This window comes from Streptomyces violens (assembly GCF_000717745.1).
Lineage (GTDB): Bacteria > Actinomycetota > Actinomycetes > Streptomycetales > Streptomycetaceae > Streptomyces > Streptomyces violens.
Window position 1 is genome coordinate 280,804 of sequence record NZ_JOBH01000008.1, and the last position, 48,622, is coordinate 329,425.

General features: G+C 71.3%; 51 protein-coding genes (1 of these 51 cut by a window edge). 27 read left to right on the forward strand and 24 right to left on the reverse strand.

Annotated features, from left to right (window positions below; genetic code table 11):
• Both abc-f and IF04_RS0117440 read left to right on the forward strand, forming a co-directional pair.
• Positions 1-510 carry the end of a ribosomal protection-like ABC-F family protein gene (gene abc-f, locus IF04_RS0117435; RefSeq protein WP_425428425.1) on the forward strand. It extends 1,119 nt beyond the left edge of the window, so the window shows 510 of its 1,629 coding nt (coding positions 1,120-1,629); the start codon falls outside the window, past its left edge; its stop codon occupies positions 508-510.
• 86 nt (positions 511-596) lie between these two features.
• Complete coding sequence (locus IF04_RS0117440; RefSeq protein ID WP_030257801.1) at positions 597-1,547, forward strand: aminoglycoside phosphotransferase/kinase family protein; 951 nt, start codon at positions 597-599, stop codon at positions 1,545-1,547.
• 89 nt (positions 1,548-1,636) lie between these two features.
• Here the strand turns inward: IF04_RS0117440 and IF04_RS0117445 are convergent, their stop codons facing one another.
• Positions 1,637-2,866, reverse strand: a complete 1,230-nt coding sequence (locus tag IF04_RS0117445) for an acyl-CoA dehydrogenase family protein (RefSeq protein WP_030257805.1) — start codon at positions 2,864-2,866, stop codon at positions 1,637-1,639.
• A gap of 151 nt (positions 2,867-3,017) precedes the next feature.
• Between IF04_RS0117445 and IF04_RS0117450 the strand changes: the two genes are divergently transcribed.
• Positions 3,018-3,659, forward strand: coding sequence for a TetR/AcrR family transcriptional regulator (locus tag IF04_RS0117450; protein WP_030257809.1), 642 nt, complete (start codon positions 3,018-3,020; stop codon positions 3,657-3,659).
• A 16-nt stretch (positions 3,660-3,675) separates the two neighbouring features.
• On the opposite strand, the gene def is transcribed toward IF04_RS0117450, so the two are convergent.
• Positions 3,676-4,230, reverse strand: coding sequence for a peptide deformylase (gene def, locus IF04_RS0117455; protein WP_030257813.1), 555 nt, complete (start codon positions 4,228-4,230; stop codon positions 3,676-3,678).
• A 254-nt stretch (positions 4,231-4,484) separates the two neighbouring features.
• Here def and IF04_RS0117460 point away from each other — a divergent pair, with 254 nt between their 5' ends.
• From IF04_RS0117460 to IF04_RS39095, 5 genes are all read left to right on the forward strand, one after another.
• A complete protein-coding gene (locus IF04_RS0117460) occupies positions 4,485-5,723 on the forward strand; it encodes a Mur ligase family protein (protein WP_030257815.1) in 1,239 nt (412 codons plus the stop codon).
• Between the two features lie 31 nt (positions 5,724-5,754).
• Positions 5,755-6,483, forward strand: a complete 729-nt coding sequence (locus IF04_RS0117465; RefSeq protein ID WP_030257816.1) for a type 1 glutamine amidotransferase — start codon at positions 5,755-5,757, stop codon at positions 6,481-6,483.
• Positions 6,484-6,857: 374 nt separating this feature from the next.
• Entirely contained in the window at positions 6,858-7,883 is a 1,026-nt protein-coding gene (locus IF04_RS0117470) for a 6-phosphofructokinase (protein ID WP_030257817.1), read from the forward strand.
• Between the two features lie 108 nt (positions 7,884-7,991).
• A complete protein-coding gene (locus tag IF04_RS0117475) occupies positions 7,992-8,945 on the forward strand; it encodes a cytochrome c oxidase assembly protein (protein ID WP_030257820.1) in 954 nt (317 codons plus the stop codon).
• Between the two features lie 120 nt (positions 8,946-9,065).
• On the forward strand, positions 9,066-9,224 hold the full coding sequence (locus IF04_RS39095; protein ID WP_030257823.1) for a hypothetical protein: 159 nt from the start codon (positions 9,066-9,068) through the stop codon (positions 9,222-9,224).
• A gap of 44 nt (positions 9,225-9,268) precedes the next feature.
• On the opposite strand, the gene IF04_RS0117485 is transcribed toward IF04_RS39095, so the two are convergent.
• The 3 genes from IF04_RS0117485 to gntA all read right to left on the reverse strand — a co-directional run bounded on the left by IF04_RS0117485 (position 9,269) and on the right by gntA (position 13,051).
• Positions 9,269-10,618 carry a cytochrome P450 gene (locus tag IF04_RS0117485; protein WP_030257825.1) on the reverse strand — a complete coding sequence of 450 codons (1,350 nt, stop codon included), beginning with the start codon at positions 10,616-10,618 and terminating at the stop codon, positions 9,269-9,271.
• A 3-nt stretch (positions 10,619-10,621) separates the two neighbouring features.
• On the reverse strand, positions 10,622-12,136 hold the full coding sequence (locus IF04_RS0117490; protein ID WP_425428426.1) for an adenosine deaminase family protein: 1,515 nt from the start codon (positions 12,134-12,136) through the stop codon (positions 10,622-10,624).
• A gap of 183 nt (positions 12,137-12,319) precedes the next feature.
• Positions 12,320-13,051, reverse strand: coding sequence for a guanitoxin biosynthesis heme-dependent pre-guanitoxin N-hydroxylase GntA (gene gntA, locus IF04_RS0117495; protein WP_030257829.1), 732 nt, complete (start codon positions 13,049-13,051; stop codon positions 12,320-12,322).
• Between the two features lie 383 nt (positions 13,052-13,434).
• Between gntA and IF04_RS0117500 the strand changes: the two genes are divergently transcribed.
• The 3 genes from IF04_RS0117500 to IF04_RS0117510 are packed head-to-tail and all read left to right on the forward strand — an operon-like array spanning position 13,435 to position 15,083.
• Complete coding sequence (locus IF04_RS0117500) at positions 13,435-13,848, forward strand: SRPBCC family protein (RefSeq protein ID WP_030257832.1); 414 nt, start codon at positions 13,435-13,437, stop codon at positions 13,846-13,848.
• A gap of 6 nt (positions 13,849-13,854) precedes the next feature.
• A complete protein-coding gene (locus IF04_RS0117505; protein ID WP_030257835.1) occupies positions 13,855-14,280 on the forward strand; it encodes a DUF2267 domain-containing protein in 426 nt (141 codons plus the stop codon).
• Positions 14,277-15,083 (forward strand): SDR family oxidoreductase, encoded by an 807-nt coding sequence (locus IF04_RS0117510; RefSeq protein WP_078600416.1) that lies wholly within the window; start codon positions 14,277-14,279, stop codon positions 15,081-15,083. The genes IF04_RS0117505 and IF04_RS0117510 overlap by 4 nt, the downstream gene beginning before the upstream one ends.
• A 9-nt stretch (positions 15,084-15,092) precedes the next feature.
• On the opposite strand, the gene IF04_RS0117515 is transcribed toward IF04_RS0117510, so the two are convergent.
• Together IF04_RS0117515 and IF04_RS0117520 are read right to left on the reverse strand one after the other, a co-directional pair.
• A complete protein-coding gene (locus IF04_RS0117515; RefSeq protein ID WP_030257842.1) occupies positions 15,093-16,082 on the reverse strand; it encodes an alpha/beta fold hydrolase in 990 nt (329 codons plus the stop codon).
• A 102-nt stretch (positions 16,083-16,184) separates the two neighbouring features.
• Positions 16,185-16,985 carry a hypothetical protein gene (locus IF04_RS0117520; protein ID WP_051831325.1) on the reverse strand — a complete coding sequence of 267 codons (801 nt, stop codon included), beginning with the start codon at positions 16,983-16,985 and terminating at the stop codon, positions 16,185-16,187.
• A gap of 145 nt (positions 16,986-17,130) precedes the next feature.
• Between IF04_RS0117520 and qcrB the strand changes: the two genes are divergently transcribed.
• Positions 17,131-18,780 carry a cytochrome bc1 complex cytochrome b subunit gene (gene qcrB / locus IF04_RS0117525; RefSeq protein WP_483855319.1) on the forward strand — a complete coding sequence of 550 codons (1,650 nt, stop codon included), beginning with the start codon at positions 17,131-17,133 and terminating at the stop codon, positions 18,778-18,780.
• Here the strand turns inward: qcrB and ctaF are convergent.
• Together ctaF and ctaD are read right to left on the reverse strand one after the other, a co-directional pair.
• Positions 18,750-19,178 carry an aa3-type cytochrome oxidase subunit IV gene (ctaF, locus tag IF04_RS0117530; RefSeq protein ID WP_030257853.1) on the reverse strand — a complete coding sequence of 143 codons (429 nt, stop codon included), beginning with the start codon at positions 19,176-19,178 and terminating at the stop codon, positions 18,750-18,752. The two genes, qcrB and ctaF, sit on opposite strands and share 31 nt — an antisense overlap.
• A gap of 22 nt (positions 19,179-19,200) precedes the next feature.
• Positions 19,201-20,826: an aa3-type cytochrome oxidase subunit I gene (ctaD, locus tag IF04_RS0117535; protein ID WP_078600438.1), complete on the reverse strand. Its 1,626-nt coding sequence runs from the start codon at positions 20,824-20,826 to the stop codon at positions 19,201-19,203.
• A 115-nt stretch (positions 20,827-20,941) separates the two neighbouring features.
• Here ctaD and IF04_RS0117540 point away from each other — a divergent pair, with 115 nt between their 5' ends.
• The gene (locus tag IF04_RS0117540) at positions 20,942-22,546 is read left to right on the forward strand and encodes a molybdopterin-dependent oxidoreductase (RefSeq protein ID WP_051831327.1); all 1,605 of its coding nucleotides are present in this window, start codon (positions 20,942-20,944) and stop codon (positions 22,544-22,546) included.
• 29 nt (positions 22,547-22,575) lie between these two features.
• Here the strand turns inward: IF04_RS0117540 and IF04_RS0117545 are convergent, their stop codons facing one another.
• Complete coding sequence (locus IF04_RS0117545) at positions 22,576-23,118, reverse strand: hypothetical protein (RefSeq protein WP_030257863.1); 543 nt, start codon at positions 23,116-23,118, stop codon at positions 22,576-22,578.
• A 298-nt stretch (positions 23,119-23,416) separates the two neighbouring features.
• Here IF04_RS0117545 and IF04_RS35790 point away from each other — a divergent pair, with 298 nt between their 5' ends.
• Positions 23,417-23,965: a DUF4142 domain-containing protein gene (locus IF04_RS35790; protein ID WP_051831328.1), complete on the forward strand. Its 549-nt coding sequence runs from the start codon at positions 23,417-23,419 to the stop codon at positions 23,963-23,965.
• 62 nt (positions 23,966-24,027) lie between these two features.
• Here IF04_RS35790 and IF04_RS0117555 read toward each other — a convergent pair whose 3' ends face one another.
• Positions 24,028-24,849, reverse strand: a complete 822-nt coding sequence (locus IF04_RS0117555) for a thioesterase family protein (RefSeq protein ID WP_030257870.1) — start codon at positions 24,847-24,849, stop codon at positions 24,028-24,030.
• 94 nt (positions 24,850-24,943) lie between these two features.
• Entirely contained in the window at positions 24,944-25,366 is a 423-nt protein-coding gene (locus tag IF04_RS0117560) for an STAS domain-containing protein (protein ID WP_030257874.1), read from the reverse strand.
• Between the two features lie 174 nt (positions 25,367-25,540).
• Between IF04_RS0117560 and IF04_RS0117565 the strand changes: the two genes are divergently transcribed.
• From IF04_RS0117565 to IF04_RS0117585, 5 genes are all read left to right on the forward strand, one after another.
• Positions 25,541-25,792, forward strand: coding sequence for a hypothetical protein (locus IF04_RS0117565; RefSeq protein WP_030257877.1), 252 nt, complete (start codon positions 25,541-25,543; stop codon positions 25,790-25,792).
• A 336-nt stretch (positions 25,793-26,128) separates the two neighbouring features.
• Positions 26,129-26,860 (forward strand): GAF and ANTAR domain-containing protein, encoded by a 732-nt coding sequence (locus tag IF04_RS0117570; protein WP_157847669.1) that lies wholly within the window; start codon positions 26,129-26,131, stop codon positions 26,858-26,860.
• Positions 26,861-27,035: 175 nt separating this feature from the next.
• Complete coding sequence (locus IF04_RS0117575) at positions 27,036-27,272, forward strand: chaplin (RefSeq protein WP_030257883.1); 237 nt, start codon at positions 27,036-27,038, stop codon at positions 27,270-27,272.
• Positions 27,273-27,537: 265 nt separating this feature from the next.
• On the forward strand, positions 27,538-28,869 hold the full coding sequence (locus tag IF04_RS0117580) for an MFS transporter (protein ID WP_030257885.1): 1,332 nt from the start codon (positions 27,538-27,540) through the stop codon (positions 28,867-28,869).
• 54 nt (positions 28,870-28,923) lie between these two features.
• A complete protein-coding gene (locus IF04_RS0117585) occupies positions 28,924-31,173 on the forward strand; it encodes a family 78 glycoside hydrolase catalytic domain (RefSeq protein WP_030257887.1) in 2,250 nt (749 codons plus the stop codon).
• A 30-nt stretch (positions 31,174-31,203) separates the two neighbouring features.
• Here the strand turns inward: IF04_RS0117585 and IF04_RS0117590 are convergent, their stop codons facing one another.
• The gene (locus IF04_RS0117590) at positions 31,204-31,965 is read right to left on the reverse strand and encodes a MerR family transcriptional regulator (protein ID WP_030257890.1); all 762 of its coding nucleotides are present in this window, start codon (positions 31,963-31,965) and stop codon (positions 31,204-31,206) included.
• Positions 31,966-32,072: 107 nt separating this feature from the next.
• On the reverse strand, positions 32,073-33,320 hold the full coding sequence (locus tag IF04_RS0117595; RefSeq protein ID WP_169746136.1) for an ANTAR domain-containing protein: 1,248 nt from the start codon (positions 33,318-33,320) through the stop codon (positions 32,073-32,075).
• Between the two features lie 201 nt (positions 33,321-33,521).
• Between IF04_RS0117595 and IF04_RS0117600 the strand changes: the two genes are divergently transcribed.
• Complete coding sequence (locus tag IF04_RS0117600) at positions 33,522-34,205, forward strand: lysophospholipid acyltransferase family protein (protein WP_030257896.1); 684 nt, start codon at positions 33,522-33,524, stop codon at positions 34,203-34,205.
• A 57-nt stretch (positions 34,206-34,262) separates the two neighbouring features.
• Here IF04_RS0117600 and IF04_RS0117605 read toward each other — a convergent pair whose 3' ends face one another.
• The 7 genes from IF04_RS0117605 to IF04_RS0117635 form a co-directional block, all read right to left on the reverse strand.
• Positions 34,263-35,843 carry an alpha/beta hydrolase gene (locus IF04_RS0117605; RefSeq protein ID WP_030257899.1) on the reverse strand — a complete coding sequence of 527 codons (1,581 nt, stop codon included), beginning with the start codon at positions 35,841-35,843 and terminating at the stop codon, positions 34,263-34,265.
• Between the two features lie 110 nt (positions 35,844-35,953).
• Complete coding sequence (locus tag IF04_RS0117610; protein ID WP_030257902.1) at positions 35,954-36,769, reverse strand: urease accessory protein UreD; 816 nt, start codon at positions 36,767-36,769, stop codon at positions 35,954-35,956.
• Entirely contained in the window at positions 36,766-37,467 is a 702-nt protein-coding gene (ureG, locus tag IF04_RS0117615) for an urease accessory protein UreG (RefSeq protein WP_030257904.1), read from the reverse strand. The genes IF04_RS0117610 and ureG overlap by 4 nt, the downstream gene beginning before the upstream one ends.
• A gap of 34 nt (positions 37,468-37,501) precedes the next feature.
• Positions 37,502-38,176, reverse strand: coding sequence for an urease accessory protein UreF (locus tag IF04_RS0117620; RefSeq protein WP_030257907.1), 675 nt, complete (start codon positions 38,174-38,176; stop codon positions 37,502-37,504).
• A 40-nt stretch (positions 38,177-38,216) separates the two neighbouring features.
• Positions 38,217-39,938: an urease subunit alpha gene (locus IF04_RS0117625; RefSeq protein ID WP_030257909.1), complete on the reverse strand. Its 1,722-nt coding sequence runs from the start codon at positions 39,936-39,938 to the stop codon at positions 38,217-38,219.
• Positions 39,931-40,242 carry an urease subunit beta gene (locus IF04_RS0117630; protein WP_030257912.1) on the reverse strand — a complete coding sequence of 104 codons (312 nt, stop codon included), beginning with the start codon at positions 40,240-40,242 and terminating at the stop codon, positions 39,931-39,933. Before IF04_RS0117630 ends, IF04_RS0117625 begins: the two co-directional genes overlap by 8 nt.
• A 17-nt stretch (positions 40,243-40,259) precedes the next feature.
• Positions 40,260-40,562: an urease subunit gamma gene (locus IF04_RS0117635; RefSeq protein ID WP_030257914.1), complete on the reverse strand. Its 303-nt coding sequence runs from the start codon at positions 40,560-40,562 to the stop codon at positions 40,260-40,262.
• A gap of 438 nt (positions 40,563-41,000) precedes the next feature.
• Here IF04_RS0117635 and IF04_RS0117640 point away from each other — a divergent pair, with 438 nt between their 5' ends.
• Positions 41,001-41,948 (forward strand): M28 family metallopeptidase, encoded by a 948-nt coding sequence (locus tag IF04_RS0117640; RefSeq protein WP_030257915.1) that lies wholly within the window; start codon positions 41,001-41,003, stop codon positions 41,946-41,948.
• Between the two features lie 42 nt (positions 41,949-41,990).
• Here IF04_RS0117640 and IF04_RS0117645 read toward each other — a convergent pair whose 3' ends face one another.
• A complete protein-coding gene (locus tag IF04_RS0117645; RefSeq protein ID WP_030257917.1) occupies positions 41,991-42,305 on the reverse strand; it encodes a type II toxin-antitoxin system Phd/YefM family antitoxin in 315 nt (104 codons plus the stop codon).
• A 64-nt stretch (positions 42,306-42,369) separates the two neighbouring features.
• Here IF04_RS0117645 and IF04_RS0117650 point away from each other — a divergent pair, with 64 nt between their 5' ends.
• From IF04_RS0117650 to IF04_RS0117665, 4 genes are all read left to right on the forward strand, one after another.
• Positions 42,370-43,008 (forward strand): ATP-dependent Clp protease proteolytic subunit, encoded by a 639-nt coding sequence (locus IF04_RS0117650; RefSeq protein WP_030257919.1) that lies wholly within the window; start codon positions 42,370-42,372, stop codon positions 43,006-43,008.
• A gap of 4 nt (positions 43,009-43,012) precedes the next feature.
• Positions 43,013-43,324, forward strand: a complete 312-nt coding sequence (locus tag IF04_RS0117655; RefSeq protein ID WP_030257920.1) for a hypothetical protein — start codon at positions 43,013-43,015, stop codon at positions 43,322-43,324.
• A gap of 529 nt (positions 43,325-43,853) precedes the next feature.
• Positions 43,854-44,375 carry a C40 family peptidase gene (locus IF04_RS0117660; protein ID WP_030257923.1) on the forward strand — a complete coding sequence of 174 codons (522 nt, stop codon included), beginning with the start codon at positions 43,854-43,856 and terminating at the stop codon, positions 44,373-44,375.
• Between the two features lie 123 nt (positions 44,376-44,498).
• Positions 44,499-45,140 carry a GNAT family N-acetyltransferase gene (locus IF04_RS0117665; RefSeq protein ID WP_030257924.1) on the forward strand — a complete coding sequence of 214 codons (642 nt, stop codon included), beginning with the start codon at positions 44,499-44,501 and terminating at the stop codon, positions 45,138-45,140.
• 113 nt (positions 45,141-45,253) lie between these two features.
• On the opposite strand, the gene IF04_RS0117670 is transcribed toward IF04_RS0117665, so the two are convergent.
• On the reverse strand, positions 45,254-45,721 hold the full coding sequence (locus tag IF04_RS0117670) for an ATP-binding protein (RefSeq protein WP_030257927.1): 468 nt from the start codon (positions 45,719-45,721) through the stop codon (positions 45,254-45,256).
• Positions 45,722-45,977: 256 nt separating this feature from the next.
• Here IF04_RS0117670 and IF04_RS0117675 point away from each other — a divergent pair, with 256 nt between their 5' ends.
• Positions 45,978-46,850 carry a helix-turn-helix domain-containing protein gene (locus tag IF04_RS0117675; protein WP_030257931.1) on the forward strand — a complete coding sequence of 291 codons (873 nt, stop codon included), beginning with the start codon at positions 45,978-45,980 and terminating at the stop codon, positions 46,848-46,850.
• Positions 46,851-46,884: 34 nt separating this feature from the next.
• Positions 46,885-47,121, forward strand: a complete 237-nt coding sequence (locus tag IF04_RS37505) for a DUF397 domain-containing protein (RefSeq protein WP_078600418.1) — start codon at positions 46,885-46,887, stop codon at positions 47,119-47,121.
• Between the two features lie 82 nt (positions 47,122-47,203).
• Here the strand turns inward: IF04_RS37505 and IF04_RS0117680 are convergent, their stop codons facing one another.
• Positions 47,204-48,391 carry an 8-amino-7-oxononanoate synthase gene (locus tag IF04_RS0117680; RefSeq protein ID WP_030257934.1) on the reverse strand — a complete coding sequence of 396 codons (1,188 nt, stop codon included), beginning with the start codon at positions 48,389-48,391 and terminating at the stop codon, positions 47,204-47,206.
• Positions 48,392-48,622: the final 231 nt, after the last annotated feature.

Consider the following 48,622-nt stretch of genomic DNA (forward strand, 5'->3'; position numbering starts at 1 on the left):
ATCGCGCCCGGACAGCGGCTGCTGGTCACGGGCGAGAACGGCGCGGGCAAGACGACGCTCCTGCGCGTCCTGGCCGGCGATCTGGAGCCGGACGCAGGCACGGCACGCCGCCCCGCCCGGATCGGCTACCTCGCGCAGGAACTGCCCGCGCACTCCACGCGGCTCCCGCTGCTCGCCGCGTTCGCGGCCGGGCGGCCCGGACTTCCGGACGAGTACGCCGAACAGCTCCTGGCACTGGGCCTGTTCAGCGAGGAGGACCTGCACGTCCCGGTCGCCGCCCTGTCCGCGGGACAGCAGCGGCGGCTGCAGATCGCCCGGCTGGTGACCCGGCCCGCGGACCTCCTCGTCCTCGACGAACCGACCAACCACCTCGCGCTCGACCTGGCCGAGGACCTTCGGGCGGCGCTCGCGACGTACCCAGGGGCGGTGGTCATGGTGTCGCACGACCACAGCTTCCACGAGGGCTTCGAGGGGGAACGGCTGGAGCTGCGTGCCGGCCGCAGGTGCTGACCCCGTCGGATCCGCCGCCGCGAACGGCCCATGCGCCCTTCCCCGACCCGCCCCACAGCCAAGAATTCCACCGAAACGATGGAGCCATGACCACCTTCCTGACACCACAACAGCGCGCCGGCCGTACCTGCGCCGCCGTCGACGCGGCCGTCGCGGCAGGGCGCGAGCTCGGCCTGACCGTCACCGACCCAACGGTGCTCCACGACGTCTTCTCCGTCGTCGTCCACCTGGCGCCCTCGCCGGTCGTGGCCCGGATTCCCACCGTCCTGCCGCACCCGGAGGACCTGGTCGCCCTCGCGCGCCGCCAGCAGGACGAGCTGGACGTGACACGTTGGCTCGCCGACCAGGGAATCCCCGTGATCGCGCCCAGTCCGCTCGTGCCGCACAAGCCCGTGCAGCGCGACGGTTACTCGATGACGTTCTGGCCGTTCGTCCCGGAGGACCGGGACAAGGAACCCGACTACGTGGCGAACGCCGAGAGCGTTGCCGACCTGCACGCGGCGATGCGCGCCTACCCGGGCCGCCTGGAGTTTCTGTCCGCGGCCGATCCCCAGTTCATCGCGGAAAGCCTTGCCCGGCTCGACCAACACCCCACCCTGATCGGTGCGGCCGAGCTGGACCGCGCCCGCCGCGAGTGGCGGATTCTGGAACCCCTCGTGCGGTCACGCACAGCCTTCGAGGCCCGGTTCCCGGGCGTCGACCTCCAGCCCATCCACGGCGACTCCCCGCCCGCCAACATCTTCTCCGCGGTGGACGGGGACCGCTACGCCGACTTCGAACTGGTCACACTGGGCCCCATCGAGTGGGACCTTGCCGCTCTCGGACCCGAACACAACGCCGCCTACAACCGCGGCGCGCGGCGCAACGGCACGAGGCCGCTCAACGAGGAGGTCCTGGGCTTCGTCAACGCCCTGGGCATGGTGCGGGTGGTCGCCACCCTCACGCTGGTCCCGCAACTGCCCGAACTGTTGGAGTACCTCAAGCCCGCCCTCGACCACTGGCAGACGATGCCCTTCGCGGGCGGCGTGAACGGCTGACCACGAACGCCGCGTGCCCCTCCCGGCAGGTGCGGGAGGGGCACGCGGCACGACGTCGCCGGAGCCGGTCAGTGGTTACCGGTTACGGGTTACCGGATCGGCATCCCCGCCAGCGTCCGCGCGATCACCAGCCGCTGGATCTCGCTCGTGCCCTCGAAGATCGTGTAAATGGCAGCATCCCTGTGCATGCGCTCGACCGGGTACTCGCGGGTGAAGCCGTTGCCGCCGAGGATCTGAATGGCCTGGCCCGTGACCTTCTTTGCGGTCTCACTCGCGAAGAGCTTGGACTGGGAGCCCTCGGCGGCGGTGAACGGCTTGCCGTTGACGGCCATCCAGGAGGCGCGCCAGACCAGCAGCCGGGCCGCGTCGATCGAGGTACGCATGTCGGCGAGCTGGAAGGCGACGCCCTGGTTGTCGATGATCGGGCGGCCGAACTGCTCGCGGGTCTTCGCGTATTCGAGTGCCTCCTCGTACGCGGCGCGGGCGGTGCCGACCGCCATCGCGCCGACGGCCGGGCGGGACGCCTCGAAGGTGGCCATCGCGGCGTTCTTCACCCGCTCGCCGCCGCCGGCCTTGGCGCGCTCGCGGGCGCGGGCCAGCCGCTCGTCCAGCTTCTCCTTGCCGCCGAGCAGGCAGCTGCCGGGGACGCGGACGTTGTCGAGTACGACCTCGGCGGTGTGCGAGGCGCGGATGCCGTGCTTCTGGAACTTCTGGCCCTGGGAGAGGCCGGGGGTGTTCGGCGGAATGATGAAGGAGGCGTGGCCCTTGGAGCCCAGCTCGGGGTCGACGACCGCGACGACGACGTGGACGTTGGCGATGCCGCCGTTGGTCGCCCAGGTCTTGGTGCCGTTGAGGACCCACTCGTCCTTGGCCTCGTCGTACACGGCACGCGTACGCATCGAGGCGACGTCCGAGCCGGCGTCGGGCTCGGAGGAGCAGAAGGCGGCGACCTTGACGTCGTTCACGTCGCCGTACATCTGCGGTATCCAGGTGCCGATCTGCTCCTCGGTGCCGTTGGCGAGGACGCCGACGGCGGCGAGGCCGGTGCCGACGATCGACAGGGCGATGCCCGCGTCGCCCCAGAACAGCTCCTCCATGGCCATGGGGATGCCGAGGCCCGTGGGGTCGAAGTACTGCTGGGCGTAGAAGTCGAGCGAGTAGATTCCGATCTTGGCCGCTTCCTGGATCACCGGCCAGGGGGTTTCCTCGCGCTCGTCCCACTCGGCGGCGGCGGGGCGCATGACGTCCGCGGCGAATCCATGGATCCAGTCCCGGACTTCCTTCTGCTCGTCGTTGAGTTCCATGATGAACTCGGCCATGACCCCTCCAGCAGTGCGTTACTTGCGGTAACAGCAGTCTGTTACTCACGAGTAAGCACTGTCAACCTCAGCGACCGATATCTCCCGTCCCCTGGACAGGGTGTTACGTTGCGCGAACAGCACGAAGTCACCAGGGCGGGGAGCCGGACGAATGGAAATGACACAGGAGAGCCGCCGTACGGCCAGTGAGCGCCGACGACGCGAGCTGTTGGAGGCCGCGGACCGCGTGGTGCTCCGCGACGGCCCCGAGGCGTCGATGAACGCGATCGCGGCCGAGGCCGGGATCACCAAGCCCATCCTCTACCGGCACTTCGGCGACAAGGGCGGTCTCTACCGCGCGCTCGCCGTACGCCACACCGACGCCCTCCTCGCCGGCCTGCGGGCCGCGCTGGACTCCCCCGTACCACGAAGGGACCGGGTCGAGGCCACGCTCGACACCTACCTCTCGGCCATCGAGGCCAGGCCGCAGGTCTACCGCTTCCTGATGCATCCGTCCGACGAGGGGCAGACGCCCGACAGCGGCTTCGACGTCGGCCGGCACTCCGCTCCCCTGCTGCGGCGGATGGGCGAGGAGCTCGCCCAGGTCATCGCCGAGCGGGTGGACCTGGGACCGGTCGGCGACGAGCTGGCGCGGGTGTGGGGCCACGGCATCGTCGGGATGATGCACGCGGCCGGCGACTGGTGGCTCCGCGAGCAGCCCTGTTCGCGAGCGCAATTGGTACAGCATCTCGCGGACCTGCTGTGGGGCCGCCTCGCGGCAGCGGGCGACCGACCGGGCGGGCCGGGGTTCTGATCCGCCGGAGTACCCGCTAGCCCGCCACCGTCCGCCCCGCCCACGGCGCCCGGGCCGCCGCTCGCAGTGCGCGGCGGCGGCGCAGGCCGGTGAGGTGGTCGAGGTACAGGCCGCCGTCCAGGTGGTCGCACTCGTGCTGCAGGCAGCGGGCGAAGAAGCCGGTACCGGAGATCCGGCACGGCTCCCCGTCCAGCGTGACGCCCTCGACCACCGCCTCGTCGTGGCGCGGCGTGCCGGACTCGATCCCGGGCAGCGACAGACACCCCTCGGGGCCGCGGAGGACCTCGCCGTCCACCGACACGAGCCGGGGGTTGACCACGTGCCCGAGGTGGCGGACGTCCTCGTCGTCCGGGCAGTCGTAGACGAACACCCGCTGCGCGACGCCGATCTGGTTCGCGGCGAGGCCGACGCCCCGCGCCGCGTACATCGTCGCGAACATGTCCTCCACCAGCCGCGCCAGCGCCGGCCCGAAGTCGGTGACCTCCTCGCACGGCGCGTGCAGGGTCGGATCGCCGAGCAGCCGCATGGGGCGGACGCGGCCGGAACTGCCGGGGATGGAGCGGTGTCGCATGGGGGAAAGAGTACGTTCCGGCCGGCGACCAGCGACGTTCCGGTCCGGCCGCCGGCCCGGCCGTCCCGCCCGATACGGCGGCCGACGGGAACCGCCACGCCCCTCTCACGGGTGGTCTGGTTCGGGCCCCGGCGCGGAAATCGATAGGCTGATCCCCAACCACAGCCTCCCGGCCGGCCGGGCCGGTACGGAGGGGCGTTCCACCGGCGGCCCCGGGGGCAGGAGGGCGCCGGATGCAAGGAGGATCTAGGACGATGGCAGGCAACACGGACCCGCTGTCGCCGCGGGCCAAGCTGGCCGTGACGGCGGGCAGGGCCGCGGCGGCGGCGTCGCGCGCGGTGGGCCGCGGCAGCGGATCGGTGATCGGTGGCAAGGTCGCGCTCCGGCTCGACCCCGACCTGCTGGCCCGGCTCGCCCAGCACCTGGACGTGGTCCTGGTGTCCGCGACCAACGGCAAGACCACCACGACGCGGCTGATCGCGGAGGCGCTGCGGGCCAGCGGCCCGGTGGTCTCCAACGCGCTCGGCGCGAACATGCCGGCCGGCATCACCTCGGCGCTGGCCGGGGGTTCGGACGCGAAGTACGGCGTCATCGAGGTCGACGAGAAGTACCTCGCGGGTGTCGCCCGGGACGTCACCCCCAAGGCCATCGCGCTGCTCAACCTTTCGCGTGACCAGCTCGACCGCGCCGCCGAGACCCGCATGCTGGCGGAGAAGTGGCGCGAGGGGCTGGCCGGTTCCAAGGCGCTCGTCGTCGCCAACGCGGACGACCCGCTGATCGTCTGGGCGGCCTCCTCGTCCGCCAATGTCGTGTGGGTCGCGGCGGGCCAGGAGTGGAAGGACGACGCCTGGTCGTGCCCGTCCTGTGGCGGTGTGATGCAGCGCCCCGGGGACGACTGGTTCTGCGGCGAGTGCGGTTTCCGCCGCCCGACGCCGAGCTGGGCGCTCTCCGGCGACCACGTGCTGGACCCGCACGGCTCGGCCTGGCCGATCAAGCTCCAGCTCCCCGGCCGTGCGAACAAGGCCAACGCCACGACCTCGGCCGCGGTGGCCGCGGCCTTCGGCGTGCCCCCGCAGGTCGCCCTGGAGCGGATGTACGAGGTGCAGGCGGTCGCGGGCCGGTACGACGTGGTCTCCTTCATGGACCGCGAGCTGCGGCTGCTGCTGGCGAAGAACCCGGCCGGCTGGCTGGAGACGTTCTCGCTGATCGACCCGCCGCCGACGCCGGTGATCCTGTCCGTCAACGCCCGCGGCGCCGACGGTACGGACACCTCCTGGCTCTGGGACGTCGACTACACCCGGCTCGCCGGCCACCCGATCTTCGTGATCGGCGACCGCAAGCTGGACCTCGCGGTCCGGCTGGAGGTCGCGGGCCTGGACTTCCAGGTGTGCGAGAACGTCGACGAGGCCGTACGGAAGGCACCGCCCGGCCGCATCGAGGTCATCGCCAACTACACCGCCTTCCAGGACCTGCGCCGCCGCGTGGGCAACTGACCCGATCCGCAACGGACAAGGACGAGCAAGCATGAGTGACAACAGCCTGCGTCTGGTGTGGATCTACCCGGACCTGCTGAGCACGTACGGGGACCAGGGCAACGCACTGGTGGTGGAGCGCCGGGCGCGGCAGCGCCGGCTGGACGTCCAGCGCCTGGACGTCCGCTCCGACCAGCAGATCCCCACCTCGGGCGACATCTACCTGATCGGCGGCGGCGAGGACCGGCCGCAGCGGCTGGCGGCCGAGCGGCTGCGCCGGGACGGCGGTCTGAACCGGGCGGTCGCCAATGGCGCGATCGTCTTCTCGGTCTGCGCCGGTTACCAGATCCTCGGCCATGAGTTCATCAACGACCTGGGCGAGCGCGAGCAGGGGCTCGGGCTGCTGGACGTGGTGAGCACCCGCGGCGAGGGCGAGCGGTGCGTCGGTGACGTACTGGCCGACATCGACCCGGAGCTCAACCTCCCGCCGCTGACCGGCTTCGAGAACCACCAGGGCGTCACGCACCTGGGGCAGACCGCCCGCCCGTTCGCGAAGGTACGGTTCGGCAAGGGCAACGGCGTGGGTGACGGCTACGAGGGCGCGTGGAACGACACGGTCTTCGGTACGTACATGCACGGTCCCGTGATGGCCCGTAACCCGCACATCGCCGACCTGCTGATCAAGCTGGCGCTGGACGTGAACGCGCTGCCGCCGGTGAACGACCACTGGTACGAGGCGCTGCGCCAGGAGCGGATCGCGGCGGCTACGCAGCCGGCGTGAGGCGCGAGGCGTAAAGCAACGTTTCGGCGCGAGGCCCCCCTTGCCGTATCAACGGGCGAGGGGGGTTTGGCGTGCCCGGGGTGGGGTGTGGGGAAAGGGGGGAAAGGGGGGCCCGAGGTGACGTTTCGTCTCCTGGGCCCCCCTTGTACTGGGGAACGATCGAGGGGGTGGAGTGGTGCCCGATGCACTCATCCAGGCCGGTCCCGGCCACTCTTCTCCGCTCAAGTGTGGCCGGGACAAGCGCATGTGAGGGCCCTCGTTCCCGTAGTGCGGGCAGGCGCTACGGAGGGGTGCGCCGCGCTTGTAGGGTGTGCGCATCCAACCGGACGACGGGGTCCGGTCATCCGGTTGAGTTGCAGAGGTTTCTACGAGTAATGCGTATTGGTGTACTCACCTCCGGAGGCGACTGCCCCGGCCTGAACGCCGTCATCCGCTCCGTCGTGCACCGCGCCGTCGCCGACCACGGCGATGACGTCATCGGCTTCGTCGACGGCTGGCGCGGCCTGCTGGAGTGCGACTACCGCAAGCTCGACCTGGACGCGGTGGGCGGCATCCTGGCCCGTGGCGGCACCATCCTCGGCTCCTCCCGCGTGCAGCCCGCCCACCTGCGGGACGGCGTCGAGCGGGCCCGCGGCCACGTCGCCGACCTCGGTCTGGACGCGATCATCCCGATCGGCGGCGAGGGCACGCTCAAGGCGGCCCGGCTGCTGTCGGACGCCGGCCTGCCGATCGTCGGCGTGCCGAAGACCATCGACAACGACATCGCGTCGACCGATCTGACCTTCGGGTTCGACACGGCGGTCGGCGTGGCCACCGAGGCGCTGGACCGCCTCAAGACGACCGCCGAGTCGCATCAGCGGGTGCTGATCGTCGAGGTCATGGGCCGGCACACCGGCTGGATCGCGCTGCACTCGGGCATGGCGGCCGGCGCGCACGCCATCGTCGTGCCCGAGCGTCCCTTCGACATCGACGAGCTGTCGGAGCGGGTCGCGGCGCGCTTCGAGGCGGGCAAGAAGTTCGCGATCGTCGTCGTGGCGGAGGGCGCGAAGCCGCGCGCGGGCTCGATGGACTTCGAGGTCGGCGGCAAGGACATGTACGGTCACGAGCGGTTCGCGGGCGTGGCCCGGCAGCTGGCGGTCGAGCTGGAGGGCCGGCTCGGCAAGGAGGCCCGCGCGGTGATCCTGGGCCACGTGCAGCGCGGCGGCACCCCGACCGCGTACGACCGCGTGCTCGCGACCCGCTTCGGCTGGCACGCGGTGGAGGCGGCGCACCGCGGCGACTTCGGGATGATGACCGCGCTGCGCGGTACGGAGATCACGCTGGTGCCGCTGGCGGAGGCCGTCGAGACGCTGAAGACCGTACCGGGTGACCGGTACGCCGAGGTGGAGTGCGTGCTGTAACGGCGCGGTCCGCGACTCGTCCGTACGCGAGCCGCCCCCGGTCACCGTCCGTGCCGGGGGCGGCTCTAGGCTGGTCGCGGAGCATTGGTGCGAATCAGGAGCGAGCGGATGGATCACAGCGGGCACGGCATGATGATGGATCTGCCGCCGTTCACGCTGGGGCGCGGACTGGAGTTCGGCGGCGACGCCTTCTTCCTCGTCGGATGCCTGCTGGGGCTGGCGCTGTACGGCTGGGCCGTGCTGCGGCTGCGGCGGCGCGGCGATGGCTGGCCGGTGAGCCGGATCGTGGCCTGGGTCGTGGGCGTGCTGTCGGTCGCCCTGGTGATGTGCACGAAGCTGAACGACTACGGCATGGCCATGTTCAGCGTGCACATGGTGCAGCACATGGTGATCAGCATGCTGTCGCCGATCCTGCTGCTGCTCGGCGCGCCGGTGACGCTGACGCTGCGGGCGCTGCCGGCCGCGGGCCGTGGCCGCAAGGGCCCGCGCGAGCTGCTGGTGGCGCTGCTGCACAGCCGGTACATGCGGATCATCACGCACCCGGCGTTCACGATCCCGCTGTTCATCGCGAGCCTGTACGCGCTGTATTTCACGCCGCTCTTCGACTTCCTGATGGAGTCGCGGGCCGGGCACATCGCGATGATGATCCACTTCCTCGCCGTCGGCCTGGTCTTCTTCTGGCCGATCATGGGTGTGGACCCGGGTCCACACCGGCCCGGCTATGTGATGCGGATGCTGGAGCTGTTCGCGGGGATGCCGTTCCACGCGTTCTTCGGCATCGCGCTGATGATGGCGTCGGAGACGATGGTGAAGACGTTCCAGCACCCGCCGGCCTCGCTGGGCGTCGACGCGCTGGCGGATCAGCAGGCTGCGGGCGGCATCGCGTGGGCGTTCAGTGAGATCCCGTCGGTGCTGGTGCTGATCGCGCTGGTCTTCCAGTGGTACACGACGGAGAAGCGGCAGTCGGTACGGAAGGACCGGGCCGCCGACCGGGACGGCGACAAGGAGCTGGCGGCGTACAACGCCTACCTCGCGTCGCTGAACGCGCGGAGCCAGGGGTAGCGCCTCTTCGGCACGGAATCCGACGAGAGCTGGCGGTACGGGCCGCGGCCGGGGAACATGTCCCCAAGGCCGCGGCCCGTGGCATATCCCCGTACGGGCGGCCGTGAGGAGGATGCCAGGATGCCCGGATCGGCTAAGGCGATGGCAGGGTGCACGGTGGGCGGGCTGATCCTGGCCACTGCGTACACGGTGGCGGTCGGCAGCAGCGGCTGGCTCTGGTTCGCGTGGGTGGTACTGGCCCTGGTGACGGTGGGAGTGGTGGCCGGGAAGCGGTGGTGACCGGCAGGAGTCGCTGACCGCGCGCGCCGTATGGCCCCGTGGTGTTACGGCCGCCGCCGCACGGTCGCGTGCAGTGGTGTGGCCGGTTGGAGGAGCAGGCCGGCGCGTGGGGTCGGGTCGGTGGGGGGTACGTCGAGGTGGGCGTGTTGGGCGAGGGTGGCGAGTAGCAGGGCTGCCTCGACCTGGGCGAAGCGGGCGCCGAGGCAGGTGCGCCGGCCGCCGCCGAAGGGGTACCACGCGTGGTCCGGTACGGGGTCGGGTGCTTCGGGGTCCCAGCGTTCGGGGCGGAAGCGGGTGGGCTCGGGGAACCAGCGCGGGTCGCGGTGGGTGGTCCACTGGCTGCACCACACGACGGTGCCGGCGGGGATGCGGGTGCCGGCGAGGGTGGCGTCGTCACGGGCGACCGCGGGGATGAGCCAGGCGGGCGGGTAGAGCCGGAGGGCCTCCTTGATGATCTGCCGGGTCCATGGGAGGCGGTCGTAGTCGTCGATGGTGGGCGGGCGTCCGGCGAGGGCCTTGTCGAGTTCGGTGGTGAGCCGCTCGCGGGCCTCCGGTGAGCGGGACAGCAGGTACCAGGTCCAGGTCAGGGCGGTGGAGGTGGTCTCGTGTCCGGCGGCCCAGAGGGTGGCGGCCTCGTCGCGGACCTCTTTGGCGGTCAGCGGCCGGCCCTCTTCGTCGCGGGCCGCCAGGAGCCTGCTGAGCAGGTCGTCGCGGTCCTCGGTGTCGCCGTGCCGCTGGCGGGCGCGGATGAGGCGGTGCACTTCGGCGTCGATGGTGGCGACGGCCCGGAGGAGGCGGCGTCGGCCCGGGGTGCGGATCCAGCCCGGCAGGAAGAGGGTCATGTTGCGCAGTTCGGCGCCGATGCCGTGCTCGGCGACGGCCATCGCCTCGCCGAGCGCCCGGGTCCGGTCGCCGAGGTCGTTGCCGAACAGGGTGCGCAGGACGATGCGCTGGGTGAGCAGCGCCATCTGGTGGCGTACGTCGATGCGGTCGCCGTCCTGCCACTGTGCGGCCGCGTCCTGTGCGCACTCGACCATGGCGGCGGCGTAGCCGCGGACCTGGCGGGGGCGGACGGTGGGCTGGACCAGGGAGCGTTTGCGGCGCCAGTCGCTGCCTTTGCTGAGAATGAGGCTGCGGCCGGTGAGCTGTTTGAAGGCCCAGCCGATCTCGAGGAGCTCGAAGGTGTGCTCCCGGGCGGCGAGGAATTCCGCGATGTGGGTCGGGTGGAAGAGGAACAGGCTGCGTCGCGGTCCGAGGGACCAGGTCACGGCGTCGCCGTACTCGTCACGCAGCCGTACGAGGAAGCCCAGGGGGTCCCTGCCGAAGGCGGGGAGGTTGCCGAGGAGGGGCAGGCCGCGGGGGCCGGGTACCGGCTTCAGGGGGACGGTGGTCATGGATCAGTGCCCGCGGAGTTCGCGCTGTTCGAAGCGGTGGAAGGCGTTCTCCAGGCGCCACTGCAGGTGCGCCTTGCGGGGACCCGGGAGGAATGCCTGTTCCAGTGAGGTCCGGGCGAGGTCCTTCAGCTCGGGGTAGCTCAGGTGGTACGTGGTCGCGGCGCGCTGGTACTCGTGGCTGATGTCGGTGCGGGAGATCCCGGGGTCGTCGGTGGCGAGGGTCACCGGTACGCCGGCCCGGCGGTAGCGCTGGAAGGGGTGGTCGTCCCCGCTGACGCCGAGGATCTGGGCGTTGCTGGTCAGTGGCGATTCGAGGGCGATGCCGTGGTGGGCCATGGTGCGCAGCAGTTCTTCGGCGCCGTCCTCGTGTGCCAGGTCCACTCCGTGGCCGATGCGTTCGGCGTGGCCGGTGTGTACGGCTTCGCGGATGTGGAAGCGCAGGTCGGCGGGTTTGACGAGGCCCGGCGTGAGTTCGCCGGCGTGCAGGGTGATGTGTGCGTGGGGGTACACGCCGTGCAGGTAGTCGAGCATCCGCATGTGGAGCCGGTAGTCGCGGAGGGCGGTTTCGCCGTCCTCCGGGGCGACCAGGTTCACCGCGACGAAGCGCCGGTCGCGCTCGGCCAGCCGCATGCCGACCGCGAGCTGTGTGAAGACCTGCTCGGGCGCCTCGGCCCGGATGGCCTGGGAGATGAAGCGGACGGTCACCCGGCAGCCGGGGGCCGGGGCGTGGGTGTCGCAGTGTGCCGTGCGGCGGAAGACGGCCGTGGCCCGGTCGGCCTCCCGCCGGGCGTCGCGCACCACGCGGTCCAGCTTGCCGCCGGCCAGCAGCTCACGGTGCATCCGGGACAGGTCGGAGTCGTACCCGACGTCGGCGGCCAGCCGGCGCGCGGCGGGCGCGGCCGGGGTGATCATGGTCTCCAGGTACGACTGGTGGTGCGCGGCCGCGGTGCCGGTCACGTCGGCCAGCAGTTCGCCGGTGTGCCGCTCGGTGACCTCGTCGAACTTGTCGAAGGCGGCGAAGAAGTGGTCGTGGCCGGATGCGCCGGGCGGGAGGTCCTGCATCGACCAGGCGCGGATCAGCCGCTGCCGGAAGGCGGGGTCGGTACGGGTGTCGGCGGCGGGCCGGGTGCCGGTGCGGCACGGCGGCGGCAGGGCCGTGTCGGTCCGGTCGATGCACAGCCCGTCCTGCGCGGCGAGGCGGACGAGCAGCTCGGTGGACGCGGCGCCGGTGAGGTGGTTGTGCAGGTCGCCGCCCTTGGGCAGGGCCCGCATGAAGGCGCGCAGCGCCCGCGGGTCGTGCCGGATGGCGTCCAGGTGTGCGTCGACGCGCTGCTCGGCGGGGGTCGTGGGGCGGCCGGCCGGTGGCGGGGTCGCGGCGGCGTCCGGTACGGCGGGCAGGGCTGCCGCGCCCAGGGAGGCGGCGCCCAGGAGGGCCAGTACGGCGCGCAGGCCGGGGCCGGGCGTGGGCTTGGGGCGGGGTGCGGAAGCGCTCCTGCGGAGCCGGTTGCCGAAGATCACGGTGCATCTTCGGCACGCCGGGTGGGCGGGTGCGACCTGACAGGCCGCGGGCGCGGCAAGGCCACCCGGTCGGCACAGCCACGGGCCACGGCGGCCGGTCGGTACAGCGGCGGGTACGGCGGCCTGCTCGGCACAGCCACGGGCGCGGGGCCCGGTGGCTGTACCGATGCGGCGGCCGGGCTCCTACGCCCCCGAGGCGGTCAGCTCGCGCTCGCGTTCCTCCGCGAGTTCTCGCTCGGCTTCCCCGGTGGCTTCCCGGCCGGCTTCCCGGGCGGCGAAGGGGCACTGCCAGTCGGCGGGCTTGGGGCGGCCGGAGTAGCGGCGGGCCTCGGAGAGCTGCTCGTACTCGTACAGGTTGGGGTTGATGTCCCCCTGCAGCTTGATGTCCTGCTTGCGTATCTTGTCCGCCAGCCGGTCCCACATGCCGGCGCCCTTTATCAGGTCGAACTGCTCGTGGGAATTGAAGGCCAGCATCGGGAAGGGAGGCCGGCGGCCCCAGCGGCGGTGTGTCTCGTGCAGACCGATCACGAAGAAGGGATGGCCGGCCACGCTGAACGCGAACTGCCCGGACTGCGGATCGGACGAATAGCCCTCGGCCCAGCGATGGGATTCCGCGTCCTGCTCGTGGAGCAGCTGGAGCTGCTGCCAGAGAAGCTCTTCGAACCGCAGCTCATCGACCCCGCGAGGTTGCTCGAAGGTCGCGATGAAGCTGGTGAAGGTCCGGGGACTCCAGTCCGCCGAGCCGACGAACTCCGCGAGGTCGAACGCCATCAGCCGGGCGGCTTCCGTACTCCCCATCCGGTCGTAGTGCCGGTGGGTTATGCCGCCCCGGCGCCAGGCCGACCGGCCCGCCAGGCAGGCGAACCGCTCCCCCAGGATGAACTCCTCGACCTCGCCACGCGCATCCGCCGTCATGGCCAGCCTTCCTTCCAATTAAGTGCCTCCTCATAGGGAGATCGTTCCGCCGTGTGTACCTGTGACGCCCACCCCGAAGTGGCGGCGCCCGGACCCACGGCGGCTGAGGCAGCCGCGCCGCGTGGGCAGGACCGAGTCCGCTGAGAAAACAGGGAAGGTCGCTCGGTGATTGTGACGGGCCAAGGCCGATCAAAGAAAATCCGCCGGGAAACGGGCGGCGACGAATCGCCCCCATCCCCCTGCAATCGGGTGGTTGTGTGCCGCCGGGAGCCGTCACGGGGCAGGCGTTCCGTGGAAGCGTGCGGACCGATCCAGGCCGAGCCGGGCCGATCCAGATCAGTCCAGATCGGTCCAGACCGCTTCGGACCGAGGAGAGGTGTGGCATGAGTGAGTACGAGCGTTCCCGCACGATGCCGGCGCTGCCCGAGCACGTTTTCGATCAGGCGAGCAATGTGTCGCGGCTCGATTCCTGGCTGCCGGCGGAGCTGCACGTACGGGAGGAGGAGCTGCCGGCCGTGACGGTGCACGAGGACCGTACGGGCGAGGACGCGTCCGCCCTTTTCCGGGCCCAGCCGGATCAACAGCGCCTGGAATGGGGCACCCGGGAGACCGGCAGCTACGCGGGCTGGCTCCAGGTGGCCGGCATCGGGAGCGGGGCGAGCGAGGTGACCATTCACCTGTCCTTCTTCGAGGCGTCCCACGACCCGGGCGGCGAGGCCGTGGAGGCCGCGCTGGACCGGAGCCTGGAGCGGCTGGCGGAGCAGGTACGGCTGCGTGCCGACGGCACAGAAGGGTGAATGATCATGCATCACGACGAGTTCCTGCGCCTGGTGCAGGCAGGGGCCGCGCTCCCCGACCGCGGGACGGCGGAACGCGCGGTACGGGCGACGCTGGAAACGCTGGCGGAGCGCATCCCCGACGGCCTCGCCGAGCATCTGGCGGCGCAGCTCCCGCAGGAGATCGGCGAGCACCTCCGCCGGGTGGTCGCCGCGCACGAGGGCGGGCCCGAGGAGCACCACACGGCGGAGCGGTTCGACCTGACGACGTTCGCCGCGCGGATCGCCTGGCGCGGCGGGGTTCCGGAGGACGCCGCGCTGCAGGAGGCGAGCGCGGTGTTCGAAACGCTGGACGCGGCGGTGGCTCCCGAGCTCAGCGAGAAGCTCGGCAGCGTCCTCCCGCCCGACATCCGTGAACTGCTGCCCGAGAGCCGGATGGACGATCCCTCGTGAAAACACCGGAACTGAACCCGCGTACTGCCGTGATCACCGGGGCGGATTCCGGCATCGGCCGGGCCACCGCCGTACGCCTCGCCGAGCAGGGGCTGGACATCGGCATCACCTGGCACAGCGACCGGGAGGGCGCCGAGGCGACGGCCGAGGAAGTCCGCGGCAAGGGCCGGAACGCGGCGATCGAGCGGATGGATCTCGCGGACCTGCCGGCGGCCGCGCAGGCCGTCGACCGGCTCGCCGAGCGGCTGGGCAGGCTCGACGTACTGGTCAACAACGCCGGCACCGGCACCGCGACGCCCTTCCTGGACATCGATCACGCGACGTTCCAGCACGTGATCGACGTCGACCTAGGCGGCCCCTTCCTCTGCTCCCAGCTGGCCGCCCGGCGCATGATCGACCAGGGGGACGGCGGCCGGATCGTCAACGTCACCAGCGTGCACGAGCACCAGCCCCGGGTCGGCGCCGCCCCGTACTGCGCGGCCAAGGGCGGGCTGGGCCTGCTGACGCAGGTCATGGCCCTGGAGCTCGCCGAGTACGGCATCAACGTGAACGCCGTCGCGCCCGGCGAGATCGCCACCCCGATGACCGGGCAGGAGGACGCGGACGTGACCGTCAAGGACCGGCCCGGCGTCCCGCTGGGCAGGCCGGGCGACGCCCGCGAGGTGGCGGCCGTCATCGCCTTCCTCGCCGGCCCGGACGCGGCGTATGTGACGGGGGCGTCGTGGGCCGTCGACGGCGGCATGCTGCGGATGGGCCCGCAGGCCGGCTCCCACCTCCCGGACCACAGCTGGCGCCGCCCGTAACGGACGGTGCTACGTGGCGCTGCGCTCGCTCTCGTCCCGCAGCTCACGCTCCACGGCGCGGTTGCGGGCGTCGTCCGGGCGGCCGGCCGCGCTGCCGGGCCGGCCCGCCCTGAGCAGCTCGCGCCACCGCTCCGGGCTCCAGTCGGCCGGCCGGGTCGTGGCGATGAAGTGCTGTACCGCGGCGAGGAAGCGGTCCGGATCGGCGGTGAACGGGAAGTGCCCGGCGCCCTCGAAGATCTCCAGGCGGCTGCCGGGCATCGCGTCGTGCGCGCGGTAGGCGTGGCGTACCGGTATCACGCCGTCCCGTGACCCCCACAGCAGCAGGGTGGGCATGCCCTCGGCCAGATAGCACCGGTCCAGCATGGTGATGACCTGGCCGCGCCAGTCGACGACGGCGCGCAGGCTGCGGACGAACGCGCTCCGGGACGCCGCGTCCGGGAGCGCGTCGACCAGCCGGCGCAGGGCCGGCGCGTCCTGTCCGAGGTCCGTGCCGAGGCCCTTGAGCAGCCCGACGACCAGCCGGGTCTGGCAGCGCATCCCGGGCAGGCCGAGCACCGAGAGCAGCGCGGCGGCCACCGGCAGGGACACGGCCCGCAGGACGGGGGTGACCTCCCGGCCCACACCGCCCGCGCTGACCAGCACCAGCCGCTCGGTGCGCTCGGGGAACTGGTACGCGAACTGCATGGCCACCCCGGCGCCCAGCGAGTGCCCGATCAGGGTCGCGCGGTCGATGCCGAGGACGCCGAGCAGGTCGCGGACGCCGTTGGCGTAGGCGGCGACCGAGTAGTCGGCGCGCGGCTTGTCGGAGGCGCCGTGGCCGAGCAGGTCGGGGGCGATCACGGTGTGGTTCCTGGCCAGCGCCGGGAGGATGCCCGCCCAGGTCGCGGAGGAGTCCCCGATACCGTGCAGGAACACGAGGGCGGGGCCACGGCCCGCGAACCGGAAGGCGCGGCGGTAGCCGTGCACCACGTGGTAGCGCAGCTCCACGTCGTCCTGCACGCCCGCCGCCCCCTCCCCTGCCCTCGCCCCGTCTCCCCACTTCTGCGTACGAGCGTAGAAGGTGTAGCTCCCCGACACCGTTACCGGAGCATTTCGCGCCCGCTACGGTCGCGGGTGCACTCGGTGCCGGACCCAGACGTTGGGTTCGACATAGACCGCGTGATCATGGGCGGTGTCGCAGTGCACGGGGACCAGGGCGCCGGGCACTTCGACAGCACCGTCGTGGTCGAAGGGCAGGCCGGTCCAGCTGCGCCACTGGTCCAGGGAGCCGCTGACCGTCATCGACGCCGGGGCGATCTTCTCGATGGTGCCGCCGGCCTTGACGTGCACCCGTAGCCAGGGGTCGGCCGGCAGTCCGTCCGCGCGCCGCCGGCGGATGTAGTCGGCCATGGGGACGTGCGGTACGAGGTGCTTGGCCGTCGGGCGGACGGGGGCCAGCAGCGCGTCGTGGCCCTGCCGGCCGACGGCGTTCCGCAGCGCCTCCAGCATCCGGTAGGACAGCCCGCGGCCGAGGTACTCGGTGTCCACCGTGATCTCCAGCGCACTGGCCGTCGTCGGCGGGCGCCCGTCCCGCCGGTCGTGGAACGACCACCCCAGCACCCGGTCCCAGCCCCGGTCCGGCGTCTCCTCCCGGCCGTCGCGCCCGGCGTCGAAGGGCACGCTCAGCCCGCGCGCCACGACGCGGTCGCCGTCCGTCGCCACCACGCAGTACGCGGGGAAGTCCGCGGCCACCCGGCCCAACAAGGCGTCCGCCACCGGGTCGTGCGGGACGAAGGCCGGCCAGGTGTCGGCGAATTCGTAGAGCCGGGGCAGCAGTGCCGGGCGCTCGGCGAGAGGGGTGATCCGGATGCGGTCGGTGCCTGTCGCAGCGGGGGCGCCGGCGCGGCGGTCGGTGTCGGTCATGGCGCGGACGCTGCCACACGGACACCGCTCCGGCCAGCGCTTTTCCCCGGTCCTGCGTGGCCGGCCGACAAGCGGCTACACGTCCTCGTGGCGCCACCTGGCGGGCGATGCGTCAGGGGCTCCCGAACAGGGAGGAGTTGGAGTGATCTTTTTCCGGCGGTCCCGCCTGAAGGTACGCGCCGTGAAGCAGCAGACGAGGCAGGCCGCCGGCCGCACCACGGAGGCACTGGACGCCCGGCTGCCGGTCGCCGAGGGCGGCGGGCTGCTGCGCAAGCCGTTCCCCGACCACTGGTCGTTCCTGCTGGGCGAACTGGCCCTCTACAGCCTGATCGTGCTCGTGCTGACGGGGGTGTACCTCACGCTCTTCTTCAAGCCCGGCATGCACGAAGTGGTGTACGACGGCTCGTACACACCGCTCTCCGGTGTCCGCATGTCCGAGGCGTTCGACTCCACCCTGCACATCAGCTTCGACGTGCGCGGCGGGCTGCTGATCCGGCAGATGCACCACTGGGCCGCGCTGGTCTTCCTCGCGGCGATCGGCGTCCACCTGCTGCGGGTCTTCTTCACCGGCGCGTTCCGCAAGCCCCGCGAGGTGAACTGGATGATCGGGGTGACGCTCTTCCTGCTGGCGCTGGCGGAGGGCTTCGCCGGTTACTCGCTCCCGGACGACCTGCTGTCGGGCACCGGTCTGCGGATCGCGCAGGGCATCATGCTGTCGCTGCCGCTCGTCGGGTCGTATCTCAGCATGTTCGTCTTCGGTGCGGAGTTCCCCGGGCACGACATGGTCTCCCGGCTGTACGGGGTGCACATCCTGCTGCTGCCGGGGCTGATCCTGGCGCTGGTCACCGTCCACCTGATCCTGGTCTTCTACCTGAAGCACACCCAGTGGGCGGCCCCCGGCCGCACCAACCGCAACGTGGTCGGCAGGCCCCTCGTCCCCCACTTCGCGGCCACATCGGGCGGCCTGTCCCTCATGGTCTTCGGAGTGACGGCGTTCCTCGGCGGGGTGGCGCAGATCAACCCTGTCTGGGTGTACGGCCCTTACCGGCCGGACCAGGCGTCCACCGGCGCCCAGCCGGACTGGTACGTCGGCTTCCTGGAGGGCGCGCTGCGGCTCGTACCGCCGTGGGAGACGACGGTCGCCGGCCACACCCTCATGTGGAACGTGCTGCTCCCGGCCGTGGTGCTGCCGCTCACGCTGTTCGCGCTGCTGTACGCCTACCCGTTCGTCGAGGCGTGGGTGACCGGCGACCGGCGCGAGCACCACCTGTGCGACCGGCCGCGCGACCGGCCCGTGCGCACGGCGCTCGGCGCGGCGGCCGTCAGCGCCTACGCGGTACTGCTGCTGGCCGGCGGGAACGACGTGGTGGCCCTCGCCTTCGGGATCTCCCTCAACGCCCTTACCTGGATGCTGCGCACGGCCCTGATCGTGCTGCCGGTCGCCGTCTTCCTGGTGACCAAACGGCTGTGCCTGGCCCTGCAGGAAGCCGAGCACGAACGGCTTGCCGAGGGCGAGGAGACCGGGCTGATGCGCCAGACGGTCGAAGGCGGTTACGAGGAGGAGCACCGGCCGGTGGGCGAGGAGGAGCGGTACGTGGTGCTGTACGGCAGCATGCCGGCGGCTCCCCCGCTGCCGGCGGCCGGACGCGACGGGTCGGGTGAGGAAGCCGGGGAGGGCGACGGGGCCGGGCGGCTGCGGTCCGCGCTCAGCCACTGGTTCGCGGCGGCCTCGCAGCCGCGCACGGCCTCGCGGGAGTCCGCCCGTCAGCTCCGCGACCGGCCGCCGGACTCCTGACGGCCCTGACGGTCCTGCCGCCCCGCGTACTGGAACACCATCTCGAAGACACCGAGGGCCAGCACACCAGCGCCGAGCAGCGCCAGCCACAGCCCGAAGACCACGCCGAGCGCGATGACCGTGAACCCGGCGGCGACGACGAGGGGCCAGGGGCTGGCGGGCGGGAAGAAGTCCAGCGGCCCGGCGGTGTCGGCCACCTCGGCGTCGCGGCGGTCCTGCGCCCGCCGCCCGCGCCGCCGGTACTGCACGGCCAGGAAGAAGGCGACCAGCGCGGCCATCAGGCACGCGACGATCAGCACGCTGGTGCCCGCGGGGTCGTTTCCGTACCTGCCGTAGAAGCCCGCGGTGACGGCGAAGAAGCCCGCCACCCCGGCGAAGAGAACAGCTTCGGTCTTCATGTGCCCCACCCCTTCTGCGACTTCATGTGTGCCACTCCTTCTCCGGGTGGTGCAGATCAAAGGCGGGCGACTCGGAGCGGATGCGCGGCAGTGCGACGAAGTTGTGGCGCGGCGGCGGGCAGGAGGTGGCCCACTCCAGGGACCGGCCGTAGCCCCACGGGTCGTCGGTGCCGACGCGCGTGCCGTACTTCGCGGTCTTCCACACGTTGTAGAGGAACGGCAGCGTCGAGGCGCCCAGCAGGAACGCGCCGATGGACGAGACGGTGTTCAGGAGCGTGAAGCCGTCGGCCGCGAGGTAGTCGGCGTAGCGCCGCGGCATGCCGTTCTCGCCGAGCCAGTGCTGGACGAGGAAGGTGGTCTGGAAGCCCACGAACAGCGTCCAGAAGTGGATCTTCCCGAGCCGCTCGTCCAGCATCTTCCCGGTCAGCTTGGGCCACCAGAAGTAGAAGCCGCCGAACATCGCGAACACGACCGTTCCGAACAGCACATAGTGCAGATGCGCCACGATGAAGTACGAGTCGGTGAGGTGGAAGTCCAGCGGTGGCGAGGCGATCACTACGCCACTGAGCCCGCCGAGCAGGAACGTCACGAGGAAGCCGACCGCCCACAGCATCGGTGGTTCGAACGACAGCGAGCCCCGCCACATCGTCCCGATCCAGTTGAAGAACTTCACCCCGGTCGGCACCGCGATGAGGAACGACATCAGGGAGAAGAACGGCAGCAGCACCGCGCCGGTGGCGAACATGTGGTGCGCCCAGACCACGGCCGACAGCATCGTGATCGCGACGGTCGCGCCGATCAGCCCGACGTACCCGAAGACCGGCTTGCGGGCGAAGACCGGCAGGATCTCCGTCACGATGCCGAAGAACGGCAGCGCGACGATGTACACCTCGGGGTGGCCGAAGAACCAGAAGAGGTGCTGCCACAGGATCGCCCCGCCGTTGGCCGCGTCGAAGATGTGCGCGCCGAATTTCCGGTCCGCCTCCAGTGCCAGCAGCGCCGCCGTCAGCACGGGGAAGGCGGGGAGCACGAGGATCGAGGTGAAGAGCACGTTCCAGGTGAAGATCGGCATCCGGAACATCGTCATGCCGGGCGCGCGCAGGCACATGATCGTGGTGATGAAGTTGACCGCGCCGAGCGTGGTGGACACCCCCGCCACGACCAGGCCCATCGTCCACAGGTCGCCGCCGGCGCCCGGCGACCGGACGGCCCCGTTCAGCGGCGCGTACGCGAACCAGCCGAAGGCCGCTGCCCCGCCGGGCACCAGGAAGCCGCTCACCACCATCAGGCCGCCGAAGAGGTACATCCAGTACGACAGCGCGTTCAGGCGGGGGAAGGCCACGTCCGGCGCGCCGATCTGGAGCGGCATGACGGCGTTCGCGAACCCCGCGAAGAGCGGGGTGGCGAAGAGCAGCATCATGACCGTGCCGTGGATCGTGAAGAGCTGGTTGTAGAGGTGCTCGTCGGTGATCTGCAGCCCCGGGCGCGCCAGTTCGGCCCGCATCACCAGCGCGAGCAGGCCGCCGAAGAGGAAGAAGCCGAAGGACGTCACCAGGTACAGATTGCCGATCACCTTGTGATCGGTGGTCTTCGTCAGCCGGAGCAGCCGCCTGCCCAGCGGCGGGGCCGGTCGGTACCCCGTCCGCACCGCGCCGTCCGCCAGTTCGGTCACAGCCTCGCCTCCCGGGAACACGCCGACCCAACCGTGCCCGAGTGCCCCGCGCGACGGGGAAAATCCGCCCGGTCGGCGGGACAATTGCTGTGTGGGCAGGGACCGGAAGGTACGGGTGGTACGCGGTACCCGGCTGCGAGCACTGGCGCCGGGGGCGCTGAGCGGGCTGCTCGCCGGGTACGCGGCGCTGGCCGTCGCCGAGCTGGCGTCGGCGGCGGTGGGGCCGCAGGCAGGGCCGGTCGTGGCGGTGGGCGGCGCGGCGATCGACCTGACCCCGGGGCCGGTGAAGGACTGGGCGATCCGCACCTTCGGGACGGCCGACAAGCTCGTCCTCCGGCTCGGCATCCTGGCCGTACTGGCGCTGCTCGCGCTCGCCCTGGGCGTCCTCGCGCTGCGCCACCGGCGGCTCGGCGCGGCGGGCGTCCTGCTGTTCGGCGTGGTCGGCGCGGTGGCCGCGACGAGCCGGCCGGACGCGACCGCGATCGACGCGCTGCCCTCGCTGGTCGGGGCGGTGGCGGGCAGCGGCCTGCTGTACTGGTTCACCGGGCGGCTGCGCGTGCGTACGGCACCGCCGGCCCCGATGGGGGAAGCACCCACGGCCGGCAAGGGCTGGGACCGCCGCGGCTTCCTCCTCGCGGCCTCGGCCGCGGCGGCGGCCTCCACCGGCGTCGGCGCGCTGGGCCGCACGCTCAGCAGCTCGGGCAGGGACGCGCTCGCCTCCCGGAGCCGTATCGTCCTGCCCCCGCCGGCGTCCCCCGCGTCACCCGTCCCGCGGGGAGCCCAGCTGCGTGTCGCGGGCCTCGGCCCGTTCCGCACCCCGACGAAGGACTTCTACCGGGTCGACACGGCGCTCCTCGTCCCCAAGGTCGACGCCACGACCTGGCGGCTGCGTATCCACGGCAAGGGCGTCACCGCGCCGCGGACGCTGACCTTCGACGATCTCCTCCAACGCGACCTGATCGAGCGGGACATCACCCTCGCCTGCGTGTCCAACGAGGTCGGCGGTCCGTACGTGGGCAACGCGCGGTGGATCGGCGTACCCCTGGCGGAGCTGCTCCGGGAGTGCGGCGTCCGGCCGCCGTCGCGGGGCGGCCCGGCCGACCAGCTCGTGGCGCGGTCGGTGGACGGCATGACGATCGGCAGTCCGGTCGAGGACCTCATGGACGGCCGGGACGCGATGCTGGCGCTGGGCATGAACGGCGGGCCGCTGCCGCTGGAGCACGGCTTCCCGGTACGGATGGTCGTCCCCGGCCTGTACGGCTATGTCTCGGCCTGCAAGTGGATCGAGGACATCGAACTCACCACCTTCGACGCCTACGACGCGTACTGGGTCGAGCGCGCGTGGGCCCGCGAGGCGCCCGTCAAGACGCAGTCGCGCATCGACACGCCCAAGGCCGACGCGCGGCCGCGGGCCGGCACGGTCATGATCGCCGGCGTCGCGTGGGCTCAGCACCGGGGCATCGACCGGGTCGAGGTGCGGATCGACGAGGGGCCGTGGCGGCGGGCCGATCTCGCCGCGGAGGACACTCGCGACACCTGGCGCCAGTGGTCCCTGCCATGGCGGGCGACCCCCGGTACGCACACCCTCACGGTCCGCGCCACGGACCGCACCGGAAAGACCCAGCCCGCACACCGCACTCCGCCCGTTCCCGACGGGGCGACGGGCCACCACTCGGTGGTCGTCACCGTCGAGTGAGGTGCCCGGGCTCCCTCGGAGCCCGGGTCTCAGCCGTCGAGTACGCGGTCGGTGTCCAGGCGGGTGAGGAGTTCGGGGTGGTGGAGTTCCGCCAGCGGGGCCAGCAGGTCCGGGTGGCGCAGGAGGGCGGCGGCTTGCTGCTCGTGGGCGTCGGGCGAGACCAGGCGGCGGAATTCGGCCGGTGTCCCGGACATGTGCCAGGAGTCAGCGAGGGCGGTCACCGCGGCTTCGGCCAGTGCCGGCGTGCTGAGCAGGGCCGCTGCCCAGCTCGCGACGACCTCGTCCACCCACGACCGCCACGCGCTCTCCGCCTCGTCGTCCGGCCCGGCGGCGTCCGCGCCGGGGACGTCCGCACCCGTGAGCCAGTCGAGACGCCCCGAGCCGCCCGGGCCGGTGACCGAGACCAGCGCGGCGTCCATCGGCGTCGGGTAGCGCAGCCACGCCGCGACGGTCACCGCCTGCCGGGCCTGCGCCTCGGTTAGGGCAGCGCTCATCGCGCCGCCGCTCGACGGATACGCGCACGTCAGCCACTGGGTCGTCGCCGATATCAGCGGGGAGAGGTCTGTGGGCACCGATGAGCCCTCCGAGTCGGTGAGGGGGCAGGCCGCACAGAACGTTACCCATCGGCACTCTCCGGATAAATGGCGCAGGTCACGACGGCGGCGTGGCGTTCGTCTCCGTTTGTCCAGTCCTTGTCCAGTCCTTGTCCAGTACCGACACGCCGCCCGTTCGGGTGGTTGACGGGAGCTGTCGCGACGGAGGCGAGACCCAGGGGGCAGGCATCGTCACCGGGTACCGGCTCGGTGCCCGTCGGCGACCGGCCCGAGGACGTCTCGCGCGCCCCGGCCGGCAGCGAAAGGAGCAGTGCAGATGATCGCTGTACGAGGCGTGGCGGCGACCGCCGTGCTGGTGATGGCCGTGACCGGGACGGTCACGACGACCACGTCCGCGACCGCGTCCGGTTCCGGGTCCGGGTCCGCGGCAAGCTCGCGCCCGACCGATTCAGCGTTCCTGAGAGCCGCGCATCAGGGGAACCTCGCGGAGATCGAGGCCGGCCGGGACGCGGGCCGGAACGCCACCAAGCGCTGTGTGAAGCGGATCGGCGGCCTGCTGGTGCACGATCACCGGAGGATGGACAGGGGCATCACGTCTCTCGCGGCCAAACTACGCGTCCGGCTGCCCGGCTCGCCCAGCGCGGAGCAGCGGCGCGCGCTGGCGGAGGTACAGGCCAAGAAGGGCACGCGCGCGTACGACAGGGCGTGGCTGCGGATGGAGTCCGCGGCGCATGTGAAGACGCTGGCGCTGATCAGCCATGAGCTCCGGACGGGGCGCAACAGCGAGGTGAAAGCCGCGGCGCGCAAGGCCCGGCCCATGGTCGCGATGCACCTGGCACTGGTACGCAGCGGATTCTGCAGGTGAGGACGGGCTCCGCGGGCCCGGACCGAGGCAGCCGGCCCGGGCCCGCGGACCTGTATGGAGAGTCAGTACTGCTCAGCGTCGGCGGCCGGCATGGGGCGGACGGTGAGGATCTGCTGTGCGTGGCCGACGGGTCCGTTGATGTCGTGCAGGACCGTGCTGGTGATGCCCTGGCCGGTGCCGCCGAAGGTGACGGTGGTGTCCAGTCCGGTCCAGCGGCCTTCCGGCTGCCGGTGGAGGTGGACGGTGAGGTCGACGTTGGGGAACATCCAGGCGGTCGGCGACTCGCGCACGGCGATGCCGTTGGCGGTGTCGACCAGGGCGAGATAGGACGCCAGCGGACTGCTGGGCCGTCCCGCGACGAGGTCGAGAGGCGTGGACACCCAGGCGGTCGTGCGCCCCGGTTGCGGCGGTGCGACCGGCCGGACGTCCAGGGAGGCGATGTACCCGCCGGGCCATACGGAGGCCAGCGGCCAGGAGGGCAGCGACTCGGGCGGCTGGAGCCGGTCCCCGGCGCCGCCGGCGACGGCCGTGGTGTCCACGGCGGCGAGGAGCCAGGCGCGCGCCCGGACCACGGGCCGGTCGGCGATCCGTACGACGGCCTCGATCAGTTCGATCGTACGGCCGGGCCGCAGGGTCTCCACCTGGATCTCGCACTCGTCGAGCGCGAGGCGCCCGAGGATGTCGAAGCTGATCCGCCCGAGGACCAGCCCGCTGTCGGGACGCGCGGCCAGGTGGCGCTCCATGGCATGCACGATGAGACCGCCGAGCGGGCTGAAGTGCTGCTCGTTGACGTCCCAGGCACCGCCCACGTGCGGGGTGGGCTTGTAACGGTGCTCATCTATGGGCTCGTAGAAGCTGTCGTGGTGCGGCGCGCCGGTGCTCAACGGAAGGTTCTCCTCGGCCTGCTGCCAACGAGTGGCGGAGCGTGTCAGGGGGCGTTGATCAGGATGACATGCGGGCTGCGAGCAGTGAAGATCGTCAGGCCGGGCCCTGAGCCGCGGGCCGGCGGCGGGCCGTGTCGGGCGGCCAGACGGGGCGGTGCGCCTCGGGGAGCGTGGCGAGGGCCTGGGTGACCGTGGTGAAGACCGGGAGCAGTTCGCTGCTGCCGGTCTGGTCCAGTACGCGCCGTACGCGGCGGCCCACGCACGCCAGCAGGAGCCGGCCCTGGCGGCGGCGCAGGAGCCAGTGCAGGCCCAACAGGCAGTTCAGGCCGCGGGAGTCGCAGAAGGTGAGGGCGGAGCAGTCGAGGGTCAGATAGCGGTGCCCGGCGCCGACGCAGGCGCCCACCGTGACGCGGAAGACGCCTTCGCTGCCGTGGTCGAGCTCGCCGCTGACGCGCAGCACGGCGCCGGCATCGCAGGAGGCGAGCGTGGTGATCGCCAGTCCGTCGGCGTACGGCATCCAGCACCTCCGGCGCTCCTCATGCCCACTTCCCCGTTGCTGCGGATCGTACGGGCCGTACGAGGGGAAACAAGGCGGTTCCCCCAGTTTCCTCCTCCTCGCTCCAACCGTGCGCCGAACGCACGGTGCGGTACGGTCCGTTCAGGCAGCACCCGGCGAGAGGAGGTGGGCACAGTGGCCGGTCCCCTGGCTCGCACCGTCATGGACGATCAGACCCAACTCCGCACGGTGCTCGACTTCGCTCGCCGGCACTTGGCGAGCAACGCGGCCGAGGCCGAGGTGTTCGCCCCTGGCGACCACGGTGGCCAGATGCGCCACCGTCTCGCCGGCCTCACGAAGACGATCGAACTACTCCTGGAGGCCGCCGAACCGCTGGCCGCCCCGCCTCGACGCGACGCGCCCCGGCCGGACGACGCGGCCGGGTAACGCGGCGGAACACCGCGCGGATTGATAGGAATACCGTGCGCACTGATAAGGCATCACTTATCAACAGTCGCTCTGCGCCTGGTGCCCTCACCTGTTCGGCATCGACGTCATGTCGCCTTGCCCACCGAACCGGAAGTACGGCATCCGCCAAGGTCACAGCACTCACCGGGAGTATCCCGCTTGCTCCGCTGAGCAACCATTGCCAGGATGCGGGTGCACTTGAGATATGACCCAGCAGCATGCCAACGTCAGGTTCGAGCCAGGATCACGGCGTTCGGTCGTTCGGTCCACAGGAGACAACCACGCATGTGCGACGAATCGATCCATCAGCAATCGATGTCTCAGCAGTTGACGCCCGTTCTCCTCGAGCTCGCCGACGCCGCCCCGCGTGACCACGACAACGGTGGCGTGCTGCGCCGACTGACCGACCACAGCCGGAAGCTGCCGGGCGTCGAGGCGACGGCGGTCCTCTCCGTGGACGAGCGCAACAAGAACACTCCGACGGTGGCAGCCGCCTCGGACCACGCGTCCGATCAACTGGCCCATGCGCAACTGGAGTTGAAGGAGGGCCCCGGCCTCGAAGCCCTCCGCACCGGACGCCGGCTCGCCGACCTCCCCCTCGACGGACCGACCTTCCGCTCCCGGTGGCCGCATTTCGTCCCCCGGTCCCTGTCCGAGGGATTCACCGGCATCACCGTCATCCCCCTCCGCCACCAACACCGGACCATTGCCGCACTCCAGCTCCACCACCAGCATTGCCAACACCATGCGTTACCCGGCGAATCCGTCCGGGCAGCACAGGCCATGTGCGACGCGGCGGTCATAGGCGTGGCTCATCAGCGGCAACAGCGGTACGTCGATCAGTTGCAATCGGCCCTGACCTCGCGGATCGCCATCGAGCAGGCGAAGGGAATGCTCGCGGAACGCTTCGAGTGGACCATTGACGAGGCGTTCGAACTGCTCCGCTCCTACGCCCGCAGTCACAACACCCGCCTGAACGACCTCGTCCGCTCGATCCTCGACGGCCCGGCCACCGAGGGCCCGTTCCGCCGCGCATCGCCTCCGTAGTCAACCGCTGCGTTCGGCGGCGGTGATGAGCTCGTCGAGCCGGTGCACGGTCAACCCGGTGGCGGCACATGCACACGTACCAGCGAGTTTGCTGCCCCGTTCGAGTTACCGGCGTTTTCCGTACATCGCACCGGAGATGCTCCGTGCGGACATTCCCTCACATCAGGAGAAAATCATGAGCATCCGTCGTGCAGTCGCCGCCACCGCCCTGGCCGCCGCCGCTGTCCTGGGAGGTGCGGGCGTCGCGGCAGCCGACTCCGGTGCACACGGCGCCGCCGTGAACTCGCCCGGCATCGCCTCCGGCAACGTCATCCAGGCCCCCATCCACATTCCGGTCAACGTCTGCGGCAACAGCATCAACGTCGTCGGGCTGCTCAACCCCGCCTTCGGCAACACCTGCGTGAACAGCTGATCCTCGAGCCCGGTCCCGCCTGCACCGGCCGACGGCCGGTCGCCGGACGGACGCCCCGCCATCTCCCCCTTGCGGCGGGGCGTTTCGCATGCCCACGCGCGGGCCAGGCGCACCGCCTCACCGAGAAACCCCGCGCAACACCCTTGTGAAGCGCTTCGCGGCCACCTTACGGTAACGCCACTTGAATCGATTCAGTCCGCGATTCAGTACGCCAGCACAGGCCACTCCGGGCTTTCCATACGCGACGTTTCAAAGGGGAACCGTCATGGCTCTGCCGATCCCCCGCACCACCGAAGCGCCCCACCCCTGGCGGGTGGGCATCGTCTCGGGAATGGCGTCCTACATCGACGCGGCAGCGATCGTCTCGAACGGCACCGCGCTGGTCATCTACCAGGACGCGATCGGCCTGAGCGGCAGCGAGTTCGGCTGGCTCTCGGGCGTCCTCACCTTCTGCATCGCCATCGGTGCCGTCGTCGGCGGCAAGCTCGGCGACGCCTTCGGCCGGCGCGCCGTCTTCCTCGTGACGATGGCGATGGCCGTCGCCGGGTGCTCGCTGCTGGTTTTCGGGGCTTCCTTCCCGCTCATGCTGACCGGCGTCGCCCTGCTGGGCCTGGGCACCGGTGCCGACCTGCCCGTATCGCTCGCCACGATTTCCGAGGCGGCGACCGACAAGAACCGGGGCGCGCTGCTCGGCCTGTCGAACATGCTCTGGACGGTCGGCATCCTCGCCACGGCCCTCGTCGCCTCCCTCGTCGGCGGCCTCGGCCGGCTCGGCGGGCAGATCCTGTACGCGCACGTGGGCATCGTCGCCCTGATCATCCTGCTCCTGCGGCTCGGGATTCCCGAGTCGCCGTACTGGCTCCGGGCCCGCGACGAGCGACGACACGGCATCGGGACGGTCCGCGCGGAGCGGGTGCGCTTCGGCGAGCTGTTCAAGCACCCGTACGCCAAGCCGTTCGCCGCGCTGCTGGTCTTCTACTGCCTGACCAATCTCGCGGCCAACACCAACGGCCAGTTCAACACCCACATCGCCGTCAACGTCGTCGGGATCAGCGTCGAACTCGCCTCACAGCTCAGCCTGTTGGGTTTCCCGCTCGGCATGGTCGGCAGCCTGGTCTTCATGAAGTACGTCGGCACCCGCCACCGGATGCGTCTCTTCGCGACCGGCGCGGTGATGCTCATCGTCTCCTACGCCACGCCCGCCGTCGTGGGATTCAGCCTCCCGGCGTTCGTCACGATGGGAATCCTGGGCGGCGCCGGCGGCATGCTCGCCTTCGAGGGGATCATGAAGGTGTGGACGCAGGAGTCTTTTCCGACGATGCTGCGGTCCACCGCGCAGGGCGGGATCATCGCCGTCGCCCGGGTGCTCGCCGCCGTCGCGGCCGTCCTCACCCCGGCCCTCCTCCAATACAGCCCCCGCCTGACCTACGCGGGCCTCTGCCTCGCCACCGCCCTCGGCCTGGGCACCGCCTGGCTGGTCTTCCGCCGCCGGACACGCAACGAGTTCGAGGCGGAGGATGAGATCGACGCGGAGGGCGTGGCGGACGGGGACGAGGGGGCGGCCCCCCTTCGTACCAACCCGGCCACCACCACGTAACCCACTTCGCCGCACCTCCTCCCCCACCCCACCTCACACACCCCGAAGGGCCCCATGCTCGACAACGCCACGATGATCACCGCCGGCACCGACCGCGCCGCCGCCGTCGTCCTGCACCGCACCGTCGCCCTCGACGCGCCCCGATCGCAGGTGACCGCGGCCCGGCTCCGGGCGACAGCCCACGGCGTCTACGAGGCCCGTATCGACGGGCGCCCGGTCTCCGACTCGGTACTCGATCCGGGCTGGACCTCCTACGAGTGGCGGCTGGAGGTCCAGACGTACGACGTGACCCACCTCCTCGGCAACGACAACACATTCGGCATCGAGGTGCTGCTCGGCAACGGCTGGTGGCGCGGCGACCTCGGCTTCGAGGGCGCGAACGCCAACTACGGCGAGGAGACCGGTTTCATCGGCGAGCTGGAGATCACCTTCGCCGACGGGCACACCCAGTCCGTACCGACCGACACCACCTGGTCGGCCCGGACCAGCGAGATCCTGGAGAACAGTCTCTACGACGGCGAGCGGATCGACGCCCGGCTGCGCGGCAGCGGTACACCGCTGGAGGTCCGCGAGACCGCCGTCGACCGCGCCACCCTCGTTGACCGGGTCGGCCCGCAGGCGACCCGGCAGGAAGTACTGCGTCCGCAGCGCATCTGGATCTCGCCGCAGGGACGGACCCTCGTCGACTTCGGGCAGAACCTCGTCGGCCGGCTCCGCCTGCGTGCCACGGGCCCCGCCGGCACGGAGATCGTCGTCCGGCACGCCGAGGTGCTGGAGGACGACGAGCTCGGCACGCGGCCGCTGCGCGCCGCGAAGGCCACGGACACGTTCGTACTCTCCGGCGGTGACGACGAGTTCGAGCCGGCGCTCACCTTCCACGGGTTCCGGTACGCCGAGGTCACGGGGTATCCCGGGCGGCTCACGGAGGACGCACTGGAGGCCGTCGTCGTCCACTCGGACATGGCGCGCATCGGCACCTTCAGCTGCTCGCACGACCTGGTCAACCGGCTCGTCGAGAACTCGGTCTGGGGCCAGAAGGGCAACTTCCTGCACGTCCCGACCGACTGTCCGCAACGGGACGAGCGGCTCGGCTGGACCGGTGACATCGCCGCGTACGCCGCCACGGCGTCCTTCCAGTACGACACCGCGGACTTCCTCCACCGGTGGCTGCTCGACCTCGCCGAGGAGACCCGGCACGCCGGGCCCGACGGCGTACCGCACGTCGTCCCCGACGTCCTGAAGCACGGGAACTTCCCCGACCCGGCGATGTTCGAGAAGTGGAGCGGGCCAACCGCCATCTGGGGCGACGCCGCGGTCTGGGTCCCGCAGGCGCTCTGGGAGGCGTACGGCGACCGCGAGCGGCTGGCCGCGCACTACCCGGGCATGGTGCTGCACCTCGAGTCCGTACTCCCCCTCCTCTCGGAGAACGGGCTGTGGGACAAGGGATTCCAGTTCGGCGACTGGCTGGACCCCGACGCCTCGCCGCACGAGCCGTGGGCCGCCAAGGCCGACGCCGGTGTCGTCGCGACCGCGTGCCTCTACCGGTCGGCCTCCTTCGCGGCCGAGACCGCGCGCATCCTCGGCGAGGAGGCCGACACGGCACGCTGGGAGGAGCTTGCCCAGCGCACGAAGGAGGCGTTCCGGCAGCACTACGTCGAGGCGGGCGGCCGGATCCGCTCCGACTGCGCGACCGTCTACGCACTCGCCATCTGCTTCGGTCTACTGGACGACGCGACGCGCGCCGCCGCCGGTCGCCGCCTCGCCGAGGTCGTCCGCGACCGGGACTACCGCGTCACCACCGGGTTCGCCGGCACACCCTTCGTCACCTGGGCACTGTCCGAGACCGGGCACGTCGACGACGCGTACCGGCTGCTGCTGGAGACGGAGTGCCCGTCCTGGCTGTACCCCGTGACGATGGGCGCGACGACGATCTGGGAACGCTGGGACTCGATGCTCCCCGACGGGAAGATCAATCCGGGCGAGATGACGAGCTTCAACCACTACGCGCTGGGCGCCGTCGCCGACTGGCTGTATAAGGTCGTCGCCGGCATCCGGCCCGCCGCACCGGGCTACGCCCGCGTCCGCATCGCCCCGACCCCCGGCCCCGGCCTCGACTGGGCCTCCGGCACGCTCCAAACGCCCCACGGCCGCGTCGAGTCCCACTGGCGCCGGGCGGAATCCGACATCGAGGTCCGCGTCGTCATCCCGCCCGGCGTCGAGGCCGACGTACTGCTCCCGGACGGCTCCACGACGACGGTCACGGACGGCGAACACCTCTTCCGCTCCCCCGCCGCGACGCACTGAACTCGCCCCGCTGCCGGCCCGGCCGCGTCCTCAGCTCAGCCGAGTCTCGACGTACGCCTCGATCGCGGCTCGCTGGTACTCGGCCAGGCCCGGGGCGATGGCCTCGTATGCGGTGCGCCACTGGTCGTTCTCGACGCAGGCGCGGCCGATCGCGCGGTACTCCTCGGCGGTGACCGTGCGGGATTCGGACAGTGCGCGGTAGCCGGCGTCGGCCTGGGCCTGGACCGGGGGCGCGTCGGCGGGTGTGCCGGTGGTCATCCACTCGGCGAGCTGGATCATCTGCGCGGTGCGCGCACGCTGACCGGCCTCGATTTCGACCTGGCTCATCCCGGAGGTGGAGCGCTCGACCTCCGCGGCCCGCTCGGGGAAGTCGCGCAGGCTCTCCTGGTACTGGTCCGGGCGGATGCCCTCGAACAGGTTCTCCGGGCGATTGATGGCGGTCATGGCAGTACCGTCCTTCCTGGACTGTTCCAGTTCGGTGATCGTGTGGGAGACGGTGCGGGCCAGGGCGTCCAGCCGGTCGCGCTCGGCGAGCAGCCGGCGGTGATGTCCGCGCAGTGCCTCCACCTCGTCGACCTGCGCGGCCAGCACCCGGCCGATCTCGGACAGGCCCAGGCCCAGCGCCCGCAGCACGAGGAGCTGCTGCAGCCGCAGCAGTTGCCGCTCCTCGTAGTAGCGGTGGCCGTTGGAGCCGGTCCGGGCCGGCGGCAGCAGGCCGATCTCGTCGTAGTGCCGCAGCGTCCGGGCCGTCACGCCCGACATCCGGGCGACCTCAGCGATGGACCAGCCCATTGCCGTCTCCCTCACGAGTGCTTACCGGGGCCGGTTTCTCCGGCCCTGGTCAGAACGGTAGAAGCTGCCGCAGCGGCAACTTCAAGCCCTGGCGAGGAGCCAGGTCCTCACGCCGTGACCGCCGTGCGGTGGAGGTGTTCCAGGGCGTCGAGGACGATCGTGCGGTGGTGCCAGGCGAGCCAGCGGCCGGCCTGGTCGCCGATCCGGTCCAGGGCGCGGGCCTGAGCCGGGCCGAGGAGTTGCTGGGGGCGTTCGTGGTGGGTGGAGACCATGCCGAGGCAGACGCCGTTCGCGGTGGTCAGCGGCGTGCTGTGGGCGGCGCGGCTGCCGGCTTGGAGAATCTTGTAGCGGGCTTCGTCCGTGAAGACCGGATCGGTGGCGACGTCGGTCACGGTGACCCGCGTGACGTTGCGCGCGGCCAGCGCGCAGGACGTGCCTTCCTTGCCGACGAGGTCGAAGTAGTCGACGAACTCCTCGTTCAGGCCGCGGTGTTCCTCGATGCGCAGACCGCCGGCGTGGCGGTCGGCGAGCTGTACGTTGCCCATCGGGGTGTCCGACACCGTCAGGGCCTGGTGCAGGACCGCGGAGATCACCGCGCTGCGGTTGGTGGCGTCCCCGTTCACCTGTGGCAGCGCCGGGAGCTTCGGCGGGCGGGTCCGGGTGCGGTCGGGGAACCAGCGGGCGGTGCCGCTCTTGGGCCGGGGCGCGTTGAGGACCGCGGCGGCCAGGGCCCGGAGCTTGACGTTGTGCTGCTGCGAGGAGCTGCGCAGCAGGGCGAACGCCGCCTGGCCGTCGCGCAGTCGGTAGCGCTCCTGCAGTACCCCTTGCGCCTGCGCGATCATGGGGTGCGTACGGACCTTGCCCTTGAGATCCCGTACCTTGCTGCGCAGGCGCTCGATCTCCTTCTCCAGCTCCTGCTCGGGCTTCTCGTCGGGCGGCGTGGCGAGAGGGACGTCGGCTGCCCGTCCGGTTTCCGGCAGGTCCGGGACACAGGCGGTGATGAGGTCTTGCGCGGTCGGCAGCACGATGGGGCGGGCGTCCGCCCGCCCATTTGCGGCGGTCAGGGCCCGAGTCACCTCCTCGGAGGGGGCGGCGAGCAGGAGCCGGATGCCCCGGCGGTCCAGTTCCGCCGCACACGCGGCGAGGCCGCGCGCCGCGGCGACGGACACCTCCCGTACCACCGAGAGGTCGACCGCGACCGCCTCCGGCTGCCCGGTGGTGTCGCGGATCGCCGCGAAGAGCGGGTGGTCGGCGGAGTCCAGGGCCCCTTCGACTCCGAGCATCCGCAGCCATCCGGCCGCGGCAGGCAATCGCACCATGTCGGTCCGGATCTCCCGTGCCGCTTCACTGCTCACATTGTCTCCGTCTCTGTATGCCGTCATGTCGTCCTGTCGCTATGTCGCCTGCCCTCGTCGGCAGTCGGCAGTCGGCGTGGCCTGAATAGCCGAGGTACCAGGCGCACTTACGTCACACTACGGCTGTCGCGCAGGAGGTTTGCGCAGTAGACCTGCCAAGACACCGTCGTCGAGCCGGTCCAGCAGAATGAGGAGAACCGCGTGTTCTACCAGGTGCTCAAGTACGTCGTCCTGGGGCCGCTGTTGCGGGCGGTCTTCCGGCCCCGGGTGGAGGGGCTGGAGCACATCCCCGAGGAGGGTGCGGCGATCATCGCCGGCAATCATCTGTCCTTCGCCGACCACTTCGTCATGCCTGCGATCGTGCCGCGCAGAGTCACCTTTCTGGCCAAGGCCGAGTACTTCACGGGGCCCGGCCTCAAGGGCCGGCTGACCGCGGCGTTCTTCCGCGGTGTCGGGCAGATCCCGGTGGACCGGTCCGGCGGGCAGGCGGCGCGGAGCGCGATCAGGTCGGGGGTGAACGTGCTCCGCAAGGGCCGGCTCCTGGGTATCTATCCGGAGGGCACCCGCTCGCACGACGGGCGGCTCTACAAGGGCCGTACGGGCGTCGCCGCGATGGCGCTGGAGGCCGGGGCGCCGGTGATTCCGTGCGCGGTGATCGGCACGTTCGAGGCCCAGCCGGCCGGCCGGCGGCTGCCGCGCGCCATACGCGTCACGATCCGCTTCGGGGAGCCGATGGACTTCTCCCGGTACGCGAACATGACGTCCGAGCACGCCGCGCTGCGGGCCGTCACGGACGAGATCATGTACGAGATCATGAAGCTGTCGGGGCAGGAGTACGTGGACGTGTACGCGGCCGACGCCAAGGCGGCCACACACCGCACGTAAGCGAGCGGGGCGCCCGGGGAAACCCCGGGCGCCCCGCTGTCGTGCCTCGCTACGGCGTTACGGCTTAGGCGTGGCGTGCGGCGCGCACGTCACGTCCTTCGCATCGGTCTTGCCGTCCACGAAGTACGCGTCGACGCGGTCGTTGATGCACGGGTTGACCTGGCCGGTGACGCCGTGCGAGCCGGCGTCCTTCTCGGTGATCAGGCGCGAGCCCGCCAGCCGGCGGTGCAGCTCGACGGCGCCCTCGTACGGGGTCGCGGCGTCCCGCTCGCTCTGCACGATCAGCACGCTGGGCAGGCCCTTGCCGGTCTTGACGTCCACCGGGGTCTGCTGCTTCTCCGGCCACGTGGCGCAGGGCAGGTTCATCCAGGCGTTGGACCAGGTCATGAACGGGGCCTGCTCGTGGATGCGGGTGTTGTCGCGGTTCCAGCGCTGCCAGCTGGTGGGCCACTTGGCGTCGTTGCACTCCACGGCCGTGTAGACCGCGTTGCCGTTCTCCGAGGAGATGTTGCCGGCCTTGTCGCTCATGTCGGGCGCGGCGTTCTCGATGATCGGCTTCTCGTCACCGGCGACGTACGCGCTCCACGCCTTGGCGACCGGCGCCCACATGGAGTCGTAGTACGGCGCGTTCTGGAAGAAGCCGGTGAGCTCGGCCGGGCCGACCTGGCCGCCGAGCGGGGCCTTCTTCGCGGCCGCGCGCAGCTTCTCCCACTGCGCCTGAACCTTCTCGGGGGTGTCGCCGATGTGGTACGTCGCGTCGTTCTTCGCGACCCACTTCTTCCAGTCGCCCCAGCGGGTCTCGAAGGCGATGTCCTGGTCGAGGTTGGCCTGGTACCAGATCTTCTCGCGCGAGGGGTTCACGACGGAGTCGACGAGCATCCGGCGCACGTGGTCGGGGAAGAGCGTGGCGTAGACGGCGCCGAGGTAGGTGCCGTAGGAGACGCCGAGGTAGTTGAGCTTCTTGTCGCCCAGCGCCGCGCGGATGACGTCCAGGTCACGGGCGGTGTTGGGCGTCGTCATGTGCGGGAGCAGGGCGCCGCTGCGCTCCTTGCAGCCGTCCGCGTACTCCTTGGCGAGCTTGCGCTGGGCGAGCTTGTCGGCCTCGTCGTCGGGCACCGGGTCGGCCTTGGGCGCCTTGACGAACTCCTGCGGGTCCATGCAGGAGATCGCGGCGGAGTGGCCGACGCCCCGCGGGTCGAAGCCCACGAAGTCGTACGCCTTGGAGGTCTTGGTCCACAGGGGGTTCTTGCTGGTCACCCGGGCGGGGAAGCGGAGGCCCGAGCCGCCGGGGCCGCCGGGGTTGTAGATCAGCGAGCCCTGGCGCTCGTCCTTGGTGCCGGTGCTCTTGGCCCGGTCCACGGCGATCTTGATCTTCTTGCCGTCCGGCTTGGCGTAGTCGACCGGCACGGTCACGAACCCGCACTGGATCGGGGCGTCCAGGCCCCAGTCCTTGGGACAGGTCTGCCAGTCGATGCCGGCCTTCGCGGCGCGCGCGGCGGCGGTCTGTACGCCGCGGTCCTCCGCGGAGCCGCGCTGGTGGTTCGTGCCCGCGCTGGCGGGCGTGGCGGCGATGGCGCCGGCTATGAGCGCGCCGGCCACCACGGTCCCGGCGGCGCCGAACGCTGCTGTTCTTCTCACGTAGGTGTTCCCCCTGCATGGTGTGCCACTTGTGGCGGCGATGATCACAGAGCCGCAGGGGGATCCTGTCTCGTACACCCGTCCGATGAGAAGACCGGGCGGGCATTTCTTTACCAACCCGTAGGAATCGCGGCCGCGTCGAGCAGTCGCCGGACGGCCAGTGCGTCGGGTGCGACGGCGGTGACGAGTGCCGCGGGCCCGGCGAGCGGCGTGACCACGGCCTGACCGGGGCCGTCGGCCGCCGCCAGGGTCCGTACCGGTACGGGCTGTTCCTCGAACGCCGGGTCGACGACGAGGAGTTGGCCGAGGGCGCGGTGTCCGGCGAGCACCGCGGAGGAGTCCCAGCCGGGCACCCCGGGGCCGTACGCCGTCTCCTGGTCCAGCAGGACCCGGCCCGCGCGCCGGACCGTCAGCCGGGCGGCGAGCCGTCCGGTGGCCTCGCCGGTCCGGCCGAGCACCTGCTCCTCGCGGAGCACCAGCCGGGCGGTGGGCGCGAGGTCGACGGTGGTGGTCTGGATCAGGTCGCTGCCGGCCGCGGAGATCAGCGGCTCGGGCAGCCAGTCCAGGCGCGCCCCGTCGGCCACGTCCAGCGCCACGTCGTAGCGGGCGGTACCCGGGTGGTGGCCGGGCAGTGCGAGGGTCGCGGCGGCCGCGGTGATCCGCAGGTCGCTGCCCGCCCCGGCGCGCGCCTCGATGCGGAGCTGGTCGCCGCCCACCGGGGCGCTCATCGCGCCGACCACGCAGACCCGGGCGGCCGCGTCGTGCGAGCGCAGCCGGCGCAGCGCGAGCGGCCCGTCGCCGTCCAGTACGGGCAGCCGGGAGACGCCGTACGGGTCGGCGGCCGCGGCGATGCGGGCGGTGGCGCGCAGTTGGCGGGCGGGCGGCGGCGCGGCAGCCGTCGTCGGTTCGGGCGGCGCGAGCGTCATGCCGCGCCCGCGGTCCACTTGGCGAGGCACTCGTGGACCCAGTCAGCGACCGGCGCGACACCGTTCTCGCCCTTGATGGAGGTGAAGGCGACGGGCAGGTCGCCGCGCTGTGCCTTGGCGTCGCGGGCCATGGACTCCAGGTCGGAGCCGACGTACGGGGCGAGGTCGGTCTTGTTGATGACGAGCAGGTCGGCGGTGGTGACGCCGGGGCCGCCCTTGCGCGGGATGTCGTCGCCGCCGGCCACGTCGATCACGAAGATCTGGAAGTCGACCAGGCCCTTGGAGAAGGTGGCGGTGAGGTTGTCGCCGCCGGACTCCACGAGTACGAGGTCGAGCGGGCCGATCTCGTCTTCGAGGTCTTCCACTGCCTCCAGGTTGGCGGAGATGTCGTCGCGGATAGCGGTGTGCGGGCAGGCGCCGGTCTCCACGGCGGTGATCCGCTCCGGGGGCAGTACCGCCTCACGCAGCAGGAATTCGGCGTCCTCGCGGGTGTAGATGTCATTCGTCACGACGGCGATGGACAGCTCGTCGCGCAGCCGGCGGCACAGGGCCGCGACGGTGGCGGTCTTGCCGGAGCCGACCGGGCCGCCGAGGCCGATGCGCAGCGCGCGGCGGGTGCCGTCGGCGCGCTCCGGCTCGGCCGCGCTGTAGGTGTGGCGGTGCGGGAACTTCTCGTCGAGATCGTGGTCGAGGTGCATACGAACTCCGTGGGGGTGCAAATAAGTGGGTGGGTCAGGACGCGAACAGCCGTACCGGCCAGGCCGCGTGCTGCTCGGCAGTGATGTCCAGCAGCGGTGCGGAGCGGGCGGGCAGCGCGCCGGTGCCGTCCTGCGGGACGCGCGCCGCGGCCGCGCCGGCCTCGGCCACGACCGCGTCCAGGTCGGGGGCGAGGCGCGCGAGGACGGCCGTCGCGTCGAAGGGGTCCAGGCTCAGCAGCCGTACGGCGGCGGTGGCCGGGCCGCTGACGGTCTCGTACGCGACGGCGTACGCGGCGTCCTCCGGGCCCAGGCCCGCCGACCGCGCGGCGAGGCCGAGGACGACGGGCTGGTGGGCGCCGCGCGGCCGGGCCGCGGCGAGCGCGTCCAGTTCGGGCGAGGGCCAGGTCGCGCGGGCCGCGCGCATCATCTGGCGGCCGAGCTTGCGCGCGGTGGTACGCAGAGCCGGTACGGGCGTACGGGCGTCCGCCGCCTCGTCCAGGGCGAGCGGGTCACACCCCGCGGCGGCCGCTGCGGCCAGGCCCGCCGCGACCAGTCCGGCCGTGTGCAGTCGGCCGCGGCAGAACTCCTCCAGCGAGCCGCCGTCCTGGATGCGGCCGGCGGCGACGGCCGGTTCGGCGCCGCCGGAGTGGGCATGCCCGCCGGCGGGGAAGCGGCCGTCGGCCAGGACCAGCAACGCGGCGCGGCTCATCGGTCCCCGCCTTTCAGCAGCGGTGCATCGAACATGGCCATCAGAACAGGAAGTACCGCTGGGCCATGGGCAGTTCGGCCGCAGGGGCCGGCTCGACCACCGCGTCGTCGATGGTCACCGTGAAGGTGTCGGGGTCGACGACGACCTTCGGCAGCGCGTCGTTGTTGCGCATGGACGCCTTGCTGACCTGGCGGGTGGAGCGGATGGCCGTCAGCTCCTTGGCGACGCCCAGCCGGTCGCCCAGCCCGTCCGCGATGGCCTGCTCGGAGACGAAGTTGAGCGAGTTGGCGCCGGGGGCCTTGCCGATCGCGCCGAACATCGGGCGCGGCAGGATCGGCTGCGGCGTGGGGATGGATGCATTCGCGTCGCCCACCTGCGCGTACGCGATCTGGCCGCCCTTGATGACCAGCCGCGGCTTGACGCCGAAGAACGCCGGGTCCCACAGCACGAGGTCGGCGAGCTTGCCGGTCTCGACGGAGCCCACGACGTGGTCGATGCCCTGGGCGATCGCCGGGTTGATGGTGTACTTCGCGACGTACCGGCGTACGCGGTTATTGTCGGCGGCGAAGTCACCGGGCAGCGCGCCGCGGCGCTTCTTCATGACGTGCGCGGTCTGCCACGTACGCATCACGACCTCGCCGATGCGGCCCATGGCCTGGGCGTCGGAGGACATCATCGAGATGGCGCCCATGTCGTGCAGGAAGTCCTCGGCCGCGATGGTGGAGGGCCGGATGCGGGACTCGGCGAAGGCCAGGTCCTCGGGGACCGCGGGGTTGAGGTGGTGACAGACCATCAGCATGTCGAGGTGTTCCTCGACGGTGTTGACGGTGTGCGGCCGGGTCGGGTTGGTCGACGCGGGCAGCACGTTGGGCTCCGACACCATGGCGATCATGTCGGGGGCGTGGCCGCCGCCCGCGCCCTCGACGTGGAAGGCGTGGATGGAGCGCCCGGCGATCGCGGCGAGGGTGTCGCCGAGGAAGCCGGCCTCGTTCAGGGTGTCGGTGTGGATCGCGAGCTGGGCGCCGCTCTCCTCGCAGACGTTCAGGCAGGCGTCGATGACGGCCGGGGTGGCGCCCCAGTCCTCGTGGATCTTGAAGCCGAGGATGCCGGCGCGCAGCTGGTCGCGCATGGAGGCGACCGACGTGGTGTTGCCCTTACCGAGCAGGCCGACGTTGACGGGGAAGGCGTCCATCGCCTCGAACATCCGGGAGACGTGCCAGGCGCCGGGGGTGATGGTGGTGGCCTTGCTGCCCTCGGCGGGGCCCGTACCACCGCCGATCATCGTCGTCACGCCGGAGGCCAGCGCCTCGGTCGCCTGCTCGGGGCAGATGAAGTGCACGTGGGTGTCGATGGCGCCGGCGGTGAGGATCTTGCCCTGCCCGGCGATGATCTCGGTCTCCGGGCCGATGACCAGGTCCGGGTGGACCCCGTCCATGGTGTCGGGGTTGCCCGCCTTGCCGAGCCCCACGATGCGGCCGTCGCGGATGCCGACGTCGGCCTTGACGATGCCCCAGTGGTCGATGACGATCACGCCGGTGATCACGGTGTCCGGGGCGCCGTCCGCGCGGGAGAGCCGGGACTGGCCCATCGACTCGCGGATGACCTTGCCGCCGCCGAAGACGGCCTCGTCGCCGCTGCGCCCGGGGCCGCCGGACCGGTCCTCGCTGATCTCGATCAGCAGATCGGTGTCGGCGAGGCGCACCAGGTCGCCCGCCGTCGGGCCGAAGAGGTCGGCGTACGCGCCACGGGAAAGTTCAGCCATCGAGGGTGCCTCCGGTCTCGCCACGCAGGCCCGCGACGATCCGCTTGCCCCCGAGGGGCACGAGTTCGACCTCGGTGGGGATACCGGGCTCGAAGCGCACGGCCGAGCCGGCGGCGACGTTCAGGCGCTTGCCGTGCGCGGCCGCACGGTCGAAGTCGAGGCCGGGGTTGGCCTCGGCGAAGTGGTAGTGGGAGCCGACCTGCACGGGGCGGTCGGCGACGTTGAGGACGGTCATGCGCGTGACGGGAAGGCCTTCGTTGAGGCGTACCGGCTCGTCGGCGTAGAGGATCTGTCCCGGGATCATCTTCGGCTCTCCCTGGGTCAGCTGATGGGGTCGTGAACGGTGACGAGCTTGGTGCCGTCCGGGAAGGTCGCCTCGACCTGGACGTCGTGGATCATCTCGGGGATGCCTTCCATCACGTCGTCACGGGTGAGGACCTTGCGCCCGGAGGACATGAGCTCGGCGACCGTACGGCCGTCGCGCGCGCCTTCCAGGATGTGCACGGTCAGCAGGGCAATGGCTTCGGGGTGGTTGAGCCGTACGCCGCGGGCCCGGCGCTTTTCGGCAACGTCCGCCGCGACATGAATCATCAGCCGCTCTTGTTCATGCGGGGTCAGTTGCATATTTCACCTCACTTTTCTTACCAGCCTGAACCGCATCGGCCCAGGTCACAGGCATCGACGCGCCCGTACAAGTAGATGTATCACACATTCAACAAAGGAAAAGCAAACTGATCTCCAGCTAAGTTCCATGAATCGCCCCGGACTTCGCAGGCTAGCTCCGCTCGATGTCGGCGGCGTTACCTCGGTGAATCCCTTGTTAAATCTGGGGACCGCTCCCCGGGCGCCCAATTCCCCGCCCGCTCCGAACTCCCCTCGAAGCAGACATAACGCTCGACTGCCCCGCTCGCCGGAACAACGCGTTCGCTATTCGCCCTTGACTGCCCACAGACAAGTCACGATGCTCAACTGCGCGCGCCCGCACGCCCCACGCGTCGCGTACGCGCTCGCACACCACAACAAGCTCCGCACCAACCCCCCACACAGCATCGGAGCCACATCGTGACCCGTTCCGCACGCATACGCCGGGCCGCCCTGGCCGCGGGCGCCTGCACCGCCGTCGCCGCCACGCTCTTCACCGCGGCCGGCGCCCAGGCCGACCCCGCCCCGCTCGCCGCGCCGGACATCCCGGTCTCCGCCGTCAAGGCGGATCTGGACCAGCTGCAGTCCATCGCCGACGCCAACGGCGGCAACCGCGCCCACGGCCAGCCCGGCTACAAGGCGTCCATCGACTACCTCAAGGGCAAGCTGGACGAGGCCGGGTTCACCACCCAGGTCCAGGAGTTCGACCACAACGGCACCAAGGGCTACAACCTCGTCGCCGACTGGCCCGGCGGCGACGAGAGCAAGACGGTCATGGCCGGCGCCCATCTGGACTCGGTCGAGGACGGGCCGGGCATCAACGACAACGGCTCCGGCTCGGCCGGCATCCTCGAAGTCGCCCTCGCGGTCGCCAAGGCGGACCTCAAGCCCGCCAAGCACCTGCGATTCGGCTGGTGGGGCGCCGAGGAGTACGGCATGGTCGGCTCGCGCGCCTACGTCGACAGCCTCGCCGAGGCGGACCGCGCGAAGTTCGACTCGTACCTCAACTTCGACATGATCGGCTCGCCCAACCCGGGCTACTTCGTCTACGACGACGACCCGCGCCTGGAGAAGGTCTTCAAGGACTGGTACGCCACGAAGAACATCGCCACCGAGATCGAGACCGAGGGCGACGGCCGCTCCGACCACGCCTCGTTCAAGGACGTGGGCATCCCCGTCGGCGGCCTCTTCTCCGGCGCCGACTACAAGAAGACCGCGGAACAGGCGAAGAACTGGGGCGGCACGGCGGGCGAGCCGTTCGACGCCTGCTACCACCAGTCCTGCGACACGACGAAGAACATCGACGAGAAGGCGCTGGAAACGAACACGGACGCCATCGCCCACGCGCTCTGGGAGCTCAGCTCCTGACGTCTCCTCAACTGACGGATCAGCCCGCGGGCTGACGCCGCATCATCTCTCGTGACCCGGTCGCCGATCCCCGGCGGCCGGGCCGCGGTGCTCCGCGGCGATACCGAACCGGCCACGTTCGCCCGCAGCGGACGTCGGCAGCGGCCGGACCGTGGAGACGGTGCTGATGACCTCCTCCTCCGCGCCCGCTTCCACACGGTCGAGTTCTTCAAGTCTTTGCAGGTCAGCAGCGGACACCAGCGCCACCAACGGCTTGCCGTGGCGCGTGACGACCACGCGCTCGGAGCCGTACACCACGCGGTTGATCAGATCCGCCAGCTCCGCCCGGGCTTGCGTCACCGGAATCTCGTAGGTCATGCTCCCCATTCTAACGGGATGTACGTCCTGTACATTTTTTACAACGGAACAGAGGAGCAGCCTCATGCGCGGAACCACGGCCCGTTACGTCCTCCCGGAGTTCACCGAGCGCACGACACAAGGCACCCGGACGCTCGATCCGTACTCCAAGCTGCTCGAGGAGCGCATCGTCTTCCTCGGCACCCCGATCGACGACACCTCGGCCAACGACGTCATGGCCCAGCTCCTGCACCTCGAACACGCCGCGCCCGAGCGGGACATCTCGCTGTACATCAACTCCCCCGGCGGCTCGTTCACCGCGATGACCGCGATCTACGACACGATGCAGTTCATCACCAGCCCCATCGAGACGGTCTGCCTCGGACAGGCCGCCTCCGCCGCGGCTGTCCTGCTCGCCGCCGGCCACCCCGGACGCCGGCTCGCGCTGCCCGGCGCCCGCATCCTCATCCACCAGCCGTCCTTCAGCGACCCGATCGAGGGCCAGGTCTCCGATCTCGCCCTGCAGGCCCAGGAGATGCTGCGCACCCGCGATCTGCTGGAGGAGCTGCTCGCCCGGCACACCGGACAGTCGCGCGAGCGGATCAGCGCCGACATCGAGCGCGACAAGATCCTGAGCGCCCCGGAGGCCCTGGCGTACGGGCTGGTCGACGGGCTCACCCGCAGCCGCAAGGCGTCCTCGTCCGCGGCGCCCGGCGCGAGGTGAGGTGATGGCCCTGCCTCCCGAGCTGCCGCCGCTGCCCGCGCTGACCCGGGCCGAGGGCGCAGTCATCGACAGTTACCTCCAGATCCTGGATCTCCTGGGGCGGATCAATCCGGCCCGCGGCGAGGGCACGTACCGGGGCCTGCGGGCGGCGCAGGCGCTGGTGGGCCGGGCGGTGGCGCTGCGGGACGCGCTGGCGCTGATGCATGAGCGCGGCGAGACCGAGCTGCACGCCGAGACGCTCACCCGCGCGCTGCGGGTGCTGGACGGTGAGCGGCGGGCCGGTCTCGTCGCCGTGCCGCCGCCTGATGAGGAATGACGGGACGATTCCGTTCCACCCGGGCGCGGAATCCGATCGGGCTACCGCCGTTGAGGTGCTCCTCGGTCCGTTTGCGGCGTAGTTCGACTTGCGCTCTCCGTCGACGTGTCGCGTTGCGGGCGGTACGACGGCCCCGGTACGGGGGTGCGTACGGGGCGCGGGCCGCTCGACGGACCGCGGCTGTCCACCCGAACGGATCAGGCGTGACCACCTTCACACAAGTCATGTTCTGCGCCTGAACCGCCCCGGCCCTGCGTCACGATCCCCCCGACGACAAGCCCCCGCCGCAGCGGCGGGGCGGTCCGGGCGGACGCCGAATCCTGCCGCCGTACCCGGGCGCCTGGTCGATACGCGTGGACCGGCAGGAGCGGAGGACCCGAGCACGACGGGGCCGCGGCCGTTGTACAGGCCGTGCGGTCCCTTGGGGTGAAGCCCGTACCGCCTTGGGCGGCGGTACATCCGGCCGGGCATCTTCGCCTGCCCGAACCCGACAGGTCTTCCTTCGCAGGCGGCTGACGAAGGAGTGCGCATGACTGCGCGCGTTGATCTTCCTGTTCGTGGTGTGGCCGCGCCGGGTCTGCTGGCCCGTGCCGGGGTGGTGTCGGCCCTCGGGCTGGCGCTGCTGGTGCCCGGGAGCGCGGGGGACGCCTCGGCGGCGCCCGCCTCCGGTGCCACCTCCGCCGTGTCGGCGGCAACCTCGGGGTCCTCCGGCAAGGCAGCACTGCGGGTCGCGGCGTCGAAGAAGGGGGCGCCGTACGCGTGGGGGGCCGAGGGGCCACACCGGTTCGACTGCTCAGGGCTCACGCAGTACGCGTTCAAGCGCGTGGGGAAGCGGCTGCCGCGTACGGCGGATTCCCAGTACCGTCATGTGCGGCACATCAAGGCATCCTCGCGGAAGCGTGGTGACCTGGTCTTCTTCCACTCGGGGCGGTACGTGTACCACGTCGGCATCTACGCCGGTAAGGGCCGCATGTGGCACGCGCCCAAGCCGGGCGCCTCGGTACGCAAGGAACGGATCTGGACCGGGCGCGTCTGGTACGGACGGGCGTGATGCGGGTGTTTATGCGGAGCTGACGCAGAGGTGACATCGAGGGGGCGGGGCCGGCGGCCCCGCCCTTCTTCGGGCACCGGTAAGGGCCAGTACCGGTAAGGGATCGGGCGCTAACTTACGGCCGTGATCGATGACTTGGCCAAGGCCCTGACCGCCGCCGCCCGAGGCGGCTTCCCGCCCGCCGACGGGACGGTGAGCGTGCTGCCCCCGCCCTCGGAACGCGACTGGGGAGTCATCTCGTTCTCGGGATGCGCCGTCGTGTTCGCCGATGTCGCGGCCGACTGGGTGCACGCCCGGATCGCGCCGGGCGACCTCTCCGGCCCGCTCAGCCCCTCGTTCCTCGGCGCGCTCGCCGCCCGGACGGGCCGGGAGATCGAGAACATCGATCTGCTCACGGTCGCCGGGCCGCTGCCGGGCCCTCCCCCGCTTGGGCTGCGTGAGACGCGGGACCCGGCGCATCCCCGTATCGCGCGGGCGCTGCGCCACCGCGACGGTGTGCGGGCGTGGACGGTGGACGAGGAGGGTTCCGCCGTCGTGGTCGGGCGCGGGGTCGCGGGCCGGTGGGAGGTGGCCTTCGAGGTGGCGGAGGCGGCGCGCGGGCGGGGGCTCGGGCGGCTTCTCGCGGCGGCCGGCCGGCATCTCGTGCCGCCGGGTGAGCCGGTGTGGGCCCAGGTGGCGCCGGCGAACGCCGCGAGCGTGCGGGCGCTGCTCGCCGCGGGGTTCGTCCCCGTGGGGGCCGAGGCGCTGCTGAAGCGCGACCGGTAGGGCGAGGAGCCACGACGGATCGGGGGCGGCCCGCAAGCGCGGTAGGTGCCGGGCGAATGATCTCGGCCGCATTCGGGCGGGTCAGGTGTGCCGCCCGGGGTTCGGCGGGCGGGTCAGGTGCCGGCCGTCCGCTGTTCCGCGGGCGGCACCGGGACCGGCCACGGGAGGGCGATCCAGACCGTCTTGCCGCCGCTCTCCGTCGGTTCGACGGTGATCTTTCCGCCGGATTCCGCCGCGAGGGAGCGGATGATGACCATGCCGCGGCCGTTGTCCTGCTGGACCGCGGCGGGCAGCCGGCGCGGCATCCGGGGGTGGTCGTCCGTGACGCCGATGCGCAGGACTTCGTGGCGGTCGAGGTGGACGTCGACCGTGAAGGTCGGGGACCGGCCCAAGGTGTGCACGACCGCGTTGGTGGCCAGCTCGGAGACGATGAGCCGGACGGAGTCGAGGAGTTCGGCGCGGCCCGCGCCGGCCGGTGTGTCGTCCCACTCCGTGAGAACTCCCGTAACGTATCTGCGCGCCATCGGCACGGAGCCGGGCGCGCTCGGCAGGGTCAGTGATGCTTCCTGGTGATCCGCCATCGCCGCGCCGTCCCTTTCCCACCCGAGGCCGTCTCCTCGCTGGACAGCGACATGATCGGGTCCGAAAATCGGTCCCTTGCCGCTGCTTTGCGCCAGACTGCCACTCATGCTGCCCCTGCCGTGAGCCATCCACCAAGATATGCATATATCTGTCGCCCGAAGCGGTGAACTCTGCTACGCGAGACCGTATTTGGGCGGCACACTGACGCATCGGTGTCAGTTATGACGAATCGCGGTACGTCCGTGAGGAGGGTTCATGCACCACGGTCCCGCAGTGCGCCGTCGCAAGCTCGGTGCGGAGTTGAGGCGCCGTCGGAATCTGGCCGGGCTCACGAGCGGCGAGGCCGCCCGTCTTGTGGGCTGGCATCAGTCGAAGGTGAGCCGGATAGAGACCGGCCGGAGCGGAGTGCGTCCGGCCGACGTGGAACGGCTGCTGGACGCCTATGACGTGCGCGACGAGGAGTCCCGCGCACTACTGGCCGCGCTGTGCGGCCAGGACGCGGGCGGCGGCAGCGGCGGGGACGCCGGGCGCGGCTGGTGGCACACCTACCGCGACCTGCTGCCGCCCCAGTACCGGGACTTCATCAGCCTGGAGGCCGGCGCTTCGCACGCGCGAACGCTGGAGACGACGGTCGTACCGGGGCTGCTGCAGACCCCGGACTACGCACGGGCCGTCACGCGGGCCGCGCTGGCCGACCTGCCGCAGAGCAGAATCGATGCGCTTGTCGACGTCCGTATAGCGCGGCAGAGCGTTCTGGAGGGAGACCCTCCGCTGAAACTTTCAGCCGTGTTGGACGAGGCGGTACTACGCCGTCCGGCGGGTGGTCCAGAGGTGATGAAAGCCCAATTGCGGCATCTCCTGAAGGTCATGGAACTGCCGCACGTGCGGCTGCAGGTGCTGCCGTTCACTGCCGGGGTCCACATCGGCATCACGGGCCCTTTCGTTATCTTCTCCTTTCCGCTCATTGCTGACTTGGATGTGGTGGTTCTCGACCATTTGACGAGTAGCCTCTATCTCGAACGCAAAGAGGACCTCAGGGCGTACAGCGATGCATTCGACACGCTGCGGGGGCACGCCCTCTCATGCGAGGAATCATCGGCTTTGATTGCCCGGGCCGCAGAGGGCTGACAGCCCGGCCCGGGCGCGTTGAGGAGGCTCCAACATGACGGCATCGCCGCGGTACGTACCCGCCAGCACGGCCCTTACGGGCGCGCGCTGGGTGCGCAGCACGCGCAGCACGGGAATGAACAACTGCGTCGAGACCGCCCGGGTCAACGGTGAAACTCTCGCCGTGCGCGACTCGAAGGACATTTCGGGACCGGCGTTGCTGTTTGCGGTCCCTGCATGGCGGGCTTTTGTCGACGCCCTGCACACCGGTCGGCCCATAAAGGAGGGCTGATCCAGCTAAAAGAAGGGCTGATCCAGCCCTCCCCGGAACCGGTTCAAGAATAAAATTCCGACACCCGTTCCGGGGAATTCGGTCAAGCGGTCGGCGCGGTCGAAAGAATCGCGCCGACCGCTTCGTCGATCTGCCGGTCGGTCAGATCCCCACGGGCGGTCAGCCGGAGCCGCGAAATACCGTCGGGAACGGACGGCGGACGGAAACAGCCGACCATCAGACCCGCCGCACGGCAGTCGGCGGCCCACCGCACGGCCGCCTCGGGCGAGGGTGCCCGCACGGAGACCACCGCGGCCTCCGGAAGGACCGCGGACAGTCCCCCTGCCGTCAGGCGGCGGTGGAGTTCGCGGGCCACGGCACGGGCCCGGTCCGCGCGCCGCGGCTCGCGGCGCAGCAGCCGGAGCGCGGCGAGCGCACCACCGGCGGCGGCAGGCGCCAGGCCGGTGTCGAAGATGAACGTACGGGCCGTGTTGACCAGATGCTCGATGACCTTCGCCGGGCCCAGTACGGCACCGCCCTGGCTGCCCAGGGACTTGGAGAGCGTCATGGTGGCGACCACGTCCCGGTCCCCCGCCAGGCCCGCCGCGTGCAGCGCGCCGCGGCCGCCCTCACCCAGTACGCCCAGTCCGTGCGCGTCGTCCACCAGTAGCGCCGCGCCGTGCGCGCGGCAGGCGGTGGCGTACCCGGCCAGCGGCGCCGCGTCGCCGTCCACCGAGAAGACCGAGTCGGAGACGACCACGGCCCGGCCTTCGTAGTCCGGTTCGGCGTGGGCCGCGTCGAGGGCTTTGTGCACGGCTTCGGGGTCGCTGTGCGGGACGACGGCCGTACGGGCGCGGGAGAGGCGGCAGCCATCGATGAGGGAGGCGTGGTTGCCGGCGTCGGAGACGACCAGGGAGCCGGGCGCGGTGAGCGCGGTGACGGCGGCGAGGTTGGCCGCGTAACCCGAAGAAAGGACCAGTGCGGCCTCGAAACCGCAGTATTCGGCCAGTTCGCGTTCGAGCTGCGCGTGCAGTTCGGTGGTGCCGGTGACCAGCCGGGAGCCGGTCGCGCCGGCGCCCCAGCGGTGCGCGGCGGCCGCGGCGGCCCGGGTGACCTCGGGGTGCCGGGCGAGGCCCAGGTAGTCGTTGCTCGCCAGATCCAGGAGCGGCGAGTCGGCCGGGCGCGGGTTCAGCGTCCGTACGAGCCCGGCGCCGCGACGCCGTTCGCGCGCCTCGTCGATCCAGGCGAAGGGGTCGTTACCGGGCTGGGCGGCGGCGGGATCGGCAGGCATCGGCTTCCTCGGGTTTGTTGGCTGTCGATAGACGTTAGCGGTCGTTACGCCTGCTTACGGTGTGGCGATACACACACCGCCAACCAGCGGCCTTGTGGGAATCCTCCTTGGCCCCGGGCGGTGCCGTAGGACAGGATCTTCGCCATGGACCTGCTGAACGCTCTGGTGGAGAAGGGTCTGCGGCGCGAGTCGCCGACCCGCGAAGAGGCACTCGCCGTACTGGCGACATCC

Excerpts from the sequence above, each read along its gene's own strand:
- IF04_RS0117465 (WP_030257816.1), top strand. The coding sequence starts at position 5,755 with ATGAGTGACAACAGCCTGCGTCTGGTGTGGATCTACCCGGACCTGCTG.
- IF04_RS0117635 (WP_030257914.1), bottom strand. The coding sequence starts at position 40,562 with ATGCAACTGACCCCGCATGAACAAGAGCGGCTGATGATTCATGTCGCG.
- IF04_RS0117450 (WP_030257809.1), top strand. The coding sequence starts at position 3,018 with ATGGAAATGACACAGGAGAGCCGCCGTACGGCCAGTGAGCGCCGACGA.
- IF04_RS0117610 (WP_030257902.1), bottom strand. The coding sequence starts at position 36,769 with ATGACGCTCGCGCCGCCCGAACCGACGACGGCTGCCGCGCCGCCGCCC.
- IF04_RS0117570 (WP_157847669.1), top strand. The coding sequence starts at position 26,129 with ATGTCTCAGCAGTTGACGCCCGTTCTCCTCGAGCTCGCCGACGCCGCC.
- IF04_RS0117520 (WP_051831325.1), bottom strand. The coding sequence starts at position 16,985 with ATGACCGACACCGACCGCCGCGCCGGCGCCCCCGCTGCGACAGGCACC.
- IF04_RS0117645 (WP_030257917.1), bottom strand. The coding sequence starts at position 42,305 with ATGACCTACGAGATTCCGGTGACGCAAGCCCGGGCGGAGCTGGCGGAT.
- IF04_RS0117630 (WP_030257912.1), bottom strand. The coding sequence starts at position 40,242 with ATGATCCCGGGACAGATCCTCTACGCCGACGAGCCGGTACGCCTCAAC.
- IF04_RS0117485 (WP_030257825.1), bottom strand. The coding sequence starts at position 10,618 with ATGACCACCGTCCCCCTGAAGCCGGTACCCGGCCCCCGCGGCCTGCCC.
- IF04_RS0117680 (WP_030257934.1), bottom strand. The coding sequence starts at position 48,391 with ATGCCTGCCGATCCCGCCGCCGCCCAGCCCGGTAACGACCCCTTCGCC.
- IF04_RS0117675 (WP_030257931.1), top strand. The coding sequence starts at position 45,978 with ATGCACCACGGTCCCGCAGTGCGCCGTCGCAAGCTCGGTGCGGAGTTG.
- IF04_RS0117590 (WP_030257890.1), bottom strand. The coding sequence starts at position 31,965 with ATGGGCTGGTCCATCGCTGAGGTCGCCCGGATGTCGGGCGTGACGGCC.
- IF04_RS0117620 (WP_030257907.1), bottom strand. The coding sequence starts at position 38,176 with ATGAGCCGCGCCGCGTTGCTGGTCCTGGCCGACGGCCGCTTCCCCGCC.
- IF04_RS0117660 (WP_030257923.1), top strand. The coding sequence starts at position 43,854 with ATGACTGCGCGCGTTGATCTTCCTGTTCGTGGTGTGGCCGCGCCGGGT.
- IF04_RS39095 (WP_030257823.1), top strand. The coding sequence starts at position 9,066 with ATGCCCGGATCGGCTAAGGCGATGGCAGGGTGCACGGTGGGCGGGCTG.
- IF04_RS0117475 (WP_030257820.1), top strand. The coding sequence starts at position 7,992 with ATGGATCACAGCGGGCACGGCATGATGATGGATCTGCCGCCGTTCACG.
- def (WP_030257813.1), bottom strand. The coding sequence starts at position 4,230 with ATGCGACACCGCTCCATCCCCGGCAGTTCCGGCCGCGTCCGCCCCATG.
- IF04_RS35790 (WP_051831328.1), top strand. The coding sequence starts at position 23,417 with ATGATCGCTGTACGAGGCGTGGCGGCGACCGCCGTGCTGGTGATGGCC.
- IF04_RS0117650 (WP_030257919.1), top strand. The coding sequence starts at position 42,370 with ATGCGCGGAACCACGGCCCGTTACGTCCTCCCGGAGTTCACCGAGCGC.
- IF04_RS0117505 (WP_030257835.1), top strand. The coding sequence starts at position 13,855 with ATGCATCACGACGAGTTCCTGCGCCTGGTGCAGGCAGGGGCCGCGCTC.
- IF04_RS0117655 (WP_030257920.1), top strand. The coding sequence starts at position 43,013 with ATGGCCCTGCCTCCCGAGCTGCCGCCGCTGCCCGCGCTGACCCGGGCC.
- IF04_RS0117445 (WP_030257805.1), bottom strand. The coding sequence starts at position 2,866 with ATGGCCGAGTTCATCATGGAACTCAACGACGAGCAGAAGGAAGTCCGG.
- IF04_RS0117440 (WP_030257801.1), top strand. The coding sequence starts at position 597 with ATGACCACCTTCCTGACACCACAACAGCGCGCCGGCCGTACCTGCGCC.
- IF04_RS0117500 (WP_030257832.1), top strand. The coding sequence starts at position 13,435 with ATGAGTGAGTACGAGCGTTCCCGCACGATGCCGGCGCTGCCCGAGCAC.
- IF04_RS0117560 (WP_030257874.1), bottom strand. The coding sequence starts at position 25,366 with ATGCCGTACGCCGACGGACTGGCGATCACCACGCTCGCCTCCTGCGAT.
- gntA (WP_030257829.1), bottom strand. The coding sequence starts at position 13,051 with ATGACGGCGGATGCGCGTGGCGAGGTCGAGGAGTTCATCCTGGGGGAG.
- IF04_RS37505 (WP_078600418.1), top strand. The coding sequence starts at position 46,885 with ATGACGGCATCGCCGCGGTACGTACCCGCCAGCACGGCCCTTACGGGC.
- IF04_RS0117470 (WP_030257817.1), top strand. The coding sequence starts at position 6,858 with ATGCGTATTGGTGTACTCACCTCCGGAGGCGACTGCCCCGGCCTGAAC.
- ureG (WP_030257904.1), bottom strand. The coding sequence starts at position 37,467 with ATGCACCTCGACCACGATCTCGACGAGAAGTTCCCGCACCGCCACACC.
- IF04_RS0117625 (WP_030257909.1), bottom strand. The coding sequence starts at position 39,938 with ATGGCTGAACTTTCCCGTGGCGCGTACGCCGACCTCTTCGGCCCGACG.
- IF04_RS0117670 (WP_030257927.1), bottom strand. The coding sequence starts at position 45,721 with ATGGCGGATCACCAGGAAGCATCACTGACCCTGCCGAGCGCGCCCGGC.
- IF04_RS0117585 (WP_030257887.1), top strand. The coding sequence starts at position 28,924 with ATGCTCGACAACGCCACGATGATCACCGCCGGCACCGACCGCGCCGCC.
- IF04_RS0117580 (WP_030257885.1), top strand. The coding sequence starts at position 27,538 with ATGGCTCTGCCGATCCCCCGCACCACCGAAGCGCCCCACCCCTGGCGG.
- ctaF (WP_030257853.1), bottom strand. The coding sequence starts at position 19,178 with ATGAAGACCGAAGCTGTTCTCTTCGCCGGGGTGGCGGGCTTCTTCGCC.
- IF04_RS0117575 (WP_030257883.1), top strand. The coding sequence starts at position 27,036 with ATGAGCATCCGTCGTGCAGTCGCCGCCACCGCCCTGGCCGCCGCCGCT.
- IF04_RS0117460 (WP_030257815.1), top strand. The coding sequence starts at position 4,485 with ATGGCAGGCAACACGGACCCGCTGTCGCCGCGGGCCAAGCTGGCCGTG.